The following is a 56,746-nucleotide window of genomic DNA, read 5'->3' on the forward strand; positions in this document are numbered from 1 at the left end:
GCCGCGCGTAGGGGTCGCTGAGCACCTTGCCGGCGTCGAAGCGATCGCCGTGCTCGGGGGCGTACGGGCCGGCCGCGCGGAAGCCGTACTCCAGATTCTCCGCGTCGAGCCCGAAGACCGTCATGGCGTACACACTGCCGATGCGGAACTCCAGCGGGAACTCCAGTTCGGCACTGGGCCGAGTGCCTCCCCGTTCGAACAGCACCAGACTCATCGTGGTCGCGCCGTCGGAGTAGACCGAGAAGTTGACGCCCCCGGGCACCGGGGTGGCGCCGTACGGGAAGGGGCGTCCCGCCCTGACCCGGTACGGTCCGATCCGGTGCGTCGGGAAGGCGTCGATGCGCTCGCGCATGTCCGGGGTGCTCATCGACCCGCGCGTTCCAGCTCGGCGTCCAGGTCCTCGGCGATCCTGAAGAAGTCCAGGAATCCGGTGGCGGACATGACGAACGAGACCTCCTCGGAGAGACCGACCAGCGTGATCTCGGCCTTCAGCTGCTGGGCGTGGCGGTGCACGATGAGCAGGGTGCGCAGGCCGGCGCTGGAGATGTAGGAGACTCCGGTGAGGTCGATCAGGACCACGGAGCTGGGTCCGATGAGCGGCAGCAACTGTGACTGCAGCCCGCCGGACGTGGTGGAGTTGATCTCGCCCTCCAGGGCGACGACGGTGGCCTCGGCGAGCACCTGTGAGCTGACCTTGACGCTCATCCCCTCACCTCCGTACGTGAGTTGGGCTGGAGGCGGACCTTGACCTTGATCCGTCCCGAGGTCTCGGGCAGCCGGACGGTCAGGGCCTGCGCGTTGAAGTCGGTGTGCTCCTCGCCGTCGACCTCGACGGACGCGATGTACACCGTCCCGGCCGGCAGCAGGTCGGGGGCGACCCTCAGGACGCGGTCCTCGAACAGGGCGGGGTCGGGCTTGAACCAGAAGTCCATCGGCTTGCCGTGGACGAGCAGGTTGTTGTACACGGCCGCCAGGTAGCACAGCTCGGCCGAGTGGTACATGGACATGGAGTGGCTGCCCTTGAGGCGCTCCACTCCGAGGAGATAGGGCAGGCCGCTGGCCAGGGTGTTGAAGTAGACGGCGCCCTCGTCGTGGTCGAGGAAGAACGCGTTGTAGAACGACTGGGCGTCGCGTGCCTCGGAGCGGAAGTCCAGCCGCCCGGTGACACCGTGGAGGATCAGGTAGGCGAGGATCGCCTGCTCCTGCTGCCACCATGCCTTACGGTCGTGCCAGGTGAAGCGGAACCTCTCCTCGCCGTCCACCTTGACGCGTTCCAGGACGTCGTACCAGCCCCCGCGCTGGCGGTCGCTGCCGACCTCGGGCATGGTCTCGCCGAGGGAGACGGCCGTGTGCAGATAGACGTCCTTGGGGCGCAGCGCATGCATGCGCATCAGGTTCCAGGCGATCTTCAGGTTGTGCCCGACGACCGCGCGGTTCTGCTGCCACCCGTGGGTGGTGTCGTGCGCCCAGTCCTTGTGGAATCGTTCCTGCACGAACGGGCTGCTCTTGAGGTCGGGGAAGCGCTCGACGATCGTGTCGAAGGTGTACTCCAGCATGTCGGCGTACTTCTGCTCGCCGGTCGCCAGGTACAGGTTGATCAGGTACGCGGGCGCGTGGTCGCCGACCGAATTCCAGTTCTTGCGCGCCTGGTTGGGGCCGAGCGAGGCGTGGTGGGGGCTGAGCAGGATCGGGTCGATGTGCGAGAAGTAGCCGCCCTCCTCGGGGTCGAGGTAGAAGCGGTCGAAGAGCCGGAGGGTGGCGTCCGCGTCCTCCTTGATCCGCGGGTCGCCCGTGACCCGGTAGGTCTGCACGGGGCCGGCCAGCGCGTAGATCTGCTCGTAGGCGGGAAGCGCGTCGTAGTCGTCGGAGAACTCGGACGTGAACAGCTTCGTCTCGACATCGCCGTCGACCTTGAGCCCGTGGTACCAGTACACGACGTTCTCGTCGGTGTCGACGAACCGCATGTGCTCACGCAGGTACTCGGTGCCGCGCTCGGCGACCTCCAGGTACTCGTCCTCGCCCGTGAGCAGAAAGGCGGAGGCCATGCCGTAGACGAGCCGCGAGATGGTGTCCGTCTCCTGGACGTGGCTGGCGGTCTTGTCACCGCCGAGCCTGATCTCCGTACGGTAGGCGCGGAAGTCGATGGGGCCGTCGCCGAACTGGGCCTTGCGGTAGAAGCCGGCGATCTCCCTGATCTGGCGGACCCACCAGCCGGCTTCCTCGAAGCGGAAGTCCTCGGGGTCGCGTCCCACGAAGATGAGCCGCTTGGCTTCGAAGCGCAGCGCTCCGGCGTGGGGATAGAAGATGCCGTAGGCGAGGACGAAGGCGCCCTCCGTGAGCAGCTCGTCCACGTGAGCGGTGGCGTCCTGGTAGGGCTCGCCCAGGTTGTGCAGCAGCTCTGCGCTGGGGCCGCCGTCGAGGCCGACGTCGAAGAACCGGCCGTCGGCGGTGACCAGGGAGAAGCTGCGCGCCCGGCTGTCGAACCCGGTCACCTGTCCCGCGATGGTGTCCGAGAACGTGAAGTCGACGTTCCTTGATGTCTCTGACATGGCTGTCACACCCCTCGCAGCACGAGTTCGTCGATGATGGTCCTGGCGAACAGATGGCAGTGGTCACCGGTACGGGCGGTCACCAGGTCACCGTCGACGACGACGTCCTGGTCGACATAGTTGGCGCCCATGTTCCGTACGTCGCCGAGCAGGTTGTTGTGGCAGACCACCTTGCGTCCGCGCACGACGTACGGGATCGACGAGGCCAGCCACATGCCGTGGCAGATGATGCCCTTGACCACTCCCGACCGGGCGAAGGCCCGACGCAGCAGGTCCGCCGCGGGCGCGAGCTGTTCGACGTCCTCGGTGTAACGCAGCCGGTCGGCGACCATACCGGAGGGCACGATCAGCGCGCTGTACTCGCGCAGCCGGCTCTCGTCCAGGTCCTCCAGGCTGCGGGTCACCGTCAGCGGCGCCCGGTGCTCATGACCGGTGAAGGTGATCGACCTGTTGCCCCACAGCCGGGTGACGAAGTCGACCCGGGCGCCCTCCTCCGCGAACCGGCGCTGGTAGTAGGCGATTTCAGGCTCGTAGAAGTCGCTCTCCGCCAGGATCGCGATCTTCCGTCCGTTGAGCACTCCGTCACGGGACGGTACGTCAGCCACGGTCTCCCCCTTCGGTGGTCCGCAGGTCGATGAGGAACGGCTTGTCGTCCGCGAGCATCCGCTTGACCGCGTCGCCCACCTGCGCGTGGTCGTCGACCCGCAGGGAGTCGACCCCGAACCCCCCGGCTATCTGTGCGAAGCCCAGGTCGGGATGGGAGAGGTCGAACGGCGTCGGGTACGCGTGCGGCGCGACGTCCCGCTCCCGCCAGTACTGCTCGATGTTGTGGTCGAGCAGCTTGTAGCTGCGGTTGTTGCAGATGACGAACTTGGCGCCGATGCCGTGCCGTACGGCCGTGTAGAGCGCCTGGAATGTGTACATGGAGCCGCCGTCGCCGGTGAAGCCGATGACGGTCTTGTCCGGGTGGGCCAGCTTGATCCCCAGCGCGCCGGGTATGCCGACACCGAGCGAACCGCCGCGCGTCGAGAACCAGTGGCCCGGCCGGCGGCCGGGCAGATGGGCGCCCAGCGCACCGGAGGCGGTCAGCGCCTCGTCGAAGATCATCACGTCGTCCGGGACCTGCGCGGCCAGTTCGCGCAGGAAGGCGTGGAGCAGTGAGCCGTCGTCCGCCGGCTCGGCGGGCCGTGCCGCACGACGTGCCTGGAGCCGTTCGTACGCCGCCATCCGGTCCGATTCGGGCAGCTTGCGGACCAGTTGCGCGGAGAGCGCGCGCAGCGTCTCCTTCGGATCGGCGACCAGCCCGAGGGTGACAGGGTGGTTCTTGGCTATCTCGTAGTCGTCGAGATCGACGTGGACGATGCGGGCGTCCGCGCGAAAGGGGTCTCCGGTGTCGGGGAAGACCTCGGGGAACGTGTACGTGCCGACGATCAGCACCACGTCCGCGTCCTTGACCGCGGCAGTGCTGACCGCGCCGAACATGTGGCCGAGGTCCCCGCGGTAGAGCGGGTGGGTGACGTCCAGGTTCACCTCGGAGTAGTTGACGCCGTAGATGTCGGCGCCCAGTTGTTCGGCCACGCGTACCAGTTCCTCCTGGGCGCCCGATGCCGAGACGCCGTCGCCCGCGAGGACGAGCGGCCTCTCGGCACCGGTCAGCAGCCGCGCCGCCTGCTCCACGAGCGAGCCGGCCGGTGCGCTCCTGGTGCTGGGCGCGGACGTCGGCACGATCTGCTCGGTGTTGGGAGCGTCGAGGACATCGAGAGGAAGTGCCACGAAGACCGGGCCCATCGGGGGCGTCATCGCGATCTTCATCGCGCGCCGCAGCACCCGCAGCACCGAGCGCGGGTCGGTGACCCGGGTCGCGTACTTGGTCACGGGCTTCGCCATGGCGACCAGATCGGCAGCCATCTGGGCGTCCATGGACTCGTAGCGGACCCCGGCCTCGCCGGCGATCGTCAGGATCGGCGAGTGACCGCGCTTGGCCTGATAGAGCATGCCGATGGCATTGCCCAGACCGACGCCGCTGTGCAGCTGCAGGAGCGCGGGCCGGCCCGTGGCGCGGGCGTAGCCGTCCGCGATTCCGACCGCGACGGTCTCCTGCAGGGTCAGGATGTACTGAAGGTCGTCATAGTCCTCCAGTGCGTCCAGAAATCCCTGCTCGACGGTTCCTGGATTGCCGAACATGAAGGGGATTCCATCGACGATGAACTGCTCGATGATCGCCGCATTTCCCTGCCTGGCCATGTCTGCCTTCTCTCGATTTCTCAATCGCTGCCGCTCGTCACCAGCCGAAGCGGCGCAGGCCGTCCTCGAGCACTTCGACGACCTTTTCTCCGGTCAGATAGGAATCAGGCGTCGAACGCCCGGTGATGAACGGGTAGTCCACGATCACCGAGGTCTCTTTGCCGAAGTTCCCGATGTAGCGGCCCTCGGGGCCCGTGGCGTCGCGCAGGATGTATTCCAGCGGGTACGGCGGCGGGCCGATCACGAAGTCGGTACCGAGGAACCCGGTCCCGTCCTTGTAGTCGTACTCCTTGCAGTGGCCCGTGACGTGCTTGCCCCAGATGATCGACTTGCGGTCCTCCCAGTCACGCGCGAAGGCCAGCGGAGCGACGCCGTAGCACTCGGCCGCGATCGGCTTGTCGGCGCGCAGGAAGGACAGGATGATCTGGTGCACCCGCTCGTTGTTGGCGAGGTCGACGACCGGTCCCGAACCGCCGACGATGAGCAGCGCGTCGTAGTCGTCGAGCTCCTGCGCCACGAGGTCGACCGCCCGGTGGTAGGCCTCCAGCTCGCGCAGGTAGTCGTCGTCCGCCGTGTAGGGGCGCTCCGGAATCCAGCTGGAGATGTCGATCGGGTCGTCCAGCCGCTCGGAGGCGTCGACGTCGCGGGTGAGCTTCGCGACGTTCTCGGAGGTGACCGAGCGGCCGAGCGGCGGGTCGATGTACCCGGGGTCCATCGACGGCGGCAGCGCGTGCGCACGCTTGCCGGTCGGGGTGGCGAACACCACCTCGTAGCCCCGCTGGTCGAAGTGGTGCAGAGGCCCGACGAGCTCCTCGCCCCAGTAGCCGTACTCCGACAGAATCACGAGGATCTTCTTGGCGTTCTTCCTGGGCACGCCGGCTCCTTCGGTAATCGGTTCGGGGTGGGTGGCCGGGCGCCGCGACGGAAGGGGGCGGCGCCTCAGCCACCGGATCAGGGGGATCAGCGGGCCTGCGGGCCGATGATCCAGTTCTCCTTCGCCGCGAGGGAGAAGACGTACTTCCCGTCGACGATCTCGTCGCGCGCCGCCTTCACCTCCTCGGTGAAGTAGGGCGAACGCAGCGCTTCCTCAAGGGCGTTCACGTCGTCGAACCACAGCTGCTCGACGCTGTCGAAGGCTGCTTCGCCGAAGACGTAGGCGCCGTCCACGGTGTGGGCGTGCAGGTATCGCCGCAGCCCCGGGGTGCCCTTGACGACCGAGGCGTACGAGTCGAGGGTCTGCTTGCGGTAGTCGGCGAGGGCGAGACCCGGGCGCCTCTTCTGCAGCACGGTGAGCTTGACCCACTCCTGTCCTCTGGCCGGCGGGGGGCCGGGAACGATCTCGTGCGCGGTGGTGTCCACGACGATGGTCTGCCAGAACGCGGCCCAGTTGGGTTCGTCGAGGCGGGCGCCCTGGAGGAACTCCTCGGTCTGCAGCGAGGCCAGTTGCTCCTCACCATTGGCAAGGAAGATCTCGGCGATGCCCTGGTGGGGCAGCGCCGGCTCACCGAGGTTTCCCTTGATGTCCACAACCGTATCGACCATGTACTTGCGGATCTGTGGAATCTTCGCCGCGTACCGCACCGCGTGGACATTTACCCAGTAGTCCTGGAATTCCGCTACGGACATGCCAGGCTTGGGCGCCGCCAGAATGAACTGGTGGATCATCGGATTCTCCTTTGGACGGGCCCATTCAGCATGGCCAGCAGTCATCGAGAGGGGCAAAGAAAGAAAACCGACTTCCTGAACTTTCACTCCGCGGGCAGAGAAAAGGAGTCGACCGCGCAGGCAGTGCCCCCGAGTCAGCCCGCGGAGCGGTTCCCGTGCGCGAGCCGGCGCACCGCGGCGAGCGGGATGGGCAGCCACTCGGGCCGGTTGCGGGCCTCGTAGAGCACCTCGTACACGGCTTTGTCGGCCTCGAACGCCCGCAGGAGCACCGGGCTCGTACGCGGGTCCCGGCCGCCCGCAGCGGTGTAACCGGCGCAGAAGGCGCGCCTGTTGTGGACGGCCCAGGCCGAGGCCCTGCGCGTCAGGCGGGTGCCACGCGGATCGCCGGAGGTCCGTTCTGCGGGCGGGGCACCGAGAATCCGGCCGAGCGCATGATGCGCCGCGTAGTCGAAGGACCGCAGCATGGCGGCGACATCGCGGACCGCGGGCTGCGGATGGCGCCGTTCCGCCAGGGGATGGCCGGGCTCGCCCTCGAAGTCGATCAGGACCCATCCGTCCGCGGCCCTCAGGACCTGTCCGAGGTGGAGGTCGCCGTGGACGCGCTGGACCGGCAGCGGGTTGCCCCGCCGCACCGTCTCGCGCAGGTCCTGGTACGCCGTGCGCAGCCCGCGCACGTAGGGAGTGATGTCGGGCACCTCGGCGAGGGCGTGGTCGAGCCGGGTCATGAGGGCGTCCGTCAGCTCCGCGGTCTCCGGCGGGCTCAGCGTGCGGGCCTCCAGCTGCTGTGCGAGCGCCAGGTGCACCTGCGCCGTGGCCTGCCCCAGCGCGAACGACTCGGCCGAGAAACCGCCCGGCGGCGCCACGGAGTCGCACGCACCACGGACACAGGCCTCCGCCTCCGCGGTGGCGATGCTCCAGCCGTCCCCACGCGAGGGCACGAACTCCTGGAGGATGCACAAGGTGGCCGGCTCGGCCCCGAACGGGCCGACCGTCTCCGCCCAGGCCAGCGGCGCCGCGCTCGGCACGTCGCCCGCCCGCTCCAGTGCGGCCAGCATCTCCAGCTCGGGATTGGCCCCCGGCACGATTCGGCGCAGCACCTTCAGCATCATCCGGTCGCCGAAGGCCACCGAGGTGTTGGACTGCTCCGCGGTGAGCGGTCTGGCCCGCAGCCCCTCCGGGATCCGCGCGCCGGGAAACCTGTGGAATGCGAGCGCTCCGCTCGGCTCGGCCGCGACGAAACGGTCGAGCAGTCGCGACAGCGGTTCCGGGTCGGATCCCGCCTCGTAGAGCGTCAGGTGCCGCCCGTCCCGCGTACGGCTGGTGCCGATGACGGTGTCGGCGGGCACGCCCGTGCCGGCCTCGGCGGGAGCGGCCGTCGCCCCGATGAGGAGCTGGTAGCACTCGCCGTCGCCGGACCGGAACACCGTCTGCACCAGCGCGGGGTCGCCCGGTACGACGGCCTCCGCCAGGAGGGGCCGGACCTCGGGGGCGGCATGGCCCTTGCCCGCGTACCAGCGTTGCCGGGGCAGCCAGGCCGGCAGAAGCCGGCACAGCGCGTCGATGATCCGGTCCAGGTCCTCGGCGGGCGGCCCACCGGACCGCCACGGCGTCACTGCGCGCCGAGCGGTCTCGGTCATGCGGCGCTCACCTTCGTCTCCCGTGCCAGTGCGAGCGAAGCCCGGCCCGTGGGCGGGAACAGGCTCTGCGCGCGGGGCGACGAGAGCGCCGTGACGGCATGCGCCAGGGACACCATCGTCATGTGGTGGTGCCAGCCGCGGTACGACCGGCCCTCGAAGTCGCGGATGCCGAGGCCGTCGCTCACCTGCGCCAGGTCGCGCTCCACGCGCCGCGAGAGCATGGCCGTGCGGTACACGGTGCCGAGCTGCGACTGCGTGAGGTTGGAGAGCCAGAACTCGGTCGGGGAACGTCGGCCGGGGGCCGCCCAGGCACCCAGCAGGACGAGGTCCAGCCGCTCCGGCTGCCCGGCGGTGGAGACGTTGCGCAGGGCGACGCGGGCAGCGCCCACCGAGGTGGCCCGCACGGCTTTGGCCATGGGGTCGAACCACTCCACCGGCATGCGGTGCTTGTGCAGCGCGGAGAGCAGCCCGGCCGGGCCCACCCACTCCCCTGCCCTGTCGGCGGGCTCCCCCGGCGCGGGCTTCGGCTCGGGCGGCACCGGGGCGATGGACGACGCGTCGACCTGGACGACGAACGGGATCTGGCGAGCCGCCAGGTCGGCGCAGACCCGATGAGGTGCCGTCTGCCGCAGATCCATCACCACCGGCCGGCCGTTCAGCCCCCAGCCCCGCGACATCTTGCTCACCGAGTCGACGGCGCACTGCTCCGGCGGGCACGATCCGACATGGGTGGGGATGGAAGCGCGGCGGCGCATGTCCTCCTGGTCCGTCCAGCACTCGGGCAGTGCCAGTTGCCAGTCCACGGGGCAGCTGCCCCGGTCCGAGGCGAACCAGACGCTCGTCGTCTGCTGGCAGTTGACGACCCGTCCGATCTGGGAGACCCACTGCCGCTCCACGCCGACCGAGTGCTGCCCCACCTTGGTGATCACGAGGGGCTGCACCACCCAGGCCCGGGGCTGCATCCGCTCGGTGAGCAACCCTGCCAGGTCGCGGCGCACCGCGTCGGCGTCCCACGGCGACTTGCTGATGAATTGGTACAGGCTCTGCTCGGCCCCACTGCCCGCGCCATTGGCGAGAGCACGCATGGTCTTCTTTCCCGGGACCGCGAGCAGCCCGCGCGCATACAGCTCTCCCCAACGGCGCTGGTCACTTCGCGGAATGGAACGCAGCGCAGAGAGAACCTCAGTGAATGCGTTCTGTGAAACGCCGTCGGGAAGCGTCTGCTGGTCTTCTGCGGACACCGTTCAACCCTCTCCATCAAAAAGGTGTGCCACATCCCGGTGAGCCGAGATCCGTGCTGCGAGAACCGAGCCCCGCCGAATCCGGGCAGGCCTCACAGCCGCGTGCCGGGTATCGGCAGGCGACGGCACGGCATTCGGTGGCAGCCAAAGCCGAGAAGCGTGGTGCTGGACACGGGGCCGAGGGGCGATGCGCAGCGCCTCGTACCGGCCCCGTGTCCTTGCCCGCCGGCGACGGGGGAATGAACCGGCAGGTCTGCAGCGGGGCGAGCCGATCGCCGGCTCCGCCTCGCCGATCAGGGGGCGCTCGGGCGCCCGTCAGTGAACGGGCACCTGATACGCGGGGATCCGGTCGGGAATCAGCCGGTCGAACAGCGGGCCCCAGTCGGTGGGCGCTTGTCCGGGCTCGTTGTAGAGCTCGAAGGTCCGCCCGCCCGCGGCCGGCAGCCGCAAGGACTGGACGCAGGCCTCCGCGACCGACTTCCTCGACACCCAGCCGTCGCCCCGGTCCTGCTGTTCCAGGCGCACCCGGGCGCCCGCGACGTCGTCGTCCGTCAGCCAGCTGGGGCGTACGACGGTGTAGGGCAGCCCTGAGGCGCGCACCTCGTCCTCGCCCCGCAGCCGCCAGTCGAGCAGCCGTCCGTAGGCGTTCATCGGGTGCTCGCGCCGCGTCACGAAGATCTGGCTGATCAGCACCACCTGCGGGCGCTGTCCGCCGTCGGCGGCCGCGGCCAGCACATTGCGCACCCCGTCGTAGACCGTGCTCTCGGGGCTCTGCGGACCCGAGTCGGCGATGCCCGGCTCGACGGCGAACACGATGCCGGAGCATCCGCGCAGGGCGGGACCCAGTGCGTCCGCGTACCGCACGTCGGCGGGGTGTGTCTCCACTCCGAGCGGCAGCACTGCGCGCTGCGGATCACGGCTGATCACTCGTACTCGGTGGCCTTCGTCGAGCAGCCGGCGTGTGATGATCACGCCTGTCCGGCCGGCCCCTCCGATGACTGCAATGGGGCTTTGCATGGTCCCCTCCAGGAATGAGCGCCGTCACACCCAGCGCAGGATGTCGTCAGCGTGCCTGAGCTCGGTCTGTGCAGGTACGCCGGCCAGCGCCGGAACCCGCAGTCGGGGGTACACGGTGACCCCGCAGAATCGCGATCCCGGCCAGAGCACCGCTCCGTCGCCGATGGCGGAGAACTGCTCGAGCCGCAGTGGCCTGACGCGCTCCGAGAGCGCCTGGGCCATGGGGCCTATGTAGGTGTCGGTGATGTCGGCCCAGGAGCCGACCACCGCTGACTCGCCCACCGCGGACCGGACGAGGGTGGCGTGCTCCCGGATCTCGGCTCCGTCGCCGATGTCCGTGTGCTCCAGGCGCACCCCGGGTCCGATCTCGACATCGCGCCCGATCCGGACGCCCGCGCCGATGACGACCGAGCCCTCCTCGATCTTCTGCGCCAGCGTGGTGCCGGTGACGTCGTCCTTCGTCTGCAGGCTGGTCTCATGGATCCAGCAGCGCGGCCCGGTCCGGTCGGGGGCGGCCATCAGCCGGTTCATCTGTTCGTACGCGCCGTCGAGCACGAGCTGGACCGTCTGGAGGTAGTCGGGCACGTTGCCCATGTCGCCCAGCCGCCCGATGGTGTGGGTGGCGACCGGCACCCCTCGTTCGACGAGGTGGGGCAGGAGGTCGCCGCCCCAGTCCAGGCGCTGGTGGGACTGCCGGAAGAGCTCCGGCTCGCGGGCGAGCATCCGCAGGCGGCCGCAGTCCACCAGGTACATCCCGGCGTTGGTCGCCAGGGTCGCGGTGGGATCATCGATCGTCCGGGGGAAAAGCGAGTGCAGTTCACCGGCCCCGGGCTTCTCCACGAAGCCCTGGACCAGGCCGCGTTCGTCGGTCCGCATGACGCCGTACTTGCCGGCGATCTCCGCCGCGGTGCGGGCCACGGACGCGACCGTGACCACCGCGGCCTCGGCGCGATGTGTCGCCTCCATGGCCGCCAGATCGAAGTCGAACAGCGAGTCGACGGGCAGGACCAGCGCACGGCCCTGCAGGTCCCACTGCTCCAGGTTGTGCAGCGTGGCGCCCGCCGAGCCCACGTTGTACCGGTCGAACCGGGAGCGCGAGTAGGTGATGTCGACCCCGTAGCGCTCACCGTGGCCCAGCAGAAGCTTGATCTGATTGCGGTTCTCCAGGCCGTGGGTCACGACGTAGAACCGACGCACGCCCTGCTCTCGGCAGGCGTCCGTCATCCACTCGACCAGACGTCGGCCGGCGAATGGAATGAGCGCCTTGCTCCGAATGTAGTCCGAGGACTTGAGAGTGATCGGCTTGGCCCTCTCGCCTCTGCCACCGGCCAGAAGGATGCCGACTGTTTCCTCGTCACGTTCCACGCCCACTGCACCCCCGTGAATGTGAATTATGTGTCGTCGTCCGAATCCCGCCGCGCCTGGCCGGTCTACACCGGAACGACGCACCAATTCTCGTCGTCGGATTCCGCCGGCGGCACGGCCACCCCATGGGGCAATATGACCGAAACCTGCTTCCGTCGCATTTTCATCCCCTCCGTTGGACGGAAAAGGCACCGCGCCCTTCCGCCTCAAAAAGCATGGCGCGTAAAAGGCTGGAAAGCATGAGTCGGTAGGCTCGGGATCGCGCATTGCGGGAACCAGCAAGGGGGAAAAGTGTGCAGAAATTCGGACATAAGTCCACGATCCAATGTCGTACCTCTGTGCGAGCGCGGGCTGGATCGCTACCGCCGCGCGCTCGTGGAAGGCCCCACCTCCGACGACGTCCCGGACTGCCTGGTCGAGTTGGGCCTGATGCGGCAACAGGCCGAAACAGGCGCCCGCTGGGTCGCCGTACCGCCCGACATCGCGTCCCACGACCTGACCCGCCCGCTGGAGCGCGCCATCCTCGCGCAGCAGCACACGGTGGCAGGCATCTACGACGCCCTGTCGGCGGCCGAGGACGTGTACCGCGCCCAACAGCGCACCTCGGCCGCCTCCGTACGGCTGCTGCACGGCGCGGACGTCATCTACGCGGCGCTGGAGCGGGCGTCGGATGCCTGCTGCGAAGAGCTTCTGACGGCTCATCCCGGCGGGGCCCGCAACCCTGACGCGCTGGGCAAGACCCTGCCCCGCACACTGCGGCTGAACAGCCGTGGCGTGCGGCAGCGCACGCTCTACCAGCACTCGGTGCGCACACACGGCCCGACGCTCGCCTACATCGAGCGGGTGACGAGCGCCGGCGCCCAGGTGCGCACGCTCGACGAGATCGTCGACCGGGTCATCATCTACGACCGCTCCGTCGCCTTCATTCCGGACCCCCGTTACGACCAGCAGACGACCGCGCTGGCCGTGGAGCACCCGGCTCTCATCCACTACCTCGTCAAGGTCTTCGACCACGCCTGGCAGCGCGCCGAGCCGGTCACCATCTCCCAGGACCACAGCAGGCCCCCGCTGCTGACGGACGAGACCCGCCGGGCCGTGCTGCAGCTCATGGTCGAGGGCCACACGGACGCGGGGATAGGCAAGCGCCTCGGCATCAGCAGCAGGACCGTGTCCCATCACATCAAGAAGGCGTCGGATCTCGTGGGCAGCCGCAGCCGGGCTCACCTCGCCTATCTGCTGGCCAGGTCCGAGCTCCTGGAGTCGCCGCGCGACTGATCCGGGAGCCGCCGCCCGGACCGGCCGCGGTCGGCCGCTCCGGCGTACCCTCATGGCCGCAGCCTTCGAACGGCCGACAGCACCCGGTCGACGTCGGCGGTGAGTTCACCGCTCATCGATGTCTCCTGCACGGCGCAGCCGGGCATCAGCCGGCTCAGCCGCTGCGACACCCCGCCCGGCCCCCGGTGTCCGCCGAGCACCACGAACCGGTCGTAGCGGCGGGCGAGTTCGCCCGCCGCCGCGGCCAGGTGGCTGTCGTCCAGATACACCAGGTGCGCGTGCGCGGGTTCCGCGGACCGCTCCCGGACCGCCAGCGCGAGCCGGGTGCCGTCCTCACCGACGGAGACCATGCAGACCCCCGCGTCCTCATGAAGTCCCAGGTCCTCGCCGAGGTCCCAGACCACTGCGGGGATGTCGCCGTCTCCTGCGCCGGTCCAGTGCGCCGTCAGGTCGACGGGAGCCCCAGAGCCGATGCGGATGTGATACGGCCGCACCGCACGTGCCGCACCGCGCACCACCGCCCTGATCTCCTGCACGCCGCTGGGCACCGCGATCCGCACGCGCGACGTGCGCAGCAGTTCCGCCGAACAGGCCTGGGTGTCCGGCACCACGACCGACGCACCCGCCTCCAGATAGGCGAGTGTCAGCAACGGAGACCGCGCCGCCCCGCTGTCGGTGCCCGGGCCGAGTCCGCACACGAACACTCTGAATCCGGCGGTGACAAGCCCTTCGACCATGCTCACCATGGCGCCCTCGACACTGCCGAGCTGGAAGAACCGGTCCGGGTGAGCCGTCTCGAAAGGGTGCCGGGCACGGGGCGGCAGCGCCTCCACACACACCACCCGACCGTCCTCCGCCCCGATCTTCGCCAGTTCCTCGCGGTAGACGTCCTCCGCCCGGAACGTCGTAGTGCCCACAGTGCGACCCCTTTCGGAGATGGATTCGTGTTGCCGGAGAGCTGACCGTGGTACCCATCACGATCACATAAAAAGTGTTTCTTTTTTGTTTTTGCGCGCCGACTGCGGGCCTACCTTGGCAACTTGCCTAAGTGGGAAGCGATGTGACGGCGGAGAGCCCCCGTCAGGACAGGTTCTCGGACCGGCGGGCCAGGGGCGTCCCACCGTTGTGCGGCGCGTGCTGCACGCAGGGGACGGCGGCGATGCCGGGCAGGATCAGCTGCCAGATCCGCGCGAGCTCGCGGGTCGTGGAGCTGTCCGGGGCTGTGCCGTGGTGGTGCCGGTCGTGGCACAGGACCGTCTCCGCGCCGGTGACCAGGTGGAAGGCCAGGGCGGTCACCGTGTCGGGGTCGACGCCGGCGCGCAGTCCGCGGCCGGCGCCGGCCCGGCGGATCAGGTCGCCGAGCGGTTCGGCCCACAGTGACGCCCAGGCCGGTTCCAGAGCCGGCCGCTCGCGGGACAGCCGCGCGGTGGCGCGCACCGCGGCGTCGGCGGCCAGCAGATCGGTGACGGCCAGTGTCAGTTCGACCGCCGCGCACAGCGGCGGCAGCGCGCCCGACACGACCCGTTCGACGGTGGAGGCGGTGGCAGCGCGGCCCTCGGCACGGATGGCCGCCACAAGGTCGTCCTTGGTCGAGAAGTGGTAGGTCAGGGCGCCCATGGAGATGCCCACCCGCTTGCAGATCTGGGTGAACGAGGCGCCGCCGTAGCCCTGTTCGTCGAAGACCTCGGCGGCCGCACGCAGCAGCGCGCCGCGCGTGCGCAGGGCCCGCTGCTGCTTCACCATGTCAACTCGTCTGCCATAGGAGCGTCTTCTGCGCCAATCATGTGGACCCCGCACGCGGTGGAATCTCCGGACGGCGGTGGGTGTACCGACCAGGTTGTTGCAGGTGGCGGGGGGACGCAACACCGCCCCGCGGAATGGCGCCAGACCGGCTCCGACTTGGCCAAGTCCATGCGCCGCGCCTGTCCGTTCTGAGAGAAAAAAAAGAACCGCTATTATTCTTGGAGCAGCCGAACCACCGCGAACGTCCTCGGGAAGGACTGCATCATGGCCGTGCGCTTCGCGTCCCGTACGTCCCTGCTGGAGGAGACACCCGTGGCGGCGTTCGCCGAGAGGCTCTTCGCGCACCTGCCGCGGGCCGACCAGCGCCGCTGGGCGCAGGCCTACCTGGAGGGTCTGCTCGCCACGCCGGGCAAGAAGTCGGTGCGCCGGCTGGCGGCCGCCGTCTCCGCCTCCCCCACCGCCGGCCAGTCCCTGCACCAGTTCATCAACAGCAGCCCCTGGGACTGGGGACCGGCGCGGCGGGAGCTGGCCCACTGGGCGCAGGAGCGCGAACCGGTGCGGGCCTGGACACTGGGCCGCGCCGTCCTGCCCAAGCGCGGCGACCGCTCGGTCGGTGTCCAGCGCCGCTTCGTGGCCTCCTCCGGCCGCACGCTCAACTGCCAGCTCGCGATGGGCGCGTTCCTGTCCACGCGGACCGTGGCCGTACCGGTGGACTGGCACCTGCTGCTGTCGGAGCGCTGGGCCGCGGACCAGCAGCTGCGCGGGCGAGCGCGCATTCCCGAGTCCGTGCGCCACCGCCCGGTGTGGGAGCACGCCCTCGCCCTGGTGGACAGCATGGTGGAGCGCTCCCGCCATACGGCGGTGCCCGTGGTCGCCGACATGAGCGACTGCCAGGAGGCGGGCTCACTGGTGCGCGCGCTGAGCCGGCATCAGCAGGACTTCGTCGTCGCCGTACCGGGCCGGCTCCCGGTCGACCCCGGCGGGCCGACACCCCCGGGGTCCGCCCGGTCCCTCTCCGCGAGGCCGGCGGCCCAGACCGCCGAAGCGGTGCTGCGCGCGCGCAGCACGCGGCATCCGCACACCGCCACCAGCGCCACCAGCAACACCGCCGACGGCCGGCAGCAGCACGTACGCACCGCCTCCTGCCTGGTTCGCCTTCCCGCGCTCGGCAAGGGCGGGCCCTCGGCACGCCCCGTCCACCGTCTCTTCGCCGAGTGGTCCCCGCAGCGGCAGCAGCCGGGCCGGATCTGGATCACCAACCTGGTCGACCGGCAGATCGAGGAGGTGCGGTCGCTGGCCGCTCTGCACAGGGGCACCGCCGCGACGGTGACCGCCCTGGAGGAGGACTTCGGGCTGTGCGACTTCGAAGGGCGGTCCTTCCCCGGCTGGCATCACCACATGACGCTGGTGTCCGCCGCGTACACCTTCGAACGGTTCAGCGGCTGACGGGACGTCCGTCGTCGCGGATGCCGGCCGGACACATGGCGCACCGGGTCACACGGCGCTGCAGCCCCCGTCCACGGGGACGTCGGCACCGGTGACGAAGGAGGAACGGTCGCTGCACAGCCAGGCCGCGGCCTCGGCGATCTCCTGCGGATCGGCGAGCCGGCGCAGTATCGCCCGGGATGTCGCGTGCTCCTCCGGCATCCGGATCTTCTTGAACGCGTCGCTCAGCATCTCGGTCCGGGTGGCACCCACGACCAGCGCGTTGACCCGGATCCCACGGTCGCCGTACTCGGCGGCCGCGGCCCGCGTCATGCCGAGGACGGCGTGCTTGGCCGCCACATACGGCGCGAGGACCCCGGTCGCGAACCGGCCCGCGGTGCTGGAGGTGTTCACGATCGCCCCGCCGGCGGGCTGGCGGAGCATCACCGGGATCTGGTGGCGCAGGCAGTTCCACACGCCGCGCACGTTGACGTCCATGATGCGGTCGTAGTCGCCGTCGTCCGTCTCGTGCAGCGCGGTCCCCACCGATCCCCAGCCGGCGTTGTTGAACGCGCCGTCCAGCCCGTCGAAGGTGCTCACCGTCACGGCGACGGCCCGCTGCACATCGGCGGACCGCGTGACGTCACCGACCACCACGGCGGCGGTGCCGCCGGCCGCGGTGATCTCCGCGGCCACTTTCAGCAGCCGTTCCTCCCTGCGGGCCATGAGCGTCACGGCCGCCCCCTCGGCGGCCATGACTCTGGCCGCAGCGGCGCCGATGCCACTGGACGCACCGGTGATCATGATGCGCTTTCCGGCAAGCACCCCTCGGGCACACGTGGCCCTCACCATCGCACTCCCCCGTTCGACGTATATGACCTCGCGTCTGACAGTCTGGCCCGCTACGGTTCAAACCGAAAGCGCATTCGGAAAACAGAGAGTCAAGCTCAGGCCGTGACGCGGGACTTGGCGAACTCGACCCGCTTGGCGGCGGAGGGGACCGCGATGGCCGGCAGCAGGCAGCGCCACATCTCCTCGATGCGATGCGGCAGGTCGTCGCGGCCGGGCCCCGACTCCGCGAACGCGTGCAACTGGGCGCCCGTGCTGGCATTGACGACGAGCCGGGCCACGGCATCGACGTCGACCGCCGCGCGGATCTCACGCTTGCGCTGCGCCGCCTGCAGTGCCTCGGCGAGGATCGCGGTCCACTGCCGGTGGGAGTTCTCCCCCGGCACCATGAAGGCGTCCTGCTCCGCGACCAGCCGGGCGCCGGCCACCAGCATGGGGTCCCGCAGCAGGCCGTAGGCCCAGCCGAGGGTGATGTCCACAGCCCGCTGGAGGCCGTCGGAGCTGCCTGACGACGGCACGAAGGAGGGCTGCATGCGGACGATCTCCCGGGCCACCGCCTCCTTGTTCTCGAAGTGGAAGTACAGCGCCCCGAGCGTCAGCCCGGCACGGTTGGCGATCTTGTTCACGCTGGCCCCGGCGAAACCGGACTCGCCGAAGATCTCGGCTGCCGCCTGGAGTAGCGCGGCCCTCGTCCGCTGGGACCGCTCCTGCTTCGGTGTCCGCTCGGCCACGTCCAGCTCCTTCCGGTCTCCCTCGACAAAAAAAATTGCTTTCTCTATCTTATGACGAGAGGCACCACCCGGCACCCCGAACGCGGTCATCCCACAGCGGAGTTCAGCAGTCCATCACGGTGTTCACAGGGGGAGAGACTCGTATGTCCGTCAGCATCGCTGCAACCACCGCCGCCGCCCAGGCCGATGAGAGCGCCATCATAGGTTCCATCCGCAAGTCAGAGACCGCCGAAGCGCTGGTCGCCGACTGGCGTCCGAGCACCGACAGCGAACAGTACGTCACCGTGCACTGGCCTGCGGCCCACGGCTTCTACGCCCTGCCCGACGGAACGTACAGCCCGTTGCTGTTCGGCGAGAGCGTGCGCCAGGCCGCGCTCGTCCTCACCCACACCGTCTTCGACATACCGCTCAGCCACCGGATGAGCTGGCAATACCTGAGGAGCACCAGCGACCCCGCGGCCCTGCACCGCACCGGAGGCGACAGCACGGTCGAACTGCGGATGCGGCACACCCACGTCAAGCGCCGGGCAGGCGGAACCATCCACCTGACCACACAGGTCACGGCCGTGCGCGAAGGCCGCGACCTCGGCACCGCGGAGCTTCGCTACTCCGCCTATCCGCCCGCCATCTACGACCGGCTGCGCGGCAGCCACGCCGACGCCCAGCAGGTCTTCGACCACGCCCTGCCGCTCTCCCCCGCCCTGCCGCCCGCCGCCGTCGGCCGCGTCACGGAACGGGACGTCGTGCTGTCGGCCGGGAGGCCGCCCCACCACTGGCGGCTGCGCGCGGACACCACGCACCGCGTCCTCTTCGACCACGCCCACGACCACATCCCCGGCATGGTGCTCCTGGAGGCCGCGAGTCAGGCGGCACACGCCTGCGCCGCGCCACGCCGGGTCGTGCCCTTCGACTTCGAGGCCACCTTCTTCCGGTACGTCGAGCTCGATCAGCCCTGCTGGATCACCGCCACGCCCCTCGACTGCGGCGACGGCGGGCACGGGCGCATCCGGGTCGACGGCTACCAGGGCGACGCGCCGGCGTTCTCCGTCACGACCGAGTCTGCAGCGGTCTGAGCCGCACGGCACCAAGGAGCCCGTACCGGTCCGCCAGGAACCCCGTCCCCGGGTGCGGGGCGGGGTTCTCCGTCTCCCGGGGGATCGCCGTCAGGGACCGGCCGGTTCCATCCCGCGGGCACTCCGCGCTCCGGTCAGGTCTGCGAACCGCCGGGGCCGGCGCCGTGGTGCACCTCCTCCTCCCGGCCGGGCCCGGGCCCGTCGCCGACCGTCATCCCCTCGCGGCCGATCACCGCGAGCAGTTCCAGGGCGCTCTGCGGGGAACTGCCCTCAGGGGCGGTGTAGGTGATCAGATGCTGGTCAGGGCCGTCGGACAGCTGCAGCGCCTCGTAGTCCAGGTCCAGCCGCCCCACCAGCGGACGGTTGAAGCCCTTACGGCCGCTGCCGCGGTCCTGCACGTCGTGCTGCGCCCACCAGGTACGCAACTCCTCGCTCCTGACCGAGAGTTCACCGACCAGGGCGGCGATCGCGGGATCATCCGGACAGCGTCCGGCGGACAACCGCAGGAAGGCGATGCCCTGCCGGGCGGCGGTCTCCCAGCCGACGTACAGCAAGCGCGCGGCCGGCGAACAGAAGGCGTGCCACAGCAGGTTGCGCCGGGACCGGGGCAGGGCGGCGCAGTCCTCGGCCATGAGAGCCGCGGCCATGCTGTTCCAGGCCAGCACGTCCATGCGCCGGCCGATGACGAGTGCCGGGGTGGTGGGGTCCCTCAGCTCCAGCAGACGTCGCATGCTCTGCCTGACCTTCCCGGTCGGCGCGGAACGCCGCGGGGTCGTCTCCGCGCGGGCCAGGACGTACAGATGCTCGCGCTCGTCCGGGGTGAGGCGCAGCACGCGGGCGACGGCGTCGAGGACCGCAGCCGACGGCCGGCCCGCCTGTCCCTGTTCCAGCCGGATGCAGTAGTCGACGCTGATCCCGGCCAGCTGGGCGATCTCCGCCCGCCGCAGCCCTGGAGAGCGGCGACGGCCGACCGGTAAGCCGTATTCCTCCGGCGACATGCGGTCCCGCCGGGTGCGCAGGAAGGGGGACAGTTCACTTCGCTGGTCCATGAGGTCCAGGAGGGCGGACAGTCTCCCCCCGCCCGGTCTCCCGGGCAGCACACCATGCGGGCTCTACGAGTACCAGGTCCGCCGGTACCAGCAACGCGAACCCTGCCTCTACTTCGGCACGTTGCGAAGAAGGTCGCCGGATCGCCTGCGCGGCTGCCCCTGCCGCCGCACACCGGCCTTGATCGCAGCAGTCCCCCGAAGGCACCGGCATCCCGCAGCCCGGCGACGACGAGCCGCTGTGGAGCGGGGTGGCCGAGATCTGGCTGAGGAACGAGGAGGAGCAGCTGGCCTCTCTGCAGACCCCGGAGTTCCTTGAGGGTGCCCGTCTCGACGAGCCCCGCTGAGCCGCCTTCTGGCGCGCCGTCGTCCTCGACACCGACATCGGCATCGACATCGAGGTGTGTCAAGTTAACGGCCCTGTCTCACATTCGGTGGTGACGGAGCGTGCCTCTATCTGAGGAGGATGCGGTGGCGAAGAAGGCTGAAGCCTGCTCGACCGTGCATCTGGCGCGCGATCCGCTTGGTCTTGGTGTTGACCCCCTCGGTCGGGCCGTTGCTGTACGGAAGCGTGAGCCCGGCGATCACGGCGTCGCGGTCTCGGTCTAGGCCGCGCGTGAAGGCGTGCAGATGGGGCAGGTCGGCTGCGCGGACCTGGGCGATCCAGCGCGAGAGCCCGTCGGCATTTCCTGCGCGAGGCGTCAGGAGTTCGGCGAAGTCCCGGCTGCGGGCCGCAGACCTGCTGGACTTCTCCCGCGGAGCGGTCGACCGCCTGGTCGCCAGGGACCGCGAGACCGCCCTGGAATTGCTGCAGCGGGCCTTGCCGGGAGCGGATCCCACCGATCTCCGGGTGGAACGGCTGCGGGTGATCTGGGCCCGTGCCCTGCTCCACCAAGGCCGGGCGGAGGAATGTGCGCGGGTCGCGACCCAGGCCCTCGCCCAGACACGCGATCCGCACCTGCGCACGCAGCTCCGGTGGATCCTGGTGCGTCACGCCCGTACCCGGGACCGTCCCGACGCCATGCACGCAGGTCAGGCCGTGATCGGTCTTGCGGAGGACGCCGCGCCGCTGCTCCCCTGGTGATCCCCTGTTCCCCCGGCGGATACGCGGAGGTGGGGAGCGTGTTCCTCAAGTTTCGCGGGCTGACTTGCCTGGGGTGGGGCCTGCCGGGTAGCGGATGGCGGCGCCGGACCTTGGGCGCGGGTCTGGCCTTCACCTGCCGTGGTGAGGGCTCGAACCGGTACGGTGGTGATCGAACAGCCACCGATGAGGAGGTGGGCAGCTGTGACCCTTCCCGTGCTGCACCCGCGCCCCGGAAACCTGCGCGAGGTCGCCGAACGCATCGAAGCCTCTACCGGGCTACGGGTCGAGATCATCGGAGGCAGCCTCGTGATGTCCCCCACCCCACGCGGCAAGCACGCCGGCACCATCCGGCGCCTGCGGGTGCAGATCGAGCCCCGGCTGCCCGGGGGCCTGGCGCCGTACGAGATGTCCTCGGTCGCCATGCCGGAGGACCCGGACGACTACGCCACACCCGATCTGACGGTCCTGCCCGTGGAGTGGGACGAGGACGATTCCTGGCTGGCCGACCCTGGTGATGTCGCCCTCGCTGTCGAGGTGATCTCCCAGTCGGAGAAGGCGAAGGACATCACCGACAAGAACGGCTGGTACGCCCGAGCCGGGGTCGCCGTCCTGCTTGTCCTGGACCCTCGTACCGGTCGCTGGACTCTGCATACCCGTCCCAAGGGCGGAGAGTACTGCGGTCAGGTCCATGGAGAGTACGGAGAGGCGGTCGAACTGCCCGCCCCTCTGCCGTCCCCGCTCGACACTGGCGTCCTGCCCCGCTACGGAACCTGAGCCTGACGTCGGGGTAAGCGGGAAGTGCGCCCCGGGTGTCAGATTGACGCGGAGGCGACCGGCGAAGCGTGCCTCCGGCACATCAGAGACCCGGCCCGGTCCCGGGGGTCCCTTGGGCCGGACCGGGCGCATGCCTGAGGTCCACGCATCCGCGCTGCCTGCCGGTGCTGCAGTGCACCGCCCATTGGCCTGGTGCAGCGGCTCAGGCGGTCACCCCAAGGCGAAGTAGGCAAGGCTGCCCAGGCCCGCCAGGGTGCAGTAGACGGCGAACGGGATGAGGGTGCGGTTCTCGAAGTAGCGGACCAGGAAGCGGACCGCGAGGTAGGCAGCGATGAAGGCGGCGATGCTGCCCACGAGGAGTGGGCCGCGCAGTCCGTTGCCGGCGAGGCCGAGGAGCCGGGGGGAGCTTGAGGAGGGCAGCGCCCCCGATGGCCGGGGTGGCCAGGAGGAAGGTGAAGCGGGCGGAGTCCTCGTGGTTGAGGCCGCGGAAGCGCGCCGTCAGGACGTGCGGTGCGGCCCGCCCGCGTGGGCGGTGGCGCCCCGGCGGCGGGTGGCCCGGTGCTGGCCGCTGGCCCCGCGCTGCCTGCGGTGCCGACCGCGCACCCGGCGGCGGGTGGCATTACGGCTGGTCGCTGCGGCGGCGGCCATGGCGCCGACCGACAGCATGACGGAGAAGCCGATCATTGCGGGCTGCAACTTGATGTGCTGGATGACCATGCTGAACGCGATGGAGGGCGCGCCCATGCCGATATAGGAGATGACGAAGAACATCGCCAGCACACCGGCGCGGGACGTCGGGGCGGCGGCCATCGCAACCTGGCTGACCGCGCCCTTGAACAGCAGGCCCGCGCCCGCGCCCGCGATCCCGGCCGCGACCAGGAACAGCGTCAGCGTCGGGTGGTAGAGGGAGACTGCGGTCAGCGCCATTCCGCCCGGGAAGAGCACCACGCCGAGCTTCATCAGCCGGACCAACGGCAGAGTGCCCAGCGCCAGTTGGGAAATGGCGGAGGCGGCGAACATGGTGAACGGCGCGATGCCTGCGATGGCGTGCGAGGTGATGTGCAACTGGCCGCGGATGATGATCGCGCCGAGTGAGGAGAACAGGCCGAGCGCCGCGAAGGCGAAGCCCCCCACCACGGAGGCGGCGGTGAACGCCGGGCCGGCACCGGGCCGCAGCGCGAACCGGACCGGCTGCTGCTGCGCGGGCAGTTCCAGGTCGACGGTCTCCGGGGTGCTCAGCACCAGGACCAGGAAGACCAGCATGGCGATGGCCCACAGCGCGTACGGGGTGATCAGCGGCGCCGGCGCCCATTCGGCCAACAGACCGGCCGCCAGGGGACCGAGCGCCAGACCGCCGAGGTTCGCAGCGGCGGCCACCAAGCCGGGTACCGGTGAACCCTCACGGTCCGGATGCGCCTCGTGGTAGAGGTCGGCCAGATACGTGGTGGCCGTGGAGGCCATCAGGCCCACCGCCACACCGGTCAGTGTGCGGCCGACGAGCAGGCCGGGCAGCGCGGGCCAGGCGAGCAGGATCAGCGACGCGAGGGTGGCCACCAGCAGGGCGGGCACCACGATGCGGCGTCTGCCGAAACGATCCGACAGATGCCCCAGGGTCAGGAAGCTCGCCGCCGCACCGACCACCATCACCGCGAACGCCACCGTGACGATGGTCGGGCCGAAGTGATCGCGTGCCTGGTACAGCGGCCACAGCGGAGTGGGCAGGGTACCGAAGGCCATCAGCGCCATGAACGCCATCGCCACGAACCAGAACCCGGTGCCGTGCGACGCCCGGGCGGCTCGCGGCGGCTTCATGGCCGGAGCACCGCTGTCCGCAGTGGCTGGCTCGTACTGGTAGGTCCCTGGTTCGGTCGTGGTCACTTCTGTCGACTCCCGTTGTCTCCGTGACGGCCGTTGCACTGTTCGGGCCGTACATATGAGTCAACAGGCGTGTTCCCACTCCCTGTTTCAACTCAGGGGGATGGGGATCGCATATTTTCCATCTCTGCCAGAGATAATGGCGCGATGGAGCTCCGTCACCTGCGCCACTTCGTGGCCCTCGCGGAAGAACGCAACTTCACCCGGGCCGCCGCCCGTGAACTCATCGTCCAGTCCGGACTGTCCTCCTCCGTCCGGGCGTTGGAGAAGACACTGGGCACGGTGCTGTTCGTCCGCGGCACTCGTCCGGTACGGCTCACCGTGGAGGGCGAGGCTCTGCTGCCCGCCGCCCGGCACGCGTTGGAGGCCGCGGAGGCGGCCCGTCAGGTGGTGCACGATGTAAAGGGCGTGCTGACCGGTCAGTTGCGCATCGGAGCGTTGCAGAACAGCCAGCACCTGGTGCCGTTGGCGAGCTGGCTGGCCGAATTCGCCCGTGCTCACCCGGGGGTGGACATCACGCTGCAGCAACTGGCCGCGCTGCCCATGCTCCAGATGGTCGCCGAGGGCGAACTCGACTGCGCCCTGGTCTCCGCGGTTCCCGGCCGCACCGCTGACCTGCGGGTCATCCCGCTGGCCGCTGAACCGCTGCTGCTGGCCTGTCGGTCCGACCATCCGCTCGCCGACGCGGAGTCGCTCACCCTGGACATGCTGGACGGCGAACGGTTCGTGGAGACCCGACCGGAGTGGGCCAACCGGATCCAGGTGGACGCTGCGTTCACCGCCGCCGGGCTCACCCGCCGGATCACCTGTGAGGTCACCGAGTGGGCGATGGTCCTCGACCTGGTGTCGGCGGGCCTGGGCATCGCCTTCGTGCCCAAGGGAGTAGACCCCGGTGCCGAGCCCCGGTCAGCAGACGGTGGACTGCGGCTGATCTCGGTGACCGGTGTGCACCTGGAACGCCGCATCGACCTGGTGCTTCCCAAGGGACACGCGGCCAGTCCGGGCGCCCGCCGGTTCGCCGAACACATACGTCGAATGCGCACCGCGCGCTGACCGCGGCTGACCAAGCTGACCGTGCTGACCCCCGCTGACTCTTCAGTTCCCGACGTTCCGCCGCGTTCCATGGAGCGCACACGTTCACCACTGTGTCTCCGTTCCTCCGGGTCGCCGCGCGACCGGAATCGTCGTGAGCCCGCCCCTGCCGCTTTCCGGCGTTGGCCCCTTCCTGCCGGGCGGGCGTGAATCAGGGGGATCAGAAAATGAACAAGAATTACGTGGTGCCTGGGGCAAGCGGGGCAGTGTGCTGGCGGCACCCGAGATACCCGTACTGACCGAACTCGTCGAGGGCGGAGAGCCGTTGTCGATGGGATCGTGGCGGGACCGTTTCGAGCGCTCCTTCGCCGATCTGGTGGGCAGCCGGCACGCCATCTCAGTAACCAGCGGAACCGTCGCACTGGAATTGGCGATCGAAACGCTGGACCTGGCGGCGGGCGATGAATTGATCGCCACCCCGCAGACCTTAAACGAAAAACACCCTCGTGCCCGCCAGAGCACGAGGGGCATGTTTGTGTTTCTGTTTCTATCACGCCATGACTGTGACTCTAATAATTCATTCTCTCACGCTGGGTGAAGCGCCGTGCGATGTCTTTATCCCCCGAGTTGCGCCCGGAAGCTTTCCGGGCAGTCGCCTGCCTCCTCGCCGATGGCACTGGCGAAGAACGTGTCGGCGTCAGTGGCGTTGTTTCTCATGTCGGCGAGCCCCTCGCAGGTTTTGGCACGGTTCTGGCGGAACTCCTGAGCCTCCTCCTGTTCCCTCTGGTGCTGTTGTGCCGTCGTCTCGCACCGTCCCAGGTACCCACCGAACCCCGGATTGCAGGCGGCAGACGCGGCTGGCGCGGCGGTTACGGCATAGCCGGCCAGGCCGGCCATGAGAGCTGCGACGGCGCTGCCCCGGGCGACCACACGCCTGCTCCGATTGGGATGTCGACGCTTGTTTTGTCCGCGGAGATTCATGATGCGCACTCCTCTCATGCAGGAAGACTGGTCACCAGAAGGCTCAGTCGTGGAATGAGAGGATTGAAGCGACAAACCAGCACGACCGGAAGTGGGTTCACGAAGTCCTGTGGTGAAGCCGCGACGCGTCCGGGCAAACCCCACGGAGGTGGTAACGAAAACCTACGGAGCCCAATACAGTCGGCGAACGTGATCACGTCCACCCGTTGGTCAACTACCCTCCAAGGTCGCCGTCTCCAAGCTGGTCGACAGCCTCAAGGGTGTCTCCGCCCGCCGGATACGGCAGGAGTTCACCGGCCGGGCCAACCGCGCCGTCATGCACGGACACCTGTGGTCGCCCTCCTACTTCTCCGCATCCTGCGGCGGAGCACCATTGGCGATCGTCCGCCAGTACATCGAGCAGCAAAAACGCCCGCTCTGGCCTGCGGGTCAGAGCAGTCCTGAGATGGGTTTCATCCCCGGCGTGAACGCCGGGACTTTCACGCAAGGCCACCGGTATCCACCGGTGATTACGTCCTCGCCGACCCACACCTGGCCGTACATGTTGACGTTCGTCGTGTCTCCCCCGTCGCCTTGCGTGCCGCTGGCCCAGACCGGGTGGTTGCCCTGGTCGTAGATGACGAAGTTGTCGTCGCTCTGGTAGATGGGGTAGAAGCCGGTGGTCGTGTTGCTGTGCCAGCAGACGCGGCCGTCCGAGGCCTGGAGCACCAGGTCTTCGTTGTCCTGCATGGTCAGGGTGGTCAGGCCGGATGCGGTCTCGTTCGAGATGCTCCGGCCCGGGTACAGGGCCTCATCCGGCCGCCTGCTCACTCTTGCCGACGGTGAAGGCGATGCCGCCCAGCCGGGAGGTGAGGTAGCGGCGCAAGGCCGCTGAGGCGCTGCCTGTCTGGCTGGTGTGCAGTTCGATGCCGGAATGATCCGTGGCCGGGCCGATCTGGTAGACGGGGAACCCTGCAATCGTCGGCGGGCCGTTGTGTGCCGTGAGCCCGCGCACGGCCTCCTGCAGTGTCCCCTCGGAGTGGCGGCAAGCAAGGATGTCGAGCCGGTTGAGGTCAACGGCCGGGTGGGCGCGCCTGGCCGCCTGCGCGAGCCGCCTCCCGCGCGCCACGTCCGTGACACACAGCGCCACCCGGCCCGGGGTGTAGCCGTCGATCACCGTGCCGAAAATGTCCGAGTACGCGGAGTTGAACTCCTCATCGCCGACGGCCTGTGCAAGTGCCTGTGCCTGGGCGGTGTCGGCGGACGTGCCACTGCCCGCAGCGGGTGAGGCCACGCCCTGGCTCTGCACGCCATCCGGACAGGAGGTGGCCACCTGGCCGCTCGGACTCCTGCTGCCGGCCGAGGACACGGACGTAGTGCCGGCAGACGGCTTCTGCGGCGCCGCCGAGTTCCCCGGCGAGGACCCGGCGCACGCCGCAGTGGCAGCCAGCATCCCCGAACACAGCGTCAGAGCAACAGCGCGCCGCATGGTTCCATCTCCCGCCCGTAGTCCCTGCCAAGCGCAGCCGCTCCCCACCAGCACCGAAACGCCGCGACACGATGACGCGCAGTGTGGCGAGTCGGGATTGACTCAGGACCGCCGCGACGACCCGGGGTCTCCTGCTGTCGGCGGCATCGCGCGCGGCCCCGCCGTCACGCGCGAGCAACACCCGCGGCGCCTGATCTCCTCGCCCGCCGCCCGGGCCTGTCCCACCCACCCGCTTCCTTCTTCTTCCTGCTGTGGAGCGGAATTCGGGGGCGTAGAGGGGATGTCGGCCTCCCGACCATCGCAGGACCAGCGTGGTGACCTGCGGGTTCGCAGGCAGACGCGGCAGAGGGTGCGGACGGTCGTCGGCCGGGTTGCCGGCGGGGATTGGGGCCTGGTCCACGGAGGCGTGGTCACTTCGTGACCGTGGTCGGGCCTTCGTGGTCGGGGCTCTGGTCGGAGCCGGCTGCTGCCGTGACCGGTACGCGGTGCAACTCGCCTCCGAGTGGCCCGAGATGCACGGGCACCGGCCCTCCAGGGCCGTGTCCGATCCGACCGCCGCACGGTTGAAGGCCGGATACGGGCGGAGATCGTTCCGGTACCGAAGTGATGGCGGATCAGCCTCGGTTCGCCTTCGGTTGGGACACGGAACGAACTCGGTGTCCCGCATGGCGTGCCGCCCTCCGAGGAACGACCCCTGCTCACGGGGAGATCTGTCCGGAAATCGATGTTTGATGCAGGGTAAATCGCGCTCTGAAGCAGAGTCGTGGCGCTGACCTGCACTCCCTGCCCGGAATCACGCGGTCGCGACAAACCCTCTACCCTCTGCGCTGGCCGGATCCGGATCATGGACCGTCCGAACATCGATCCCAGGGGGGTTCTCATGAGCTGGTTCATCGCCGCACTCAAGAAGTACGCGGTCTTCAGCGGACGCGCGCGCCGCAAGGAGTACTGGCTGTTCCTGCTGTTCACCTACATCATCTTCGCCGTGCTGGGAGTCATCGCCGCCGTGAGCCACACGCCGGCCTTCTTCGCTCTCATCGGCGTCGCCTACTTCGTCCTCCTGCTGCCGGCCTGGGGCGTCGGCGTGCGCCGGCTGCACGACACGGGACACTCCGGCTGGTGGCTCCTGTTCGGGCTCGTCCCGCTCGTCGGCGGTATCACCCTGCTGGTCTTCTTCTGCACGGACAGCGAGTCGGGCATCAACAAGTACGGCCCGAACCCCAAGGAGATCCAGGCGGTCGCATAAACGCCCGGGGGATGTGCGGTCCGGATCACGGAACGAACCGGTGTACATGGCACGCTGACCCCTGAGAAAACGTTCCGCCCGCCGCGCCCCAGCCTCCGAGGAAGTCGGACAGGGCGCGGCGTTGCTGTTCCTCGCGCATGGCAAGCGTGACGAGCCTACGGCCCGTCAGACCGAGCCCACCACCCACACGACACCCCCGCCCCCGTCCCGCGGCCGTCGGCCAAGGCCGCACCGGCCGCCCGCCAGCACACCCCGCCGATCAGACCGTGCGGCACACGGCAGGGCAGAGGGCGACGGAACCCACATGGCTGTCGCGTCTGCCGGAGCCGGGTCGCCCGGGGGGCCTGCACCAGGAACCTCACTTCCGGGCAACCCGACCAGCTGAGTCGAGAAGGCACACGACCCGGGGCTCCCGGACAGAGCCCTGCGGGGAATCCGTACAGGCTTTCGTCACCCCATGGGGTGAACTCCGGGCATACGCATGACAGGAGAGCGCCCGCAAAGGTCAACTGGGCTGACCCACCACGTCATCCACACCCAGCCCCGCGGACCGGCCCCTTGCCTGTCCGGTCCGCGGCAGCCCCTGGGTGTGCAGGCTCACTCTCCGGGCCTGCACACCCAGGCCAGCGCGCAAGGAGGAACCGCGCTGCCACAGCCAGGGACACCAAGAAGTCCGCGGTTCCCCGGCCTGTCCACCTCATCAGCGCCTGCGCCAGGACAACAAGCGGGACAGCTGCTACCGACCCCGCACGCAGGTCAGTTCCCGATGACGGGCACATCGCCCCGAGGCAGAACGGATGAAACGGCCTGAAGTCACGGACTACACCACGGTGTTGGGCGCCAGGACCGGCTGGACCGCCCCCATGCCAACCTCGGAATTGCCCACTCCGCTGACGGTCGGAGCGACCTGAGTGTCGGGGTGCACTGCGGTGTTGGGCGCCACGCCCGACTGGACCGTCCCCGTGCCAACCGTGGAGTTGCCCACTCCCTTGACGGACGCGCCGCCGTGGTGGACGGACGCGCCGGCGTGAGCCGAGGCCGAACCGGCTGCGGCCAGCGCGGCGACGGAAGCACCGCAGACAGCGATGGCGAGCCGGGAAATCGCGAGAGACATGCACACTCCTCATATCTGGAGCAAATTGCTTTTACATATCTCTCAACGACGTACAAATTCTGAGGTTACTAACGTTACGTCATATGGCTTCCTCCTCGGTGCGGGTTGACTCGTCGCCAGGAACACCGATGCCGCGTTGCGTGAGGTGACCCGTCCAGCGCAGGGCCAGTGCGGGGGTGCCGACCACGTCATGAGGCCGTCTGCCTGCGCGAGCATCGTGACGACGGCGGGGGCCGTGTCCGACGAACCGCCGTTCTCCTGTCCACCGACATCATGTGCAGCTCATGTTCTGTTGTGCCGACGGCATTTCACCTGCTGGTTCAGCTCCGGCTTTCCGGCTCGTCCGGCGCCGGTCCGGCGACGCCGGTCAAGGGGGTAGGAGCCACGGCCGGGCGATCCGACAAGCGCATCATCCGGCCTGCCTGCCACTGCCGCAGTCGGTCCGCCACCCACGAGCCGCGGGCGGCGGTCCAGCAGCAGCGGGGGCGGCGGTCAGCGCGCCGGTGCGCAAGCGTCCTTCCGCGTCCCGGCCAAGGAGGAGTGCCAGGAAGCCCGCCAAGCACTCCCGCGCAGGGCGAGCGTCCCAATATGTTCCGGGCCGCCGCCGATCACCCACACGGGGGGCGCCCGAAGCATGAGCGGGAGCGGCAGTGTCTCGTCCGGTGCCGCATGCTCAGACGCCGGGGAAGTAGCGGCTGAAGGGGGTGTCGTTGACGGCGAAGATGCCGTTGAAGGGCTGGTTGAGCTGGTAGACCAGCAGCACGGTGAAGGTGATGAGCGCTGTCAGGCCCATCACCATCGCCACATGGGTGAAGCTGCGTGTCACCCCGAACATGAACATGAAGGCCACGGTGAGGACACCGCCGACGATCAGCCCGAACCACAGCATGGGCGACAGGGGGTTGCTCGCGTCCGCCTCCCGGCCGCGCCGGGCGTCGTCCAGGGTGCTCAGCTGGGCCAGGGCCTCCTGGAGTGTGGCCGACTGGGTGGGGGTGGCGTTGTCGGGCAGTTGGGTCGCCGCCCGGACCTCGTCCAGCAGGCCCCAGCCCGTCCGGCCGGACGGCTGTCCGTCCTCCATCTCGGGCCACTCGGCTGTCACGACATGGTGCACATACGTGTCGACGGCGGTCCGCGTCTTCTCGGCCTGCGCGGCCGGAAAGCCTGCGGCCAGCAGCCGGATCTGGTGCGCGGCGCTCGCCTCCGCCTGCACATGTTCCTTGACGCTGGACCGGGTCTCCCATACGGACACCATCGAGAGGCCCAGGACCAGGGCGTAGAGCACGCCGACCATCATGGCGATGTACTCGGCCACGTCCTCGCGGGGTTCCTCGTCCGGAGCCGGCGGCCAGTAACGATGCCGGATCACCACGATCCCTCCGGCGACCATGGCGATCCCCAGGACGACGGCGAAGGTCTCGATCATCGGTTCGGGCTCCTGACGTCTCGGTGGGCTGGATGGCTGGTGGGTTACGGGCCGATGCGCCGCGATCCGAGGAGGGCGGCGGCCAGGGCGGCCGGGATCAGCATCAGGAACAGAACGGTGAGAAGGCCGAGCCCCGTCGGGCCGCCTCCGGGACGGATGAAGCGGTACATGAGCGTGGTGGCGGCGCGTGGCCGTCGGGCTGGCGGGGTGCGAGGGGCACTGGTGGGCGGGGGCACTGGGGAGGTGGATTGACCGCCGGTTGCTCCGCCGCCGGTTGCTCCTCCGCCAGTCCCGCCACCGCTTGCCGCGCCTCCGCCAGCACCACCGCCACCCCCTCCGCCTTCGCCCCCGCCGCCGGCGGCAGCACCTCCCGCAGCCCCCGCACCTCCCGCAGCCGCCGCACCTCCGGCTGCCGCCGCACCTCCGGCTGCCGCCGCTCCTGCGGCGGCTCCCGCGCCGGGTGCGGGCAAGGGTGGGAGTGGCGGCACGGGGACGCCCGAGGTAGGCAGGACCGGGGACGGCGGCACAGGGACACCCGAAGTAGGCAAGACCGGGGACGGCGGCACAGGGACACCCGAAGTAGGCAAGACCGGGGACGGCGGCACAGGGACACCCGAAGTAGGCAAGACCGGGGACGGTGAAGGGGTGGTGGGCGGTATCGGGGGGCACGGGCAGCCGATGCGGACGCCCGGCAGCCCTGGATCGGTGACCCGGATGTCGTACAGGTCGGCCCCGGTGCGGTTGATGAGCAGGTACGTCTTCTCCAGCGGGTGGCTGACGCGGATGCCGGGTCGGGTGTCGAGGGCGACCTCCAGGCCGAGCCCGTGGCGTCCCGCGCCGTAGGCCACGGCCCGGTGCGCCGGTGTGCCAGCCACGGCGACGAGCAGCACCAGCGGCGCCGCCAGGCGGGGCCCGGGGGCGCGCCAGCACCTCCCCAACACTCCCATGAACACATGAATAGGAGTAACAAGGCGCTGTGCTGGCGTGCTTCGGTCCACGCCGGTCACCGGGCGTGAGCGTACGAAGATCACTCCATTGCCCTGGTACACGGCCAATACCGCCCCTGGAGGTCAGCGCGACGCTTGTAGCGGATCCGGAGCCGTTTGAACTGGTGGAGCAGGCGAAAGTGCGCTCGACCACCCTCCTGGTACGCCCGAGGCCGGAGCCGTGGGCGACGCCGCGCCGGGCGATGAGGGGCTTGATGCCGCGCTTCCGCAGCTCGTGACGGTACTTGTCGAAGTCGTAGGCATGGTCGGCGATCAGGCGCTTCGGCTTGCTGCGGGGGCCTGCGCGCAGTCCTCGTATCCGAGGGATCGTGTCCAGCAGCGGGATCAACTGCGTGACATCGTGCCGGTTTCCGCCGGTCACGGACGCGGCCGCAGGGGTGCCGTGCCGGTCCACGATCACATGGTGCTGGGACCGGGGCGGGCGCGATCGACGGGCGAGGGCCCGGCATGATCTTCTCCTTTGAGCGCCCGGACGTGGGAGCCGTCAATCGCGCAGTCGTCCATCTCCGGCAGGCCTGCCCTGCGTAGTTCGGCCGGCAGGGTCTGATGAAGGCGAGGCCAGGCCCCGGCCTCGGTCCAGTCCCGCAATCGGCGCCAACCGCGTTGCGCCGGCCGCCCCTGCGAGTCGGGTGCGGTGGCAGCAACATGGCTATGCGCTCCCACAGTTCATCAGGGACGAGATCAGCAGGCACTGGGCAGACCCTGCGCATGAAGATGGTCAGCCGCCAGCCGGCACACCGATCTGCTTGAACGATCAGTTAGAGGGTGTCTCACGTGGCAAGTTTCGCGAGCTTCTTGTAGCAGGTCAGGGCAGCAGCCAGGCCGAGGAGGGCGAGGAAGTGTGAGCCCTTTCGTTCGTACCGGACGGTCAAGCGGCGGTAGCCGAAGAGCCAGGCGATCGACCGTTCGATCTTCCAGCGGTGCCGACCCAGGCGTTCGCCGGACTCGACGCCTGGCCGCGCGATGCGCGCGACGAGCCCACGCTCGCGCAGCCAGGCCAGGTGTTCGGCGGAAAAGTACGCCTTGTCGCGCGGAGTTTGACGGGGCGGCGTCGCCGTGGCTCCCCCCGGCGGAACCGGATGGCGGGGATGCCGAGGATGGGCGGCTTGAGGGCGAGGCTGTCGTGCATGTTCGCGCCGGACACGGCGACGGTGAGTGGGACGCCCTGGGCATCGGACAGCACGTGCAGCTTGCTGCCCTTCTTGCCGCGATCGACCGGGTTCGGCCCGGTCAGCGATCCCCCCTTTTGGAGCGAACGGAGGCCGCGTCGACGATCGCCGACGTCCAGTCCACCTCGCCCCAGGCCCCGAGTTCGTCCAGCACCGCCCGGTGCAGCCGACGCCACAGGCCGGCCTCGGTCCATACCGTGAAGCGGCGATGCGCGGTGGCGGGCGACGTGCCGAACGTCGGCGGCAGATGCCGCCAGGCACGGCCACTGGTCAGGACGTACACCACTGCCGTGAACACGGCCCGCGCGTCACACGGAGCGGTCCCACCACCTTGCGGTCGAGCCGCGAACGACGGCAATAACGGGGCGACCAGCTCCCATGGTGCATGAGGAACCCGACGCTTCGACAGATCAGCACTCACGACCGGCATCATGCCGCTCGAACATCACGTCACGTCGTGGGACAGCCTTCTAAGCCTTGGTTGGTGCGGCCGTCCTGGCGGCCTGCTCGACCTTCGCGAAGTAGGCTGCACGGGCTTCCTCGTCGATCGGCTGCTCGTGTTCGGCGCGCACCCCGGTCCGGCCGTCGAGGCCCTCGCGCAAGATGTCGGCGTGCCCGGCATGCCGGATGGTCTCGCCGAGGACATGAACCATGATGGCGAACAGGTTCGTGTTCGGATAAGGCTCCGACCACCAGGGCACGTGGCCGGGGGTATTGAGGGCAAGCTCGTTGATCGTCGCGTCCGAGTGTTCCCACGTGCGCCGGTAGAACCCGATGATCTGATCGCGCGTCTCGTTCTCGGCCGCCCATTGATCGCTGCCGTCGGAGTCCTGCCACCGGCACAGCGGTTCCGGAGAAGGGCGGTCGAAGACCTCACCGAAGTACCTGGCCTCGACCGTGGCCACGTGTTTGACCAGGCCGAGGAGGTTGGTCCCGGTCGCTGTCAGAGGCCGGCGCGCGTCGTATTCGGACAAGCCATCGAGCTTCCAGAGCAGCGCCTCACGGTCCCGCCGCAGTCTCTTGTGCAGGTTGTCTTTCGCAAACTCATCGATCATGCGGCACGAGCCTGCCATGGGCTGCTCATGGTCTCAAGATCCCGTACGTGGTCCGCAACGACTGGCGGAGCCGTGGTCAGCTATGGTCACCGCTCCGACCTGCTGCAAGGAACTCCAGTCGACGGCCTCCTGCGCGATCTGGCCGGGAGTGCCGAGCTCGTCGCCCTTCTTGCGGAGGCGGCCCTGCCGGCCGGTCCTGGGCGGGGTGGGGCCGGTCAGGACGGCGTTGCGTTGCAGGCGGAAGGTCCACGTGACGTTCTGGGGCAGGGTGGTGATGTCCTCGTGGTGGTAGACGGCGTCGGCGATCACGTCGATGGTCCGCTCGGGCAGCGCACCGGCGGGGCGTGTCATCGACCGAGACCACCATGCGCGTCTGGTCGGGGAGCAGATGGGCCACGACCGTCTTGGCCAGCGTCATCCCGAGCCGGTGGGGGTTCCACACGGCGCGGGAGAAGAACTGGTGGGCCCGGTCGTGCGGCCAGCGGCCCGCCAGGTTCGCCGCGGTCAGCATCCCGGTGACGGTACGCCGGCCGACAGCCGTGGCCATGCCCACCGCCAATTGGCAGAACACCAGGAAGGACGGGGCGGTGAAACAGGGCCGGACGATCTGGAAGACCCGCCGCATCGACGCCGGTGTCGTCGGCAACGGAAAAGCATCGGCGGCCCCTCAACGAGGTGGATTCAGACCCGTCGATGCTTCCGTGAGTCCGAGCCCGGCATGGCTTGTTCAGCGAACCTGGTCAGACGCTACCTGGCCGGACCGTCAGCGGGTGATCGGGTTTCACCTGACCGGGGGCTCTACATTGACCAGGGACGCGTACGGCCGGTAACGCGCAGCATTCCCGAACGTGTTGAGGAACGTGACGCCCTCGATGCTTTCGAGCGCGGCCCGCAGGCGCGGCGCCGCGCTGTGTTCGGCGAAGCGGCGCCATTGCTGCTCGTCCTCCCACTCGGCGAAGTTGAGCACCTGCTCGCCGTCCTTGGACAGGTGGAAGTGGGCCCCCAGCAGCCCCGGCACCTGCTCCTCCTCCAGGATCGCGAGCACCGTGCCGGCGAGCCGGCGCTGGGTGGCCGGGCCGTCCGTACGGAAGGCCGGGGTGACCAGCAGGCCCGGGTTGCGGCCTGCCGCATCGGCCGGGAGGTGGCTGCGGCCGAGCGCGTACCGTACCAGGCCGGGCCGCTGGATGCCGGGGAGCTCCTCGTCGATGCGGCCCACCGTCGCGGGACGCCGGGTGCGGGCCCATGCGCGGTGTGCGTCGTCGTCCGTCCACTGCGCGTAGAAGAGGATGCGCAGGCCGTCCTCGCTCAGGAAGGCGGTCAGTGAGAGCATCGCGTCCGGACGGTCGTCCTGCCGCTCCCACTCCGCGATCAGCAAGTCAGCTGCCCTGTGCTGGAGTTCGGGAGCCGAAACGATCCACTGGCTGACCAGGGCCGTACCCGCGTCGGGGCGGCGGACGTCGGGGAAGTGCACGGTGGGCATGGCGGTCCTTTCGTGTTGCCGTGCCCTGCAGTCTTCTTCCTCGAGCACGCTTGAGGTCAAGGAGTCACCGGGCCAGCCGCCCAGCAGGGCCGGCGCGGCGGCCACACCGGCGACCACCGCGGCCGTCAGCACGGCGAAGTCGAGGCCGAGGTGGGCGGGCGTGTTGATCAACGGGGAGCGGCCTTGCCCTGAGCCGCTCGAAAAGTCGTCGCTGCAGGTCACGCCACATATCGGTACTCGTTGATGAGGCCACCGAGGATCCGGGTGAGCACCGCTTCGGGGGTGTCGAGGCTGTGCCCGGACTGGGCAAGACCCGTTGGGTGGTGGAGCAAACCTTGCCTGGCTCCACCAGTTTATTTGCCTCCGCACCCGCTGCGAGATACGAGCGGACTTCCATCGAGAGGTTCTCCAACTCGCCTGCAGCATCATCTACTTGAGGCGCCTTAGCAGCGCATTCTGAAACGATCAGTCAGTGAGCCTCCCCCTCGGCTCCCGCGGCTGCGGTCCCCGCTCAGCGCCGGGAGCCGTGATCGGATGACTGAGGAGTAGCGTCTCCGAGACGGCCAGCCCGTTGGCGAGGACCAGACCATGGGGCGCAAGCGCATCGATCACGTCCTCGATCGTGTCCGGCAGCGCCAGCAGTCGGTCCCTCTCCAGGCGCCCGGCCGCAAGGAGGTCCCCGGAGTGGACGGCGATGCGGCGCAGTGCGAACAGCCGGTGGAGGGCGTGCAGGAGGCGCCCGGCCTCAGGGTGGCTCGTCTGTTGAGCGGCTGTCAGCAGGCCCTCGGCTGCGAGGCGGTGGGCGTGGGCGTCGACCAGTTGGAGCGCGGGCAGAACGGTGCGGTCGAGGACGCTGCCCGGGCGTGAGCTACGGCTGCGGGCGCGGGCGCGCTCGTGCCATATTCGTTCGATGTCGGCGAGCAGGTCTTGCAGTGCCTCGGGTTTGTCGAGGTTGCTCGGTCCGGGGCGAGGCGGATTCGGGGTGTAGTTGCCCAGGAGCATCTCCATGCCGGCTTTGACCCATATAGCCTGGTTGTCGCCTTCGGCGGTGATGGCGCCCTCGCCGGCGGCGAGCTGGCCCGCGATGCCGTTGGCCAGGAACAGGCCCTGGGCTCCGCAGCGCTCGCGGCATTCGGTCATCACCTGGCGGCCGCGCCAGGTGATCCAGCCCTTGGTGATGGCTGCGAGCCGCTCGGCGTCGTCGCGGTCGGCCTTCGTGATGGCTTGTTCCCATTTCCGGACGGCGGTGCGGTGCAGGAACGTTGCGGCGTAGCTGGTGGCCAGGGCGTCGATGAGGGGGGCATGGTGGCTGCGATGCCGCCACAGCGGGACTGTGCCGCCTCCGGTGCCGCTGGAAGTGTGCCGGCTGTGGGCGTATCGGACGGCGACGGCCAGAGCGTGGCGGGTGGTGCCCAGGTGGTAGGCCTGCATGCACAATTTGCCGACGGTGACCCGGCTCACCGAGGCGAGGAATCGCTTCCGGGTACTGCCGACGGTGCTGGTGTAGACGCCGTCGGGCGTCAGTCGGCCGTGGTCGGCCTGGAGCATCGCCTCGTGCGGCAGACGGACGTGGGTGAAGGTGGTCATGGAGTGGTCGACGGGGGCACTGGTTGTCTGCGGGAGGCGTTCGACGGTGATGCCCGGCAGGCATTGCCCGGTCTCGTCGTGGAGCGGGACGAGATAGAGGTGCACGCCCCGGTCCTTTTCGCCGGTGATCAGCCGGGCGGCGACCAGGGCCGTCTTGGGACCGCCGATCGGGCTGGTGTTGGGCATGAACTTTGCGGCTTCTGGCCGTGGCGTGTGCAGGATGAACTCGCGGCCGGCCGCATCGTAGGTTGCGGTGGTCTCCATCAGCGCGGCACTGTTGCCGTGGGCCAATTCCGTGCACAGGTAGACGCCGATGCGGTCCATGTTCAGGAAGGGACGCAGGTCGTGCGTGCCCTTGGCGTCCAGCAGGCTGCCCAGGACGAGGTTGTAGTGGATGCTGAGGATCGTGCCGAGTCCTGGATCCACCGGGCCGACCCACTCGTGCAAGGCTGTGAGGCGCGTTGTGTCTCGCGGGAGGTTTTCGGGGCTGTTGGCACCGTCCAGAGACTTGTTGATGTGCCGCAGGCGCTCATACGAGAGCGCCACGCGTTCCTCGGGCGACAGCTCGCGGTGGTGGAACATGGGGGTGCTGAACAGATCACGCCAGGGCGCGTGGACCTGGTCGAACCGGCCCTCGAAGAGGGCTCGCGTAAGGTCTGCCGTAATGTCCGCTGCAGCTGATTCGTCCTGCCGAGAGCGCGTCTGAAAGATCACGCAGCGGACGATAGAGCATGCGGAACAAACGCTTCAGCATGATCTTTCACACGATTGAGGACGCCAAAAGCGAGGTAATTACCCAGCACTCCGGCGCCGGGCACATACACCCGCCCTCGCTCGATCCGAGCATCGGCCCAGTAGTCGGCGAGGCCCGTGGGCGCCGCCGGGACGACCTTCATGATGATCAAGGAAGTGGCACGTCACGACGTGCCGCAACCCCGAGCGACCGAGGAACCCTGTTCTCATGCCTCCACTCGGTCAGTGCTGTCCGTCCGGCTGTGGTTCGGGGGTCCTGGTGAATCGTGCGCGGTCCGCAGTCTGCAGTGAAGCCGGCTGTATCAGAATCCGGTTGCTGCTCCACGGTCGGCTGCGCATCCTGCTGGGATGCGCTTCTCCGTCAACATCCCGAACTTCGGTGATTTCGCCGACCCTCGCAGCGTCGCGACCGTTGCGGCTGCCGCCGAACAGGCCGGCTGGGACGGGCTCTTCGTCTGGGACCATGTACTGCACCGACAGCACCAGGGGCGTCCCTTCGCAGACCCCTGGATGCTGCTGACCGCAGCCGCGCTGGCCACCTCCCGGATCCGACTGGGCACACTGCTGACGCCGGTCCCCCGTTACCGTCCGCAGCAACTGGCCCGCCAGGTGGCGACCCTGGACCACCTCAGCGGCGGCCGGGTGATCTTCGCCGCCGGCCTGGGCGGTCCGGTCGAGGACGAATACCGCAGCTTCGGCGACGCCGCCGAGCCACGCCTCCTCGCCGAGCGGCTGGACGAGGGACTGGAGTTGTTGGGCCGCTTCTGGTCCGGCGAGCCGGTGAACCATCACGGCCGGCACTACGAGGTCCGGGATGTGGCGCTGCTGCCCGCCACCGTGCAACGGCCTGGTCCGCCGGTGTGGATCGGCGGGTTCTGGCCGCGTCGTGCGCCCATGCGGCGGGCAGCGCGGTGGGACGGCGCGGTGCCGCTCTTCGAGACGGCCCGGCACGGTCATGCGCCGGACGTGGCGGAGGTATGCGAGCTGGTCGGCTATGTACGCAAGCACCGCACAGCCGGGGCCGAGCGCCCCTTCGAGTTCGTGCTCGGCGGTGCCACGCCCCCGGACGCGGCGAAGGCCAGGGACGTGATCGGTCCCCTGCACGACGCCGGTGCCACCTGGTGGGACGAGCGACAGGTCCAGACCGGCCCCGGCCTGGACCGCCTCCCTGCGGTGCTGCGTCGCATCGAGGCGGGGCCGCCGGTGATCTGATCAGCCATTCGAGGTTGTGCCGGACGCGTTCAGCATCCCCGCTGGAGCGCCCGCCCCGGCCACCAGCACGCTTGGGCCCGCCGCGCCCCGGGGCGGGCGCAACGCCGGCAGCGCGGCCGGTCCGGCGGCGGGCAGCGCGGCGGCAGAGACCGGATCCGCCCCGGGCGGGCGCCGGGGCCATGATGGCCTCCTTGACGACGGCGTACTCGGCCGCGATGTCGCCGTTGAGACCGTTCCTGACGAGCACCTCGCCCCTGCCCGGCGCGGGAGTCGGGACCTTTCGCACCTCCGGTACGTCCGGTGGGCCATAGCGGTGGTACCCGCGCCGCGCGCATCGTGGCGCGAGGAGTCGTGACCATATGAGTCTCGCCTTTCCGACGGGACGGCAACGGGAACGGACGGCAGGGCTGTGCCGTTCCACCGTCGCCGGGCCCGCAAGTGGCGGCAAGGAACAGCTCGCCCGCCCCGCCCCGGTCGAGACAAACGGCGCCGACTGTCTCGCGCGGGAGCGGGAGTTCGCCGTAAACGAGGTGCGCGCACGCTCTGCCGTTGGCACGCTGCCCCGGTGAATCGCGAACAGATCTCCCGCATCGCCCATGCCGAACACCCCATCAGGTCTCCGCTCGACGACGACTCGGTCCGCCGCCTGCTGGAACGCGGCCTTGCAAGAGGCGAGGAGCGGGTGCTCGACCTCGGCTGCGGCACGGCGGAATGGCTCCTGCGCGCCCTGGTCACACGGCCGGGCGTGCGTGCCGTAGGCGTGGACGTCTGCGAGGACGCCCTGGCCCAGGCGGCCGCCGCGGCACGCGACCTCGGTGTCCAGGACCGCCTCGTCCTGCATCACCAGAAGGCCGAACAGTTCGTGTCCGAGGAGCCGTTCGACGTGGTCCTCAGTTTCGGGGCCGCGCATGCCTTCGGCGGTCTGCTCCCCACCCTCGCCGCAGCCCGCAGGTTCCTGGCGCCCGGCGGTCGTGTCCTCATCGGTGACGGATTCTGGGAGCACCCTCCGTCACAGGAGGCCGTCGAGATGCTCGGGAACTTCACCGGCCTGGCGACCACCCTGGACCGTGTCGTCGCCGATGGCTGGACTCCCGTCGACGGGCACATCAGCACGCGTCAGGAGCTGGACGCCTACGAATGGGCCTGCTGGGGTTCCCTGGCCGCATGGGCCCTGGACCACCCCGGCCATCCGGACAGCGTGCAGGCGCTCGAGACGGCCACGCTCCGGCGCGCCGAATGGCTGCGCGTCTACCGGGACACCTGGGGTTTCGTCTCCCTGGTCCTGCGTCCCGCACCCGACTCCGCCTGAACCGACCGCTCCTGCGCGAGTTGGCCGGCATCGGCCGAACCGCACAGGAACGGGCGCCGGGCGTCGCGGTGGCCCTTCAGGCACCTTGGGATTGCCCTCGAAGACCGAAGCGAGGACCATTCCCCGTTTCGTGCTACGGTCCCTCCCGACACCCAAGCGGGGAATGGTCCCCAGTTCTGTCCGGGAGCCGCCGATGCGCACGCAGCACCCCACCGTCCGACTCGCCGACCTCACCGGCGACTTCACCGCCGACCCCTACACCGCCTTCACCGCGCTGCGCTCGCGCGGGTCTGTCCACCACGTGCGTTTCCCCACCGGGGACGAGTCGTGGCTGGTGGTCGGGCACGAGGAAGTGCGCGCCGCGTTCGCCGACCCCAGGCTGCGCCATGACGTGCGGCACTGTGCCGACTTCGAGGACGACGGGCTGTACGCCGTGGGCCGCAACATGCTCCAGGTCGATCCGCCCGACCACACCCGCCTGCGGACGCTGGTGGCCCGCGAGTTCACCGCCCGCCGCGTGCAGGCGCTGCGGCCCCGCGTTCAGGAGGCGGCCGGTGCGCTCCTGGACGCCGTGGTCGCCGACGGCCGTGCCGACCTTGTGGCTGCATACGCCTATCCGCTGCCGCTCACCATCATCTGCGAGCTGCTCGGCGTGCCGGACCTGGACCGGGCTGCCTTCCGGGCGTGGTCCACGAAAGTCGTCGCCCTCGACGATGCGGAGCAATCCGCCCGCGCCGGGCAGGAGATGGCCGTGTACCTCGCGGAGCTGGCCGAGGAGAAACGGCGGCTGCGGGACGCGGCGGAGAGCGATCTGCTGCACGCCCTGGTCCGCGCCCACGACGGGGACGGCGCCGACCGGCTCACCCCGCAGGAACTGCTCGGCATGGCCTTCCTGCTGCTCGTCGCCGGGCACGAGACCACCGTCAACCTCATCGCCAACGCCGTCCACCTGCTGCTCGGCCATCCCGGGCAGCTCGCCGCCCTGCGCGCCGACCCCGAGTTGCTGAAGGGCGCCGCGGAGGAGACGCTCCGCTTCGAGCCGCCCGTGCCGGCGGGCACCTACCGCTACACCGCCGAACCGATCACCCTCGGCGGCGCCCGGATACCGGCGGGCGCGCGTGTCGTGCTCTCCATCGCCGCCGCGAACCGCGACCCCGCGCGCTTCCCCGCCCCCGAACGGTTCGACATCCGCCGCGATCCGGCCGCGACCCGCGCCCACCTCGCCTTCGGGCACGGCCTGCACCACTGCCTGGGCGCCCCGCTGGCCCGCCTGGAGGCGACCGTGGCCCTGCGCATCCTGCTGGACCGCTTCCCCCGCCTGGCCTTCGACGGTGACGGCACACCGCAGTGGCGCACCAGTCTCATGCGGAGCCTGCGAGAGCTGCCGGTGCGCTGGTAGACACCGGCCCCCTTTATCTGCACGCTCTGCACCGAGGGCGGTCCACCCGTGCGGGATCCAGCCGGCGACATGCCCCCGGTGAAGAGAGCGAGGCCGGGAAGCTCCAGCGCGGACACAGCCCCTGCGGCCTCCCGGCAGAGCACCCGCACCCGGAGGACAACGGTGCCGCACTTCCGCCGTTTCGCAGGGGAAAGGGCGGCCGCCGGCCGAGTTGTGCCGCCAAGACCCTGTCTTCCCGGCGCACTTGACCCCGCACCGGCCGGGGCGCCTCCGTAACAACGGAGCCTACGGCGTGTCCAGGGCCCCGCTCGTCCACGCGGCGCGCAGCGCCTTCTTGTCCACCTTGCCGACCTTGGTCGTCGGCAGGCGGTCCAGCAGCACCGTCCTGCGGGGCGTGTACAACTCCCCCAACTCGGCGGTCACCGCCGCGCCGACCGCCTCCCGGTCGACATCAGCACCCTCGGCCGTGGCCAGGAAGATCTGTACGGCCTCCCCGTACTCCTCGTCCGGCACACCCAGCGCCGCCGCGTTGCGCACACCGGGCAGCGTGAGCAGGAAATCCTCCAGGACCCTGGAGTAGACGTTGTCGCTGGTGCTGCCGGTGACGATGATGTCCTTGGCCCGGTCGACGAGATAGAGGTACCCCTCGGCGTCGAGATACCCCATGTCCCCGGTGCGCAGCCAGCCGTCGTGCAGTGCCGCCGCGGTGCGCTCCGGGTCCTCGTAGTAGCCGAGCATCACCGTCTCGCCGCGGACGCACACCTCGCCGACCTGCCCGACGGGCAGTGTCGCCGCGCTGTCCTCACCACGGATCTCGATCTCGACGCCGGATATCGCGCGACCGCAGCTGCGCCAGAGCTCGGGGCGGCGGGCTGCCTCCGAGGCGAGATCCTCCGCACCGAACGCGGTGATACCGAGCGCCTCCGACTGCCCGTAGCCCTGGCTGAGCACGGGCCCGAACACCTCGACCGCCTGCTGCAGCCGGCTCGGCGACGTGGCCGCGCCGCCGACGACGATCCGCCGCAGCGCGGGCAGGGCGTCCGGCTCGCACTCCGGGTGGTCGAGAACCGCGTACAGCATGGGCGGTACGAACATGGTGGCGGTGATCCGCTCCTCGCGCAGTACCGTCAGCGCCGCACCCGCCTCGAACTCGGGCAGCACGACGAGGGCGGACCCTGTCACCAGAGCCTGCACCGAGGTGAGATGGCCGCTGCCGTGCGTGAGCAGCGTGGCGGCGAGCACCCTGTCCGTGCCCTGGTCCATGACCGGGAAGACCGCGGGGCGGGAGTCCTGCGGGGCGTCTTCCGCCAGGTCCACCAGCGCGTCGTAAAGCCGGTGGCTGTGCGCGGCGAGCTTGGGGCGGCCCAGAGTTCCGCCGGTGTAGAGGACGGTGACGGCTTCGTCCGCTCCCGGGGCGGGCACGCCGTCGGGGCGCACGGCCGGGCACTCGGCCGCCAGGGCCAGCAGGTCCGTGCACCGCTGCTCACAGGGCCCGAGGCTGAGCAGCACGGGGGCGTGGACACTGCGGCCGGCCGCGTCGGCGGCCCGCCCCGCGAAGAGCGGGTCGGTGACCACGGCGCGCGCCCGGGACTGCTCGACCAGCGCGGCGAGCTCGCCGGGCCCCGGCTCGGGCGGCAGGAACACGACGCGGCAGCCGATGAGATGGACCGCGAGCTGCACCAGGACGGAGTCCACGCGGTTGGCCAGGAACAGCCCCACTCCGTCGCCGGGCACGAGCCCCTGCCCGCGCAGCGCATGCCCCAGCCTGAACAGCTGCCGCCGGGCCTCCCCCCTGGTCAGCCGCTGCGCCCCCTGGGCGAGCGCCTCAGCGTCCTCGTCCTTGCACCAGTGCTCCAGAATGCGGTCCACATACATCCGCGGCTCGAATGTTTCCTGTGCGTTAACGATCACCAACACATCCAAACATGCCGCTCGGAAGCCGTGGCTTCACAGGGGCCACCTTCGGCCACCAGCCGGCAGCCCCGAGCAGACACAGACTCCGAAGCGGTTGGCCGATCACATGGAGGCCGGCCCGGGCGGCGTCATGACCGACGAAGCCGGCGTCATCACCGGCGACCTGACCCTCCGCACCGGTCTCGGTGACGACGCGCCCAGCGCGCACGTGAGCGTGCAGTACACCGGCGCCGAGGAGTGGTACACCCTGACCGGAAGCCCCGTTGCCGTCCCTGCCGCCAACTGACCGCCCACCACCGCGGCTTCCTCGGCCGCATCCGGAACGGCCAAGCCGCCCAAGCCACCTGACCCTCCCGGCTGCCCCACGCGTCCGGGCCCCGGTGAGCCGCCACCGCAGTCGTCAGCCTGATGCGCGACCGGCTCCGCCGGGCAATCCGGATCAGCGGCAGACGGATCCCGCAGGCCGCGGGCCGCGGCCGACACCGCCCTGGATCACTTCCGGGCGGACGGTGAGCGAGGTGGCCCGGGAGCCCGGGGGGCAGTTCCGAGGCGCTGCGGACCTGAGTGAACCAAACCAGGACAAGATCGATCGTGGTCAGGGGCCGGCGCAGGAGCAGCGCAAGAGGGTGGCCCAGTTGCAGTCCCCCCAGCAGATCGTGCTGGTCAGGGTCGGGATCGAGGAGGTCATCGATCACGTCACGTCCCCGACCGGCTTTCGAGGACGGGGACGTGACGTCTTCTCCTACCGCCACCGCGGGTATCGCTTACCGCGGGTTTCGGGCGGACGGCCAGTATCAGCGCCGTGCACCCGGCCGCGGCCCAGGAGGCCCTGCTGTCCCTCTCCTACGCGCCCGCCGCCGGGCGCGACCATTGCTGCGGCGTGTCGCGCAACGCGACGTGGCTCAGGTCAGTGCGCACGTCGGTCGGAGCACCGGGGAGCTTCGGGTGTTTCGCGGCATCGACGCAACCGGGTCCGTGGAGGGTGAGCTCGAAGTCCTGATGCGCCTTGGCGTCCAGAGCCAGCGACAGCCGGATACGCCCCTCCCCGACCATGCGTCGTACCGCGGTGCGGCTGAGACCGAGCCCGCGCATGAGCAGTCGTTCGACGCGGACCGGCGCGGGCAGCTCGAAGCTGACCCGTACCTTGAGCGGTGTCGGGTCGTCGAGCGCATAGAGGGGCGTGCGGGTCTCCAGTTGCCAGGAACCGGTCCAGTCGAGGCGGTATCCGTTCTTCGCCGCGAGCGACGCACTCATCGTCAGCTCCCGTACCACGGCCGGGTCATTGGCCTCGTACGCCACCAGCCGAGCAGGCTCCAGCGACGAGACGTGGACGCGTTCGTGGACGGGCACCTTCGAGGTCCGGTCACACGCCGCACAGCTCAGGAGCAGCCAGACGTCGAGGAGTTTGCCGCTCGCGTTGACGCGGATCTTGCCCGAGGGACGGTGCCGCGTGCCGGAGCAGTCCGGGCAGGGGCGCACGACAGCGGGCAGGGCGGACTGACGCACGGCCCACAGGGCCTTGCGGTCGGTGTTCATGGATGTGGTTGCTTTCAGGACTCAGCAGGAGCTCTCACCGGGCAGGCCGCGGCTCCTGGGATCTGACGGATGCACACGAGGGCGCAAGTGATCGCCTCGGGGCCGGGTCGTCAGGCTCCGAGGCCGATCGCGCGACAGGTTGGCTGGTGCTACGTGGCAGCCGTCACAGGTCCATGCGGGCGATCTTGATTGAGGCCACGGCCCGCAGTCAACCCGTTTTTCCGCCGGACGCCCGCCGACGAGCCCTGGCAGTACCGCAACGCCTCGGCCTCATTGCAGGTGGGCATTCCGGGAGTGGTCTCGTGACTCCTCCCCCTGATGGGTGAGGGGGCTTCTCGCTATGCCAGGTTGGCGTCGCGACGGACCAGTCCGGCCCGTAGAACGTTCAGGGCGCCCACCGTGTCCGCGTGCGCGCTGTGGCCGCACGAGACGCAGTGGAACTTCTCCTGGGTGGGCCGGTCCTCCGCTGAGGCGTGCCCGCATTCGGGGCAGGTCCGGGAGATGTCGCGGGGGTCCACGGCGATCACGTCTCGTCCGGCGCTTTCAGCCTTGGCGTGCAGGATCGTCAGGAACACCCCCCATCCGGCATCCGAGATCGAGTGGTTGAGTCCGGCCTTCGCTGCGGCCCCGTTGGGCAGGAAGCTGCCCGGCTGTTCGGGATCGGGCTTCGGCGCGGGGGTCTTGACCATGGTGCGGATCTTGAGGTCTTCGTGCGCGATGAAGTCGTGTTCGCGCACGAGGTCAAGAGCGGTCTTGTGGGCGTGGTCCAGGCGCTGTCGGCGGACCTTGCGGTGCAGGCCGGCAACTTTCTGGACGGCCCGCTGGTGGTTGGCGGTGCGCTTGTCACGGCGCACGCGGGGGAACCGGGCGAGATCCTGCTGTGCGGCTTCGAGCTTCGCGGCGGCCTTCCGGCCGTGGCGCGGGCCGGCCACGAACTCGCCGCCTGAGTCAGCGAGGAAGTTGGCTATACCGATGTCGACGCCGACCACGGAGCCGGTCTTGGGAAGAGGTTCCGGCTCGGGCTGCTCAGCGGTCAGGATCACGTACCAGCGGCGGCCTTCACGCTTGACGGATACGGTCTTGGCCTTCCCGACCACCGGCCGGTGCTGGTTGACCTTGACGTGCCCGACGCCCTGGAAGCGGACGCGGGTGACGGGGCCGTGCGGGGTGGAGTCCCACCGGCAGCCGTCCCCGTCCCTGGGGAAGTCGACGGTGTCGAGCCAGTTCGCGCCCCGGAACCGGGGACAGCCCGGCTTCTCCCCGGCCTTGACCCGCCGGAAGAACGCCTGGAATGCCTTGTCCAGGCGGCGCAAGGTCGCCTGCTGCGAGGAGAAGGACCAGCGGCCCTGACATTTTGGGTCGAACGCCCGGATCTCCTTGAGCGGCGCGGACTGGTCGCCGTACCTGATGCTCGTCTTCGAGGCGTGCCGGTAGGCGTCCCGGCGTTCCTGCAACGCCCCGTTGTAGAGCGAGCAGTGGTCGCGCAGCATCTCGGCGAGTGCGCCCTGCTGGCCCACGGTGGGCCGCATGAGGAACTTGTACGCACGGATCATCCGGCCCACCCCCCTTCGGGCAATGTGTGATCAACATAGCGGAGGTCACTGACAACGAAGCAAACTCCGCCGCTACGCGGCTCCGGCGCGAGGATGCGTTTCCCTCCCCGGCTGAAGCCGGGGATACCCACGCAAGACCGGAGATGGAGATCACGTGGCGTCGGATCGCGGAGCAGGACTTCCCTCTGCTGCAGATGTGGCTCCAGCACCCCCATGTGAAGCGTTGGTGGAATCACGAGACCACAGCGGAAGCGGTGGCACGCGGCTGCGCCCCGCTGCCCGAGGCGAGGAGCCCTCGGAGAGCCTCCTCGTCTTCCTGGAAGGTCGTTCGATCGATCTCGTACGGCGTTCACGCCTGCGCGACTGCCGACTGCCCCGAGTACCTGGCCGAGCCGGCGGCCATCGTTCCTGTACCTGACGGCGCGATGACCATCGACTGCCTGATCGGAGATCCCCGCCAGACCGGCAGGGGCATCGGGACGGCGGTGATCCACTCCGTTGAATCAGGGGCTGGGTCGTCACGCCGAGGCCGGCGTTCTCCAGGGCCTGGTAGCCGCGGCGGTTTGCGGTGGGCTGGGAGAGCTGGGCGTGCCAGTGCGTGGCGGTGTACGAGGACAGCGGGTGGCGAGGGGTGAGCTGGGAGTGCAGGAGGTCGTTGAGGGCGGCGCCCAGGGAGCCTCCGCGGCCTGTGGGGCCGGCATCAGTCGTCCTTCGGGAATGATCTCGCCGGCTTGGATGAACGGGGCCTTCGCTTCGCCGAAGCCGGCCCCGATGCGAGCGGGACCCCGTGCACCCGTCCTGCCTTGGGGCGCGCTCCGGCGCGGTCCGGGCGGGCCGGGCGTGCGGCCGCACGGGCCCATTACGCTTGGGCGCTCAGACGGGCGGTCGCCCGCCGCCCGGCGGGGAGTACGGCACTCGCGCGGCCGCCCCGGACCACCACAGCCAAGGACGGCAACCGAGTGTCTTTCTTCACCATCGGCCACCGCGGTGTCATGGCCGCCGAGCCGGAGAACACCCTGCGCTCCTTCCTGCGGGCCGAACGCGAGGGGCTGGACGGCATCGAACTGGACCTGCATCTGAGCAAGGACGGCGAGCTGGTCGTCATGCACGACGAGACCCTGGACCGCACGACGGACGGCTCCGGTCCCATCGCCGACCAGAAGCTGCGCAAGCTCAAGAAGCTCGACGCCGGCCTCGGCGAACGCATCCCCACGTTCGAGGAGGTACTGGACGCTGTCGGGCCGACGCTGCCGATCCAGGCGGAGATAAAGGACGTGGCCGCCGCCCGGTCGCTGGCCAAGGTGCTCACCGACCGCGACCTGCTGGACCGGGTCTCGGTGCTGTCGTTCCACGACGTGGCGCTGATCGAGATCCACAACCTGCTGCCGCAGGCCCGCACGGTGCTGGTGGCAGGCCCCAGCGCGCACCGCGACACCTTCGTCGGCCGCGCTCAGAAGGTCGGTTCCACCCTGGTCAGCGTGGAGCTGCGCCAGCTGAACCGGGCCATCGTGGACAAGTGCGGCGCCGCCGGCATCGATGTGATGGCCTGGACCGTCAACGACGAGAGCGACCTGGCGCTGGCCCGGGCGCTCGGCCTGGTGGGCTGCGTGACCGACCAGCCCGGCATGAAACGGCTGGTCCAGGCCACGGCCTGACCTCAGAGGTCCGGGACCGAACCGGCCGCCCGTGCGGTCGGACGAGAGCATGAACACCGCGCTGTCCGCCCGGGGGCCAACCCTCCCCAGTATGCCTTTTTGATATAGATGCCCGTTTTAGGTGTTGACGTCATGGTTGCGGCATATGACGATGAGCGGAATCGCGAGCGCCGGACTGTCGCCCTGTGAGCTGCGCGGCGCTCCCGTCTCGACCCGAAGGAGGGCGGCAGTGATGACGTTCCGGAGGCGCATGCCGGGCAAGAAGGCGGCGGTGGCGGTGATGATCCTTGGTGCGATCGCCTTCGCCGCTCCGACCGCAACCGCTGCCACCGAGGGCCCGAAGCCCCAGAGCCCCAACTTCGACCGCTGCGTCCACAGCGCCGGTCCGGCCGGGCGCTACTTCTACCCGGGTTACTTCAACGTCCCCTGTGTGTGAGCGGCACATCGGACTGCCGCAGGCCTGCCCCCTGCTCAACTCCAACAAGCGGGCCGCGACAAGAAGCGCTCCCGCAGCCCAACGCCGAAGGCCTCGTCGTCGGGTTCCTGAAAAAGGCCCTGGCCGATACAGCCGACCTGACCGTCCTCCTCGCGGCCGCCGCGCCCCTCAATCGGCACATCATGCAACTCATCACTGATCGCCTCACGCCCCCTACGACCGGATCGCCTTCGACTTCCTGCCCGGTGCCCGCACGGAACTCCTTGCCCGTAGAAGTCCTTGGTCGCCTCGGCGGCGGTGGTGCCGATGACTTCTGATCAACCTCATCGCAGAGGACACGGCCTTGAATACAAGGTTGAGGGCGGCCTCCCCACGGCGCAGAATCCATGCATGAGCAGGATGACTGACATCCAGGTCACTGAGCTGATGCGTGACCGGCTGCGCACTCTCGCCGAGGAGCGCGGTATGACCATTACGGAGCTGGTGGAGTGGTTTGCCGTACACGAGACGACGCGGCACGAGCGAGAACGGGCCGCCGACGAGGTCTCTCGTGAGCCATGGGCGCCGTATCCCCCAGGATTCTGGAAAGAGAACCTCGACGCAATTGCCGTCACGAGTGACGGCCAATTCTGGATCTTCAAAGGGGACTTGTGCTCGGGACTACCGCGTCGGAGTGTACCAGCGGTCCGAGAGAGATCAGTGAAGTGTGGCCTGTCACGACGGGCACGGTGTTCGACCGCGACCTGGATGCCGTCATATACCGCCCGGACGGTTACTGGTTCTTCAAAGGCGGCTGGTGCGCCCAGAGTCACATCGCGCGTAACGCCTGGGTCAATACGCCAATGAAGATCACAGCCCAATGGGGCATGCTGGAATATCTTTAGGAGGCCGGTCATCGCCCGCCCGGGGGATGACCCCTACCCCTTCGGTCCGCACACGCTCGCTCCTGGTCCCCCCCCCGACCCCGTTCAACAGCCGCCCCATGCTGGAAGACCAGCCCCTGTCCATGGCACCATGACCCAACAACGAAGCTTCTCGACTACCTGGTTGATCTCGACAATCACCACTCGTAGCCGAGGAGCTTCGTCGCGTCCGGCGGAACACCGGACTGACAGCCGATCAGGGACCAACACGCACAGTGATCTCCCTAAGTTGCTGGCATTGGGTGCAATTGCCCCGGGCTACCCGACCCTCCTATCCAGCGGGAGCGTTGCGTTGCGTTACCTGGCGCCGTGGATTGCCTGAGGGTCTGTGACCAGCAGGGCGGTCTCGGCTTTCACGGTGGCGGGCGGCGGCACATAGACCGGAGTGGGGTCGGGTTCGGGTGCGCACGTCTTGGCGATGACGCCTTTGCCTGCGGGGAGGCGGCCGTCTCGCAGGTAGTCGGTGAAGGTGTCATCCAGGCAGGCGTTGCCGTGGAAGAGGATCTCGTGGAAGCTGCCGCCGTTCTGGACGACCAGTTTGGATCCGGGCAGTGCCTTGTGCATGGCGAGGGCACCCGGGTAGGGGGTGGCGGCGTCCTCGGTGGCCTGGAAGAGCAGGACGGGCGGCAGGCCCTTGCCCGTGATCTTCAGCCGGCCGGCCGGGTTGCCCTGGTAAGGCCAGAACATGCAGGCGGCGTTGTACCACATGTTGTTGTAGGTATAGAAGGGTGCGACGGCGTTGACCTTGGCCTGGTCCCTCTTCCAGAACTCCCAGTCGCGCGGCCAGTTGTTCTCGGTGCACTGGACCGCGTTGTACGCCGGGAAGGTGCCGTCGTCGGCACCCGGGGCGGCATAGCGGTTATAGGCGCTCTGCAGCGGGCGGCTGTCGTTCTTGGTGAGGTAGGCCGACAGTACGGTCGCCATCTGCGGCCAGCGCAGGAAGTTGTAGCCGCCACCGTAGAAGGTGTCCTCGAACTCTGCGGGGCCGATCTTGCCGGGGGCCGGGGCGGCAGCCACCGGGCTGGTCCGCAACGCGGCCTCGACCTGGTGGTACTTCTGCTCCACGGTGGCAGCATCCATGCCCAGGTGATAGACCGAGTCGGCCTTGGCGGTCCATGCCGCGAAGGCGTCGAACCGGCGCTGGTGTTCCCTGTCCTGCAGGATGTTGTGGTCGTACCAGCTGATGGTGGGGCCGACAATGCTGTCGAGCACCATGCGGCGCACGTGCGAAGGGAAGAGTTGGCCGTACGTCGAGCCCAGCGAGGTGCCCCACGAGCCTCCGTAGAAGTTGATCTTCTGGACGCCGAGTGCCCGCCGGATGCTGTCCATGTCGCGCGCGTTGTCGACGGTGGTCATGTGCGGCAGGAACCAGCTCCAGTTCGCGGCGCAGTCGGCCGCGTACGTGGCCGACTTGTCCAGCCATGCCTGCGAGGTGCCCTGGCTGACCTGGTAGTCGGGCCGCTCGGCGTCGAAGTAGTGTGCGTCGCAGGTGACGTGGGGTTCGCTGGCGTTGGTGCCGCGGGGGTCGAAGCCGATCCAGTCGTAGGTCGAGGCGACGTCCTGGGGAATCTTTCCGGAGATGTAGGCGGGCATCCACAGGCCGGAGTCGCCGGGGCCGCCGGGGTTCAGAAGGATGGGCCCCTGCCGTTCGCTCTTCGGCGCGGTTGCCGGGAGCCGGTTCACCTTGATCTTGATCTTGGCGCCGTTCGGGTGCGTGTAGTCCAGCGGCACGTCGAGCATGGCGCACTGCAGCGCAGGAGTGGTCGCATCGTGACAGGAACTCCAGATGTGTTTCCCCTGACCCGTGCCCCCTGGCGCAGTCGAGGAGGCCGAAGCAGGGGTGATACCCGCGCAGACTCCGCCGATGACGGCGACGACCGATAACACGGCTCTAGCTTTTGTCATGGAGGCATCATGTGCCATGTGCAATATCACATACCACCTTCGGAGTGGGCGTTACTCAACTGTGACTCGCTAGGCACGTACGACAGGCCGCGCAGACGGGCGACCGGTGATGGTCGGCGTCGTGGGCGTGTGTCGCAGCGGTGGGTGGTCCAGGCTGGGCGGATCAGGCTCGGACGGTGATGATCACGTCGGTGAGGTCGAAAGCGGCTTCGACGACGGTGACCCGCCGTTCGTAGCAGTGCACAAGCCGGTGTGAAGCGTTCTGCCAGGCGTGGGTGCGCGGAAGGCGTTCTGCCAATCGTGAGTACGCTCGATCGATCTCGTCACGACCGATCCGCAGGCATCGCTCGGCGAGCGGTGGAGGCCGCCTCGCACGGCTCCTCGCCGAACACGGCATGGCCAACGCCGCGATACCAGATCCGTGGAGTGAGGCGTGGCCTTGAACGCGTCGACGGCGGAGTCGAGTCTGGCGGTGGTGAACGTCACGGGCGGCTGGAGGACTCCGTTCCTACGGCCTCACCGAGATGTCTTGGTTCGTCGTGCCCGCCTGCGCGTGCCTGACCGCGGTCGGCTCATGTCTTGCCGTCGGAGGCGTTTCCCATCCAGCCGGCTGTGCCCCACAGCTCAGTTGCGGTACGAGGTCAGGGGCGGGGTTGTGCCGACGGCGTCGGGACAGTCCATGTAGATCACGACCACATGCTTGGTACCGACCGGGTTCTGGAACCGTTTGCAGTCGGTATGTTGGCGCTCGTCGGGTATCCGGTCGTTCCTTGAAGGGCACACGCCGAGGTGCCCCCGTCGTACGCGTGGCCAGGGCCGGCGGGGACGACGACCGGGGCGAGCAGAGCGGACAGGAGCGACGCTGCGTGCAACGGGCGTCTCGTCCTGGCTGGAAAGCGCATGGTGCCTCCAGGAATGGGCTATCCGGGAGGGGACCCGGTCGGCCTCGAACTGGCGGCGACGTGGCCGTTGACCAAGGCGGAAAACGCCAGTCGCAGACTCGCCTCGCCAGCCGTTCTCAGCTGTGTGGGGGGAGGGCGGGCGACAGCTCACGTGGGGAGCTGTCGCCCTGCCGCAGGGGCGCGTCACGGCTCGAACGGTCGCGGCGCTGCGGTCTTGGGCCGTGGTTCCCGTCCGGGCGGCATGGCGGGAGCTGGTCGTCCGGACGGGAAGCCTGGCCTGGTAGGCCGCTTACTTGGCGATAGACGGTGTGCCTGGGGAGAAGTATTCGGCGGCTTGTGTGCCGCCGGGGAGACGTCACACATCCATAACTCGGGGTTATGGACGGTGTGTCGAGAAGCTCCGGTGGGCGGCAGCCGCCGATGTGTGACCGCCTCTTCCGGCACCGTCGACTGACCCCACGCGGCCACACCGTAAGCCGTGTTCCCGCACGTCATCACCAGTAGTCGCGCATCGAAAGCGCGGATTCCGGACCTTCTTCCTGGCGCGACACCGGGACCGGGCGAATGGCCCCCGATCCCGAGCGCAGTCCAGTGAGCGAAGCCTGCCGCGCGGAATCCCGGCCGTACGAAACCGAATTGAGGCTATGCGAGCGATGGACTGATCCTTTACGCTCACCCGCGTCCTGTGGTGGCGGGAGCACCGCGCGACACAACACGCGCTCTGATGCCCAGGAGGCATGTGATGCTCCCTCGCGCCAGCCTGCTCGTGGCCGCCCTGGTGGCCACGGCGGTTCTCACCGGCGGCACACCCGGCGTTGCCGTCCCCCGAACCCACCATCCGTCCGCCGACCGTCAGTTTGCCGCGCTCGCCAGGCAGGTGCACCTGAGCAACACCGGCGGCATGAAACCGGCCGACGACGACGGCGGTGATCGTGACGACCCGGTCGCCGGTACCCTCCAGTTCGCCGCGGCGCGTACGGCCCCGTCCGCCACGGTTTCCGGCGCTGCCCTCGCTGCGGGAGCGGCCGCCGGCGACCGGCTTCCGGTGCGTGGCGGCACCTGGTCCGAGGTAACCAGCGGTTCGGCCAGCAGTGAGACCCCCGGTTATGCCGACCCGTCCTACTCCGACTACGGCTCCGGCTGGGGCGTGGTGACTGGCAGGGCGTCCGCGCTCGCCACGGACGGCCCGTGGGTGTACGCCGGGTTCGCCGACGGCGGCGTCTGGCGGTCCAAGGACACGGGCAGGACCTGGACCCCCGGGTTCCAGCACGCGTCCACCGAGTCGATCGGCTCGCTGTGGGTGAATCCCGCCGACCACTCCCTGTGGGTCGGCACCGGTGAGGCCAACACCAGCGCCGACAACTACACCGGCCAGGGCGTCTACCGCTCCGCCGACCACGGCAGGACCTTCCAGCGGGTCGGCGGCTCCGAGCTCCTCAACGCCCAGGTCGCCACGTTGACGACGAACGGCTCGTACGTGTTCGCGGCAACGAGCCACGGCCTGTGGCGGCGCCCGCTCTCCGGTCCGCTGGACACCCCGTGGCAACGCGTGCTCAGTCCCGACCCCAACCCGGACAAGGACCCGGCACGGACCTCCATCATCTCCAGCGTCACCATCAGGCCGGGCAGTCACGGCGCCACGGTGCTGGCCGCACTGGGCTTCCGTAACGGCACCCCCTACGACGGGCTCTACCTGTCCACGAAGGGCGGCGCACCGGGTACCTTCCAGCGGATACGGCCCGCCGGGCTCGACGACTCCGACATCGGCCGCACCAGCCTCGCCTATGCCCCGGACGGCAGCGCCCTGTACGCGGTGATCCAGTCACCGGCCTACACCGCCGGCAAGCGCCCCTCGCCGATGCAGTCGACCTCGCTCAAGGGCGTGTACAAGTCGGCGAACGGCGATCCGAACGGGCCGTGGACGCTCGTCGCGGACGCCGGCACGCTGGGCAAATCCGGATCCGCCCAGTCCTTCCCGTCCACCTACGAACCCGGGGTGGGCTCCTGGTACAACCAGTACGTCAAGGTCGACCCACGCGACCCGCAGCACCTCTACGTCGGCCTGGAGGAGATCTACGAATCCCGCGACGGCGGCGCGAGTTGGACGACGATCGCACCCTTCTGGAACTACACACTGCCCTGCTACGGCACCGCCGCGGGCTGCCCGCCCACCGTCCACACGGACCAGCACGCCATCGCGATCAACGACGAGGGCCGGCTGTACGTGGGCAGCGACGGCGGCGTGTGGACCCGGCTGACGACCGACCATGCCACGGCAGGCTGGCACGACCTCAACGCCGGCCTGCACACGCTGCAGTACTTCTACGTCGGCGCAGGTCACGACCCCCAGGGCGGAACAGCACTGTGGGGAGGTCTGCAGGACAACGGCGCAACCCTGGTGCGCGGCAACTCCCACGACGTGATCCAGCCGTTCGCCGGTGACGGCGGCGATGTCATCGCGGACCCAAACAACGCCGACCGCGCGGCCGTCGAATACACCTACGGCGACATCGCCGTGACCACCGTCGGCGGTCGTTCCGACGGCACAACCGCGGCATTCCGGGAGATCAGCCCCAGCTGCCAGATCAGTGCGCCGATCGCCGGCTGTGATCCGAAGATGCAGTTCATCGCCCCGTTCACCGCCGACAGGGCCAACGGCAACCGCTGGGTGATCTCGGGCCGGTACATATGGCAGACCCAGAAGGGTTTCGGCACAGTCTGCGCGAAGGCCGCCGGGACATGCGACTGGCAGCCCGTCTATGACCTCGGCGAGACCGCCTCGACCACCGCGGTCGAGGCGAACAACGGCGTCGACTATGTCGGCTGGTGCGGTCCGTGCCTGCCCTCGGACGAAGACGGAAACGGCTTCAAGAGCGGCATCGCCACCAACTACGGTGGCACCTGGCACACCATCACCGCACCGAACCTACCGAACCGCTACGTCACCCGGATCGTCAGCGACCCGACCCATCCCGCCCACGTATACGCCGTTTACGGCGCGTACTCACGCAAGTGGATCCCGGGTGGCGGAGTCGGGCACGTCTTCGAGTCGTTGGACGGCGGGGCGACCTGGAGGGACATCAGCGGCAATCTGCCCGACGTCCCGGCGGATGCGATGGTCATCGCGAAGGGACAGTTGATCCTCGCCACCGACCACCTCGTCTACGTCGCCGACGTCAGGACTCCGACCCGTTGGTCCCGGCTCGGCCACGGCCTGCCCAGCTCGGTCACCACCGACATCACCCTCCTCCCCTCGGGTGACACAGTCGTCGCCGCGACACACGGCCGTGGTCTGTGGAGGCTCAGGCTGAGCAGGTGAGCCAGCCGACGCGCACTGACGGCGGCGACCGGACCGGCCGGATGGCTGCACCAGGCATCTCCACCCACGTCCGCCACGGTGGTCAGCGTTGGGCCTCCGCCAACTTGAAGTCACAGGTTAGAGGCAATGCCGTGACTCTGCTGGTGATGTTGAGCAGGTCATGCGGTGGCTGAGCACAGAGTGCGGAAGTGCGTGGCCCGGCGTCGTGTTCTGGGCGCGGTGCCGATCCAGTCAGCGACGCGGGCGACGTTGCAGGCCATCGCGGTGAGGACGTGCTGGACGTGGGTACGGGCCAGGCCCCGGTAACGGGAGCGGCGCAGGCCGTGGGCTCGGACGTTCTGCGAAAGGGTGGCCTCGATGCCGGCGCGGATCGCGTAACGGCGCTGCCGTTGCTCGGTGCGCTGGTCGAGCCGGTTACGCATCTGGATCTCGTGCAGCGGCTGAGGGAGCACGGCGATGGACCGGGGCCTGGTGGCTGAAGTGGTGCACTGGGCGCGGTCTGGGCAGGCCCGGCAATCTGCCTCGGCGAACCGAGCCTGCAGATAGGTGTTCTCCTTCATCCTCAGCTCGGTCCAGGACACGCTCGTGGCCCCGCGCGGGCAGATCGCCTGCTCATTGGCCCAGTCGATGGTGAAGGCCGCCTTGTCGAAGCCGGATGCGGCCTTGGCCTGGGCGCTGTGGTCGGCAACGACCGGGCCCAGGAGGGTGATGCCGTGCACGCGCTGGGCCCGCTCGATACGTGCCGGAGATATGTAGCCGGAATCGACGACATGCT

General features: G+C 69.3%; 50 protein-coding genes and 9 pseudogenes (2 of these 59 cut by a window edge). 20 read left to right on the top strand and 39 right to left on the bottom strand.

Features of this window, described 5'->3' with window-relative positions:
• From glgX to AB5L52_RS46305, 11 genes are all read right to left on the bottom strand, one after another.
• Positions 1–367, bottom strand: partial view of a glycogen debranching protein GlgX gene (gene glgX, locus AB5L52_RS46255; RefSeq protein WP_369369183.1) — the 5' end (the start) only. It extends 1,772 nt beyond the left edge of the window; the window shows 367 of its 2,139 coding nt (coding positions 1–367); its start codon is at positions 365–367; its stop codon lies beyond the left edge, outside the window.
• Positions 364–705: an STAS domain-containing protein gene (locus tag AB5L52_RS46260; RefSeq protein ID WP_351027677.1), complete on the bottom strand. Its 342-nt coding sequence runs from the start codon at positions 703–705 to the stop codon at positions 364–366. The genes glgX and AB5L52_RS46260 overlap by 4 nt, the downstream gene beginning before the upstream one ends.
• The gene (locus tag AB5L52_RS46265) at positions 702–2,549 is read right to left on the bottom strand and encodes an AGE family epimerase/isomerase (RefSeq protein WP_369369184.1); all 1,848 of its coding nucleotides are present in this window, start codon (positions 2,547–2,549) and stop codon (positions 702–704) included. The genes AB5L52_RS46260 and AB5L52_RS46265 overlap by 4 nt, the downstream gene beginning before the upstream one ends.
• 5 nt (positions 2,550–2,554) lie before the next feature.
• On the bottom strand, positions 2,555–3,154 hold the full coding sequence (locus AB5L52_RS46270; RefSeq protein ID WP_351027680.1) for a DJ-1/PfpI family protein: 600 nt from the start codon (positions 3,152–3,154) through the stop codon (positions 2,555–2,557).
• Positions 3,147–4,793 carry a thiamine pyrophosphate-binding protein gene (locus AB5L52_RS46275; RefSeq protein ID WP_351027681.1) on the bottom strand — a complete coding sequence of 549 codons (1,647 nt, stop codon included), beginning with the start codon at positions 4,791–4,793 and terminating at the stop codon, positions 3,147–3,149. Before AB5L52_RS46275 ends, AB5L52_RS46270 begins: the two co-directional genes overlap by 8 nt.
• Before the next feature lie 37 nt (positions 4,794–4,830).
• Positions 4,831–5,667, bottom strand: coding sequence for a type 1 glutamine amidotransferase domain-containing protein (locus AB5L52_RS46280; RefSeq protein ID WP_351027683.1), 837 nt, complete (start codon positions 5,665–5,667; stop codon positions 4,831–4,833).
• An 86-nt stretch (positions 5,668–5,753) separates the two neighbouring features.
• On the bottom strand, positions 5,754–6,458 hold the full coding sequence (locus tag AB5L52_RS46285) for an EthD domain-containing protein (RefSeq protein WP_369369185.1): 705 nt from the start codon (positions 6,456–6,458) through the stop codon (positions 5,754–5,756).
• Positions 6,459–6,592: 134 nt separating this feature from the next.
• Positions 6,593–8,095: a maltokinase gene (locus tag AB5L52_RS46290; RefSeq protein WP_351577974.1), complete on the bottom strand. Its 1,503-nt coding sequence runs from the start codon at positions 8,093–8,095 to the stop codon at positions 6,593–6,595.
• Positions 8,092–9,336 carry a transposase gene (locus AB5L52_RS46295; protein ID WP_351577971.1) on the bottom strand — a complete coding sequence of 415 codons (1,245 nt, stop codon included), beginning with the start codon at positions 9,334–9,336 and terminating at the stop codon, positions 8,092–8,094. Before AB5L52_RS46295 ends, AB5L52_RS46290 begins: the two co-directional genes overlap by 4 nt.
• Before the next feature lie 315 nt (positions 9,337–9,651).
• Positions 9,652–10,353 (bottom strand): SDR family oxidoreductase, encoded by a 702-nt coding sequence (locus AB5L52_RS46300; protein WP_351027690.1) that lies wholly within the window; start codon positions 10,351–10,353, stop codon positions 9,652–9,654.
• Between the two features lie 24 nt (positions 10,354–10,377).
• Positions 10,378–11,724: a sugar phosphate nucleotidyltransferase gene (locus tag AB5L52_RS46305; RefSeq protein WP_369369186.1), complete on the bottom strand. Its 1,347-nt coding sequence runs from the start codon at positions 11,722–11,724 to the stop codon at positions 10,378–10,380.
• A gap of 369 nt (positions 11,725–12,093) precedes the next feature.
• On the opposite strand from AB5L52_RS46305, the gene AB5L52_RS46310 reads away from it, so the two are divergent.
• Complete coding sequence (locus AB5L52_RS46310; RefSeq protein WP_369369187.1) at positions 12,094–12,993, top strand: LuxR C-terminal-related transcriptional regulator; 900 nt, start codon at positions 12,094–12,096, stop codon at positions 12,991–12,993.
• A 50-nt stretch (positions 12,994–13,043) separates the two neighbouring features.
• Here the strand turns inward: AB5L52_RS46310 and AB5L52_RS46315 are convergent, their stop codons facing one another.
• Positions 13,044–13,910 carry a transketolase gene (locus AB5L52_RS46315; protein ID WP_369369188.1) on the bottom strand — a complete coding sequence of 289 codons (867 nt, stop codon included), beginning with the start codon at positions 13,908–13,910 and terminating at the stop codon, positions 13,044–13,046.
• A gap of 163 nt (positions 13,911–14,073) precedes the next feature.
• Positions 14,074–14,736: a TetR family transcriptional regulator gene (locus AB5L52_RS46320; RefSeq protein ID WP_369369190.1), complete on the bottom strand. Its 663-nt coding sequence runs from the start codon at positions 14,734–14,736 to the stop codon at positions 14,074–14,076.
• Between the two features lie 264 nt (positions 14,737–15,000).
• On the opposite strand from AB5L52_RS46320, the gene AB5L52_RS46325 reads away from it, so the two are divergent.
• Positions 15,001–16,182 (top strand): IS701 family transposase, encoded by a 1,182-nt coding sequence (locus AB5L52_RS46325; RefSeq protein ID WP_369369191.1) that lies wholly within the window; start codon positions 15,001–15,003, stop codon positions 16,180–16,182.
• 48 nt (positions 16,183–16,230) lie between these two features.
• Here AB5L52_RS46325 and AB5L52_RS46330 read toward each other — a convergent pair whose 3' ends face one another.
• Positions 16,231–17,013, bottom strand: a complete 783-nt coding sequence (locus AB5L52_RS46330) for an SDR family oxidoreductase (RefSeq protein ID WP_351027701.1) — start codon at positions 17,011–17,013, stop codon at positions 16,231–16,233.
• 95 nt (positions 17,014–17,108) lie between these two features.
• The gene (locus AB5L52_RS46335) at positions 17,109–17,741 is read right to left on the bottom strand and encodes a ScbR family autoregulator-binding transcription factor (RefSeq protein WP_369369192.1); all 633 of its coding nucleotides are present in this window, start codon (positions 17,739–17,741) and stop codon (positions 17,109–17,111) included.
• 143 nt (positions 17,742–17,884) lie between these two features.
• On the opposite strand from AB5L52_RS46335, the gene AB5L52_RS46340 reads away from it, so the two are divergent.
• Positions 17,885–18,814: a ScbA/BarX family gamma-butyrolactone biosynthesis protein gene (locus AB5L52_RS46340; protein ID WP_351027705.1), complete on the top strand. Its 930-nt coding sequence runs from the start codon at positions 17,885–17,887 to the stop codon at positions 18,812–18,814.
• A 134-nt stretch (positions 18,815–18,948) separates the two neighbouring features.
• Here the strand turns inward: AB5L52_RS46340 and AB5L52_RS46345 are convergent, their stop codons facing one another.
• A complete protein-coding gene (locus AB5L52_RS46345; RefSeq protein ID WP_369369193.1) occupies positions 18,949–19,863 on the bottom strand; it encodes a helix-turn-helix transcriptional regulator in 915 nt (304 codons plus the stop codon).
• Between the two features lie 227 nt (positions 19,864–20,090).
• Here AB5L52_RS46345 and AB5L52_RS46350 point away from each other — a divergent pair.
• A pseudogene (locus tag AB5L52_RS46350) lies at positions 20,091–20,204 on the top strand (ethyl tert-butyl ether degradation protein EthD); the annotation flags it as partial.
• A 109-nt stretch (positions 20,205–20,313) separates the two neighbouring features.
• Here AB5L52_RS46350 and AB5L52_RS46355 read toward each other — a convergent pair.
• Positions 20,314–20,583, bottom strand: a pseudogene (locus tag AB5L52_RS46355) (transposase); the annotation flags it as partial.
• Here AB5L52_RS46355 and AB5L52_RS46360 point away from each other — a divergent pair.
• Positions 20,477–20,944: a hypothetical protein gene (locus AB5L52_RS46360; protein ID WP_351027854.1), complete on the top strand. Its 468-nt coding sequence runs from the start codon at positions 20,477–20,479 to the stop codon at positions 20,942–20,944. The pseudogene AB5L52_RS46355 and the gene AB5L52_RS46360 overlap by 107 nt on opposite strands.
• A gap of 201 nt (positions 20,945–21,145) precedes the next feature.
• Positions 21,146–21,718 (top strand): Uma2 family endonuclease, encoded by a 573-nt coding sequence (locus AB5L52_RS46365; RefSeq protein WP_351579726.1) that lies wholly within the window; start codon positions 21,146–21,148, stop codon positions 21,716–21,718.
• A gap of 210 nt (positions 21,719–21,928) precedes the next feature.
• Here AB5L52_RS46365 and AB5L52_RS46370 read toward each other — a convergent pair.
• Both AB5L52_RS46370 and AB5L52_RS46375 read right to left on the bottom strand, forming a co-directional pair.
• Positions 21,929–22,205: pseudogene (locus AB5L52_RS46370) on the bottom strand (undecaprenyl-diphosphate phosphatase); the annotation flags it as partial.
• Positions 22,206–22,216: 11 nt separating this feature from the next.
• Positions 22,217–23,596, bottom strand: coding sequence for an MFS transporter (locus tag AB5L52_RS46375; RefSeq protein WP_351579729.1), 1,380 nt, complete (start codon positions 23,594–23,596; stop codon positions 22,217–22,219).
• 144 nt (positions 23,597–23,740) lie between these two features.
• On the opposite strand from AB5L52_RS46375, the gene AB5L52_RS46380 reads away from it, so the two are divergent.
• Both AB5L52_RS46380 and AB5L52_RS46385 read left to right on the top strand, forming a co-directional pair.
• The gene (locus AB5L52_RS46380; RefSeq protein ID WP_369369194.1) at positions 23,741–24,646 is read left to right on the top strand and encodes a LysR family transcriptional regulator; all 906 of its coding nucleotides are present in this window, start codon (positions 23,741–23,743) and stop codon (positions 24,644–24,646) included.
• A 133-nt stretch (positions 24,647–24,779) separates the two neighbouring features.
• Positions 24,780–25,223: a DegT/DnrJ/EryC1/StrS family aminotransferase gene (locus AB5L52_RS46385; RefSeq protein ID WP_351579735.1), complete on the top strand. Its 444-nt coding sequence runs from the start codon at positions 24,780–24,782 to the stop codon at positions 25,221–25,223.
• A gap of 17 nt (positions 25,224–25,240) precedes the next feature.
• Here the strand turns inward: AB5L52_RS46385 and AB5L52_RS46390 are convergent, their stop codons facing one another.
• The gene (locus AB5L52_RS46390; protein ID WP_351579738.1) at positions 25,241–25,606 is read right to left on the bottom strand and encodes a hypothetical protein; all 366 of its coding nucleotides are present in this window, start codon (positions 25,604–25,606) and stop codon (positions 25,241–25,243) included.
• A 164-nt stretch (positions 25,607–25,770) separates the two neighbouring features.
• On the opposite strand from AB5L52_RS46390, the pseudogene tnpA reads away from it, so the two are divergent.
• Positions 25,771–26,021: pseudogene (gene tnpA, locus AB5L52_RS46395) on the top strand (IS200/IS605 family transposase); the annotation flags it as partial.
• A gap of 14 nt (positions 26,022–26,035) precedes the next feature.
• Here tnpA and AB5L52_RS46400 read toward each other — a convergent pair.
• Positions 26,036–26,416, bottom strand: a complete 381-nt coding sequence (locus tag AB5L52_RS46400) for a hypothetical protein (RefSeq protein ID WP_351579741.1) — start codon at positions 26,414–26,416, stop codon at positions 26,036–26,038.
• Complete coding sequence (locus AB5L52_RS46405; protein WP_351579744.1) at positions 26,397–26,879, bottom strand: hypothetical protein; 483 nt, start codon at positions 26,877–26,879, stop codon at positions 26,397–26,399. Before AB5L52_RS46405 ends, AB5L52_RS46400 begins: the two co-directional genes overlap by 20 nt.
• 1,075 nt (positions 26,880–27,954) lie before the next feature.
• On the opposite strand from AB5L52_RS46405, the gene AB5L52_RS46410 reads away from it, so the two are divergent.
• Complete coding sequence (locus AB5L52_RS46410; RefSeq protein ID WP_351579747.1) at positions 27,955–28,320, top strand: DUF805 domain-containing protein; 366 nt, start codon at positions 27,955–27,957, stop codon at positions 28,318–28,320.
• Between the two features lie 820 nt (positions 28,321–29,140).
• Here the strand turns inward: AB5L52_RS46410 and AB5L52_RS46415 are convergent.
• The 9 genes and pseudogenes from AB5L52_RS46415 to AB5L52_RS46455 form a co-directional block, all read right to left on the bottom strand.
• Positions 29,141–29,434 (bottom strand): hypothetical protein, encoded by a 294-nt coding sequence (locus tag AB5L52_RS46415; RefSeq protein ID WP_351027724.1) that lies wholly within the window; start codon positions 29,432–29,434, stop codon positions 29,141–29,143.
• 673 nt (positions 29,435–30,107) lie between these two features.
• Positions 30,108–30,857, bottom strand: coding sequence for a DUF4239 domain-containing protein (locus AB5L52_RS46420; protein WP_369369195.1), 750 nt, complete (start codon positions 30,855–30,857; stop codon positions 30,108–30,110).
• 44 nt (positions 30,858–30,901) lie between these two features.
• A complete protein-coding gene (locus tag AB5L52_RS46425) occupies positions 30,902–31,027 on the bottom strand; it encodes a hypothetical protein (protein ID WP_351027727.1) in 126 nt (41 codons plus the stop codon).
• Between the two features lie 857 nt (positions 31,028–31,884).
• Positions 31,885–32,556 (bottom strand): annotated as a pseudogene (locus tag AB5L52_RS46430) (IS5 family transposase).
• A gap of 78 nt (positions 32,557–32,634) precedes the next feature.
• A pseudogene (locus AB5L52_RS46435) lies at positions 32,635–33,463 on the bottom strand (IS5 family transposase).
• A 40-nt stretch (positions 33,464–33,503) separates the two neighbouring features.
• Entirely contained in the window at positions 33,504–34,088 is a 585-nt protein-coding gene (locus AB5L52_RS46440) for a DinB family protein (RefSeq protein WP_351579756.1), read from the bottom strand.
• Positions 34,089–34,121: 33 nt separating this feature from the next.
• Entirely contained in the window at positions 34,122–34,439 is a 318-nt protein-coding gene (locus AB5L52_RS46445; protein WP_369369215.1) for a hypothetical protein, read from the bottom strand.
• A gap of 49 nt (positions 34,440–34,488) precedes the next feature.
• Positions 34,489–34,713, bottom strand: a pseudogene (locus AB5L52_RS46450) (hypothetical protein); the annotation flags it as partial.
• Between the two features lie 156 nt (positions 34,714–34,869).
• The gene (locus tag AB5L52_RS46455; RefSeq protein ID WP_369369196.1) at positions 34,870–35,739 is read right to left on the bottom strand and encodes an antibiotic biosynthesis monooxygenase; all 870 of its coding nucleotides are present in this window, start codon (positions 35,737–35,739) and stop codon (positions 34,870–34,872) included.
• A gap of 128 nt (positions 35,740–35,867) precedes the next feature.
• Here AB5L52_RS46455 and AB5L52_RS46460 point away from each other — a divergent pair.
• Positions 35,868–36,028: pseudogene (locus AB5L52_RS46460) on the top strand (IS5/IS1182 family transposase); the annotation flags it as partial.
• 5 nt (positions 36,029–36,033) lie between these two features.
• Here AB5L52_RS46460 and AB5L52_RS46465 read toward each other — a convergent pair.
• A complete protein-coding gene (locus AB5L52_RS46465; RefSeq protein WP_369369197.1) occupies positions 36,034–37,869 on the bottom strand; it encodes an acyl-CoA dehydrogenase in 1,836 nt (611 codons plus the stop codon).
• Positions 37,866–38,060, bottom strand: coding sequence for a hypothetical protein (locus AB5L52_RS46470; protein WP_369369198.1), 195 nt, complete (start codon positions 38,058–38,060; stop codon positions 37,866–37,868). Before AB5L52_RS46470 ends, AB5L52_RS46465 begins: the two co-directional genes overlap by 4 nt.
• Positions 38,061–38,256: 196 nt before the next feature.
• Here AB5L52_RS46470 and AB5L52_RS46475 point away from each other — a divergent pair, with 196 nt between their 5' ends.
• The 4 genes from AB5L52_RS46475 to AB5L52_RS46490 all read left to right on the top strand — a co-directional run bounded on the left by AB5L52_RS46475 (position 38,257) and on the right by AB5L52_RS46490 (position 41,828).
• Positions 38,257–39,120 carry an LLM class flavin-dependent oxidoreductase gene (locus AB5L52_RS46475; protein WP_351579768.1) on the top strand — a complete coding sequence of 288 codons (864 nt, stop codon included), beginning with the start codon at positions 38,257–38,259 and terminating at the stop codon, positions 39,118–39,120.
• 359 nt (positions 39,121–39,479) lie between these two features.
• Positions 39,480–39,689, top strand: coding sequence for a hypothetical protein (locus AB5L52_RS46480; RefSeq protein ID WP_369369200.1), 210 nt, complete (start codon positions 39,480–39,482; stop codon positions 39,687–39,689).
• Positions 39,686–40,429 (top strand): methyltransferase domain-containing protein, encoded by a 744-nt coding sequence (locus tag AB5L52_RS46485; protein WP_351579774.1) that lies wholly within the window; start codon positions 39,686–39,688, stop codon positions 40,427–40,429. The genes AB5L52_RS46480 and AB5L52_RS46485 overlap by 4 nt, the downstream gene beginning before the upstream one ends.
• Before the next feature lie 193 nt (positions 40,430–40,622).
• The gene (locus AB5L52_RS46490) at positions 40,623–41,828 is read left to right on the top strand and encodes a cytochrome P450 (protein WP_369369202.1); all 1,206 of its coding nucleotides are present in this window, start codon (positions 40,623–40,625) and stop codon (positions 41,826–41,828) included.
• Positions 41,829–42,113: 285 nt separating this feature from the next.
• On the opposite strand, the gene AB5L52_RS46495 is transcribed toward AB5L52_RS46490, so the two are convergent.
• Entirely contained in the window at positions 42,114–43,703 is a 1,590-nt protein-coding gene (locus AB5L52_RS46495) for a class I adenylate-forming enzyme family protein (protein WP_369369213.1), read from the bottom strand.
• A gap of 169 nt (positions 43,704–43,872) precedes the next feature.
• Between AB5L52_RS46495 and AB5L52_RS46500 the strand changes: the two genes are divergently transcribed.
• Positions 43,873–44,028: a hypothetical protein gene (locus AB5L52_RS46500; protein ID WP_351579780.1), complete on the top strand. Its 156-nt coding sequence runs from the start codon at positions 43,873–43,875 to the stop codon at positions 44,026–44,028.
• A 557-nt stretch (positions 44,029–44,585) separates the two neighbouring features.
• On the opposite strand, the gene AB5L52_RS46505 is transcribed toward AB5L52_RS46500, so the two are convergent.
• The gene (locus AB5L52_RS46505; RefSeq protein WP_369369203.1) at positions 44,586–45,278 is read right to left on the bottom strand and encodes a DUF1062 domain-containing protein; all 693 of its coding nucleotides are present in this window, start codon (positions 45,276–45,278) and stop codon (positions 44,586–44,588) included.
• Positions 45,279–45,616: 338 nt separating this feature from the next.
• Positions 45,617–46,831, bottom strand: coding sequence for an RNA-guided endonuclease InsQ/TnpB family protein (locus AB5L52_RS46510; RefSeq protein ID WP_369369204.1), 1,215 nt, complete (start codon positions 46,829–46,831; stop codon positions 45,617–45,619).
• A 959-nt stretch (positions 46,832–47,790) separates the two neighbouring features.
• On the opposite strand from AB5L52_RS46510, the gene AB5L52_RS46515 reads away from it, so the two are divergent.
• The 3 genes from AB5L52_RS46515 (at position 47,791) to AB5L52_RS46525 (ending at position 49,806) form a co-directional block, all read left to right on the top strand.
• Positions 47,791–48,486 (top strand): glycerophosphodiester phosphodiesterase family protein, encoded by a 696-nt coding sequence (locus AB5L52_RS46515; protein ID WP_351027763.1) that lies wholly within the window; start codon positions 47,791–47,793, stop codon positions 48,484–48,486.
• Positions 48,487–48,718: 232 nt separating this feature from the next.
• The gene (locus tag AB5L52_RS46520) at positions 48,719–48,922 is read left to right on the top strand and encodes a hypothetical protein (protein WP_351580170.1); all 204 of its coding nucleotides are present in this window, start codon (positions 48,719–48,721) and stop codon (positions 48,920–48,922) included.
• A 728-nt stretch (positions 48,923–49,650) separates the two neighbouring features.
• On the top strand, positions 49,651–49,806 hold the full coding sequence (locus AB5L52_RS46525; RefSeq protein ID WP_351580173.1) for a hypothetical protein: 156 nt from the start codon (positions 49,651–49,653) through the stop codon (positions 49,804–49,806).
• 336 nt (positions 49,807–50,142) lie between these two features.
• Here AB5L52_RS46525 and AB5L52_RS46530 read toward each other — a convergent pair whose 3' ends face one another.
• On the bottom strand, positions 50,143–51,585 hold the full coding sequence (locus AB5L52_RS46530) for an alpha/beta hydrolase (RefSeq protein WP_351580176.1): 1,443 nt from the start codon (positions 51,583–51,585) through the stop codon (positions 50,143–50,145).
• Between the two features lie 275 nt (positions 51,586–51,860).
• A pseudogene (locus AB5L52_RS46535) lies at positions 51,861–52,030 on the bottom strand (IS5/IS1182 family transposase); the annotation flags it as partial.
• Between the two features lie 1,364 nt (positions 52,031–53,394).
• Between AB5L52_RS46535 and AB5L52_RS46540 the strand changes: the two are divergent.
• A complete protein-coding gene (locus AB5L52_RS46540) occupies positions 53,395–55,971 on the top strand; it encodes a glycosyl hydrolase (protein WP_369369205.1) in 2,577 nt (858 codons plus the stop codon).
• Between the two features lie 158 nt (positions 55,972–56,129).
• Here AB5L52_RS46540 and AB5L52_RS46545 read toward each other — a convergent pair.
• Positions 56,130–56,746 carry part of the coding region annotated (locus AB5L52_RS46545) for an IS1182 family transposase (protein ID WP_369369206.1) on the bottom strand (this coding region is incomplete at its 5' end). Its footprint extends 949 nt past the window's final position, so 617 of the 1,566 annotated nt are shown.

It is taken from the genome of Streptomyces sp. CG4 (assembly GCF_041080655.1).
Classification (GTDB): domain Bacteria; phylum Actinomycetota; class Actinomycetes; order Streptomycetales; family Streptomycetaceae; genus Streptomyces.

Bases quoted from the DNA above. Each gene is read 5' to 3' on its own strand.
- AB5L52_RS46275 (WP_351027681.1), bottom strand. From the start codon at position 4,793: ATGGCCAGGCAGGGAAATGCGGCGATCATCGAGCAGTTCATCGTCGAT.
- AB5L52_RS46345 (WP_369369193.1), bottom strand. From the start codon at position 19,863: ATGGACCAGCGAAGTGAACTGTCCCCCTTCCTGCGCACCCGGCGGGAC.
- AB5L52_RS46480 (WP_369369200.1), top strand. From the start codon at position 39,480: ATGAGTCTCGCCTTTCCGACGGGACGGCAACGGGAACGGACGGCAGGG.
- AB5L52_RS46475 (WP_351579768.1), top strand. From the start codon at position 38,257: ATGCGCTTCTCCGTCAACATCCCGAACTTCGGTGATTTCGCCGACCCT.
- AB5L52_RS46520 (WP_351580170.1), top strand. From the start codon at position 48,719: ATGACGTTCCGGAGGCGCATGCCGGGCAAGAAGGCGGCGGTGGCGGTG.
- AB5L52_RS46495 (WP_369369213.1), bottom strand. From the start codon at position 43,703: ATGTATGTGGACCGCATTCTGGAGCACTGGTGCAAGGACGAGGACGCT.
- AB5L52_RS46390 (WP_351579738.1), bottom strand. From the start codon at position 25,606: ATGAATCTCCGCGGACAAAACAAGCGTCGACATCCCAATCGGAGCAGG.
- AB5L52_RS46325 (WP_369369191.1), top strand. From the start codon at position 15,001: ATGGCCGTGCGCTTCGCGTCCCGTACGTCCCTGCTGGAGGAGACACCC.
- AB5L52_RS46505 (WP_369369203.1), bottom strand. From the start codon at position 45,278: ATGAACACCGACCGCAAGGCCCTGTGGGCCGTGCGTCAGTCCGCCCTG.
- AB5L52_RS46530 (WP_351580176.1), bottom strand. From the start codon at position 51,585: ATGCTCGACGTGCCGCTGGACTACACGCACCCGAACGGCGCCAAGATC.
- AB5L52_RS46300 (WP_351027690.1), bottom strand. From the start codon at position 10,353: ATGCAAAGCCCCATTGCAGTCATCGGAGGGGCCGGCCGGACAGGCGTG.
- AB5L52_RS46265 (WP_369369184.1), bottom strand. From the start codon at position 2,549: ATGTCAGAGACATCAAGGAACGTCGACTTCACGTTCTCGGACACCATC.
- AB5L52_RS46330 (WP_351027701.1), bottom strand. From the start codon at position 17,013: ATGGTGAGGGCCACGTGTGCCCGAGGGGTGCTTGCCGGAAAGCGCATC.
- AB5L52_RS46340 (WP_351027705.1), top strand. From the start codon at position 17,885: ATGTCCGTCAGCATCGCTGCAACCACCGCCGCCGCCCAGGCCGATGAG.
- AB5L52_RS46285 (WP_369369185.1), bottom strand. From the start codon at position 6,458: ATGATCCACCAGTTCATTCTGGCGGCGCCCAAGCCTGGCATGTCCGTA.
- AB5L52_RS46260 (WP_351027677.1), bottom strand. From the start codon at position 705: ATGAGCGTCAAGGTCAGCTCACAGGTGCTCGCCGAGGCCACCGTCGTC.
- AB5L52_RS46290 (WP_351577974.1), bottom strand. From the start codon at position 8,095: ATGACCGAGACCGCTCGGCGCGCAGTGACGCCGTGGCGGTCCGGTGGG.
- AB5L52_RS46500 (WP_351579780.1), top strand. From the start codon at position 43,873: ATGACCGACGAAGCCGGCGTCATCACCGGCGACCTGACCCTCCGCACC.
- AB5L52_RS46490 (WP_369369202.1), top strand. From the start codon at position 40,623: ATGCGCACGCAGCACCCCACCGTCCGACTCGCCGACCTCACCGGCGAC.
- AB5L52_RS46425 (WP_351027727.1), bottom strand. From the start codon at position 31,027: ATGTACCGCTTCATCCGTCCCGGAGGCGGCCCGACGGGGCTCGGCCTT.
- AB5L52_RS46440 (WP_351579756.1), bottom strand. From the start codon at position 34,088: ATGATCGATGAGTTTGCGAAAGACAACCTGCACAAGAGACTGCGGCGG.
- AB5L52_RS46420 (WP_369369195.1), bottom strand. From the start codon at position 30,857: ATGATCGAGACCTTCGCCGTCGTCCTGGGGATCGCCATGGTCGCCGGA.
- AB5L52_RS46510 (WP_369369204.1), bottom strand. From the start codon at position 46,831: ATGATCCGTGCGTACAAGTTCCTCATGCGGCCCACCGTGGGCCAGCAG.
- AB5L52_RS46380 (WP_369369194.1), top strand. From the start codon at position 23,741: ATGGAGCTCCGTCACCTGCGCCACTTCGTGGCCCTCGCGGAAGAACGC.
- AB5L52_RS46410 (WP_351579747.1), top strand. From the start codon at position 27,955: ATGAGCTGGTTCATCGCCGCACTCAAGAAGTACGCGGTCTTCAGCGGA.
- AB5L52_RS46445 (WP_369369215.1), bottom strand. From the start codon at position 34,439: ATGACACGCCCCGCCGGTGCGCTGCCCGAGCGGACCATCGACGTGATC.
- AB5L52_RS46320 (WP_369369190.1), bottom strand. From the start codon at position 14,736: ATGGTGAAGCAGCAGCGGGCCCTGCGCACGCGCGGCGCGCTGCTGCGT.
- AB5L52_RS46415 (WP_351027724.1), bottom strand. From the start codon at position 29,434: ATGTCTCTCGCGATTTCCCGGCTCGCCATCGCTGTCTGCGGTGCTTCC.
- AB5L52_RS46540 (WP_369369205.1), top strand. From the start codon at position 53,395: ATGCTCCCTCGCGCCAGCCTGCTCGTGGCCGCCCTGGTGGCCACGGCG.